Raw genomic sequence first — 57,270 nt, 5'->3', positions numbered from 1 at the left:
ACCTGACCGTCTTCGAATGGGTCACGGACCGCCTGGGCGCCCAGGGTACGGTCTGCGGCGGCGGCCGCTACGACGGTCTGATCGAGCTGATGGGCGGCAAGCCGGCCCCGGCCGTGGGCTTTGCCATCGGCATGGAGCGCCTGCTGGACCTGTGCTCGCAGGACGGCGAGCAGCAGGCCGCGCCCGAGTGCCAGGTCTATATGGTGCACCAGGGCGAGGCGGCCCAGCGCAAGGCGGCCCTGCTGGCCGAGTCGCTGCGCGACGCCGGCCTGGACGTCATCGTGCACGCCGGTTCGTCCGGCTTCAAGTCGCAGTTCAAGCGCGCGGACGCCAGCGGCGCCCAGGTCGCGGTCATTCTGGGCGAGGAAGAGCTCCAGAAAGGGCAGGCCAGCGTGAAGTGGCTGCGCGCCCAGGACAACGCCGAGCAGCAGCAGTCCGTGGATTTCACTGAACTCGCCAACGTTTTGTCAGCAAGGATTTGAGCATGGCCTACGATCTCGAAGAACAGGAAAAACTGGATGCCATGCGGGCATGGTGGGACCGCTGGGGCACGCTGTGCATCGTGGCGGCCTTCGTGCTGGTCGCGGCCGTCGCCGGCTGGCGCGGCTGGCAGTGGTACCAGGGTCACCAGGCCGGCCAGGCCATGGGCTACTTCGAAGCGCTCGAGAGCGCCGCGGCCCAGCAGGGCGAAGAGTCCGACGCCCGCATCAAGGCGGCCAGCGGCACCTTGCGCACCGACTTCGCCAAGTCGGCCTATACCTCCCGCGGCGTGCTGGTCGCGGCCCAGGCCCTGCAGCAGCGCGGCGACCTGGAGGGCGCGCGTGAACAGCTCGAATGGCTGGTGAAGGCCGATCACGACAAGCCCATGACCCCGCTGGCGCGCCTGCGTCTGGCCGGCGTACTGCTGGAGCAGAAAAAATATGACGAAGCCCTGGCCCAGCTGGACAATCCGCCGGCCAGCTTCGCCGGCCTGTTCGCCGACCGCAAGGGCGACATCCTGGCCGCACAGGGCCAGAACGAGCAGGCCCGCCAGGCCTGGACCCAGGCCGTGGAACTGCTCAAGAACGATCCCATCTCGCAGGTCGTGCAGATCAAGCTCGACGCACTGGCAGGAGCCTAAACGATGTCCGTCCAATCTCTTCGCAACCCCAAGCAATCCGCCTCGCGCGCGTTTCGCGTCCTGCGCCTGAGCGCGCTGGCGCTGGGCCTGGCGGCCGTGGCCGGCTGCTCCATGTTCTCCAGCACGGACCCGCGCTTCGAGCCGGCCCCCCTGACCGAATACGCGCCCGGCATTTCGGCCTCCATCGCCTGGAGCACCTCCATCGGCAGCGGCGCGGATTCCGGCTTCGCGCCCCAGGTCGTGGGTTCGGACGTCTACGCGGCGACCGTCTCCGGCCAGGTCAGCAAGGTGGACCTGGACAGCGGCCGCGTCATGTGGACGGCCAATGCCGGCAAGAAGCTCACGGCAGGCGCGGGCTCGGACGGCAATGTCACGGCCGTGGCTTCGGTCGACGGCAATGTGATCGCTTTTGACGACACCGGCAAGGAACTGTGGCGCAGCCGCTCGAGCAGTGCCGTCAACGTGCCGCCCGCGGTGGGCGCCGGCGTGGTGGTGGTGCGCACCAGCGACTACCGCCTGCAGGCCTTCGACGCCAGCACCGGCGATGTCCGCTGGAGCATCCAGCGTCCGGGCCCCGCGCTGTCGCTCAAGACCAGCATGCAGATGCGCATCCTCGACGGCCTGCTGCTGGCCGGCATGCCCAATGGCCGCCTGATGGCCGTCAACGCGGCCAACGGCGCGCTGGTCTGGGAAGGCAGCATCTCGGTGTCGCGCGGCGCCACCGACCTGGAGCGCATCAACGACGTGGTTGGCGCGCCGCAGGTCGTGGATCCGCTGCTGTGCGGCGCCACCTATCAGGGCCGCGTGGCCTGCTTTGACGTCTCCCAGGGCGGCCGCTTGGTCTGGGACCGTGATTTCTCCGCCGGCACGGGCGTGGCCTCGGACAATCACATGATTTATGCGGCCAATGGCCGCGACAAGCTGGAAGCCTTCGCGCTGGCGGACGGTCAGACGATCTGGACGCAGGACGCCCTGCGCAACCGGGGCCTGGCGCCGCTGGCCGTGGTGCCCCAGGCGCTGGCCGCCGGTGACCGCGAAGGCTATGTGCATTTCCTGTCCCGTGTGGACGGCACCCTGCTTGGACGCGTCAGTGTCGGCGGCGGCGCCATCGTCTCGCCCCTGGTGGGCACGACGCGCGGCGTGCTCGTCCAGACTGGCAACGGTAATCTGGTTTTGGTTGGTATCAATTGAAAAGCGTTTCCTTTAAACCCGTCGTCGCCCTGGTCGGCCGGGCCAATGTGGGCAAGTCCACCCTGTTCAACCGCCTGACCCGTTCGCGGGCGGCGCTGGTGGCCAACTTTCCCGGCCTGACCCGCGACCGCCACTACGGCGAAGGCCGGGTCGGCAGCCGTCCCTACATCGTCGTGGATACCGGCGGCTTCGAGCCCGTGGCCAAGACGGGCATGCTGCTGGAGATGGCGCGCCAGACCCAGCAGGCCATCGCCGAGGCGGACGTGGTCGTGTTCCTGGTCGATGCCCGCGAAGGCCTCAACGCCCTGGACCTGGAGATCGCGCAGCTGCTGCGCAAGCTGGGCCAGAAGGTGCTGCTGGCGGTCAACAAGGCCGAAGGCATGCGCCACGGCGCCGGCGGAGTCGAGTTCCATGAACTGGGACTGGGCGAACCCTATCTGATCTCCGCTTCCCATGGCGACGGCGTCGAGGAGCTGATCAACCTGGCGCTGGAGAAGGTGCCCGCGCCGCCGTCCGAGGACGAGCAGGACGAGGGCGAGTTCCAGCACCGGATCAAGCTGGCCATCGTGGGCCGCCCGAACGTGGGCAAGTCCACGCTCATCAACACCCTGATGGGCGAAGAGCGGGTCATCGCCTTCGACCAGCCGGGCACCACCCGCGACGCCATCGAGATCGAATTCGAGCGCAACGGCGTGCAGTACACCCTGATCGACACCGCAGGCCTGCGCAAGCGCGGCAAGGTGTTCGAGGCGGTGGAAAAGTTTTCCGTCATCAAGACGCTGCAGGCCATCGAGGCCTGCAACGTGGTGCTGCTCATGATCGATGCGCATACCGAGATCTCCGACCAGGACGCCAGCATCGCCGGCTTCGTGGTCGAGACGGGCAGGGCCCTGGTGGTGGGCATCAACAAGTGGGACGGCCTGGACGAATATCAGCGCGAATGGATCAAGCGTGAATTCGACCGCAAGCTGCGTTTCCTGAACTTCGCCAAGATGCACACGCTGTCGGCCTTGAAAGGGCAGGGCATCAATCCCTTGCTCAAGTCGGTCAACGCCGCGCATGCCGCCGCCTTCGCCAAGCTGTCCACGCCCAAGCTCACTCGCGTGCTGCAGGAAGCAGTGGAACAACAACAGCCGCCGCGCAAAGGCATCTTCCGGCCCAAGATGCGGTATGCTCACCAAGGCGGCATGAATCCTCCCATCGTGGTCATCCACGGCAACGCCCTGGACGCCATTTCGGACTCCTATCGCCGCTATCTGGAAACGCGCTTTCGCGAGGCCTTCAACCTGGAGGGCACGCCCCTGCGCATCGAATTCAAGTCGTCTAAAAACCCTTACCTGAAGGAAGCGTGATGAGCCGTTTGTGGAGCGACCATGTAGCAGAGCTGTCGCCATATGTTCCGGGAGAACAAGCCAAGCTGGACAAGCTCTTGAAACTGAACACAAACGAACATCCTTTCGGTCCTTCGCCGCGTGTGCTGGAGGCCATCCGCCAGGCGGCCACGGACGATCTGCGCCTCTATCCTTCCTACAGCGCCCAGGAGCTGCGCGAGGCCGTCGCCCAGGTGCACGGCGTGCAGCCGGCCAACGTATTCCTTGGCAACGGTTCGGACGAGGTGCTGGCCCATGTGTTCAGCGCCCTGTTCATGCGCGGCGTGCGGCCGGTGCTGTTGCCCGACGTCACCTACAGCTTCTACACCACCTACTGTTCCTACTTCGGCGTGCCCGCCGACGTGGTTCCGCTGCGCGAGGACTTCACGCTGGACGTGCAGGACTACGTGCGCGAACGCACGCTGAAGCCGGCCGGCATCATCTTCGCCAATCCCAACGCGCCCACCGGCATTGCGCTGGGCCTGGACAAGGTCGAGGCCATCCTGGCGGCGAACCCCGACACGGCGGTCGTGGTGGACGAGGCCTATGTGGACTTCGGCGGCGAATCGGCCGTCGGGCTGCTGGCGCGCTACGACAACCTGGTCGTGATCCAGACCATGTCCAAGTCGCGCGCCCTGGCGGGGCTGCGCGTGGGCTATGCGCTGGCCAGCGCCGACGTGATCCAGGCCCTGGAGCGGGTCAAGGACAGTTTCAACTCCTATCCGCTGGACACGCTGGCCCAGGCCGGCGCGCTGGCCTCGCTGCGCGACCCCGATTATTTCCGGCGTCAGTGCCAGGCCGTGATCGACGCGCGCGAGCAGTTGCGCGGCGAACTGGAGCAGATGGGCTTTCAGGTGCTGCCGTCCAAGACCAATTTCCTGATGGCCACTCATCCGGCCCATCCGGCATCCGGCATACAGCAAGCCTTGCGCGAACAGGGCATACTGGTGCGGCATTTCCGCCAGCCGCGCATCGATCAGTATCTGCGCATCACGGTGGGATCGCCCGAGCAGTGCGCCCGGCTTTGCGCAAGTTTGCGTCAAATCCTGGAGCAGGGCGTAAAATAATCATCCACCACATCAAAATGTCCAGCAGGGCAGGTGCGGATTCAGGGAAAACCCGGTAAAGTATCAGCATCCGCTTCCACTCTGGAATAACAACATAACTGGAGCCTCACCAATGAGCAACAAAGGGCAAATACTACAAGACCCGTTTCTGAACGCGCTGCGCAAGGAGCATATCCCCGTCTCGATTTACCTGGTCAATGGCATCAAGCTGCAGGGCCAGATCGAATCCTTCGACCAGTATGTGGTGCTGCTTCGCAATACGGTCACCCAAATGGTGTACAAGCACGCGATCTCCACCGTCGTTCCCGCTCGTCCCGTCACCCTGGCTGCGGATGATCAGGCTGAATAAATCCGTCCCTCATCCTTCGCACCCTGAATTACCCGTCTTGCGGCCTCCGCAGACGGGTCTTTCTTTCTGGAGCGTCCCATGAAAGCCCTTGTCATCAGCGTCGACATGGGGGAGCTGGACTTCCAGGCGCATTCCGAAGAATTCGTCATGCTGGCCGAAGGCGCCGGCGCCGATATCGTCGAGATGCTGATCGTGCGCCGCGCCCGGCCCGATCCCGCCTATTTCATCGGCACCGGCAAACTGGACGAGGCCGTGGCCCTGGCCAAGGCGGCCGGCGCCCAGGTCATCCTCTTCGACCAGGCCCTCACCCCCGCCCAGCAGCGCAACCTGGAGCGCAAGTTCGAACTGCGCGTCGTGGATCGCGTCGCCCTCATCCTGGACATCTTCGCCTTGCGCGCGCAAAGCCATGAAGGCAAGCTGCAGGTCGAGCTGGCCCAGCTGCAGCATCTGTCCTCGCGCCTGACGCGCATGTGGACCCACCTGGAGCGTCAGCGCGGCGGCATAGGTATGCGCGGCCCCGGCGAATCCCAGCTCGAGATGGACCGCCGCATGATCGGCGCCAAGGTGCGCACCCTGCGCGAACGCCTGGCCAGGGTCCAGCGGCAACGCGGCACGCAGCGGCGCGCCCGCTCGCGCGGCGATACGCTGTCGGTCTCGCTGGTGGGCTATACCAACGCCGGCAAGTCCACGCTATTCAACGCCCTGACCCGCGCCCAGGCCTATGCGGCCGACCAGCTGTTCGCCACGCTGGACACCACGACCCGGCGCGTCTGGATCGAAGGGGCGGGGCAGGTGGTCATTTCCGACACCGTCGGCTTCATACGCGACCTGCCGCCCACCCTGATCGCGGCCTTCCGCGCCACGCTGGAGGAAACCGTGCACGCCGACCTGCTGCTGCATGTCGTGGATGCGGCCAGTCCGCAGCGCGACGAGCAGATAGCCGAAGTGCACAAGGTGCTGGAGGACATCGGCGCGCATGAAATCCCGCGCATCCTGGTCTACAACAAAATCGACCAGGCGGGCTACGAGCCGCGGGTGGAGCGGGATGAACATGGTACTATTGCCCGAGTCTTTGTTAGCGCTCTCGAGCGCATCGGATTGGATGGATTGCGTACGGCAATCGTCGAATCAGGTCACTTCGCGGAAAACAATGCGTCTGAACAATAAAATATTCAATCTCAATGATCCCGGTTGGGGGCGAGACAACGGCAAGAATGGTTCCGAGCCGCCTCGCCGCCCCGAGAAACAAGATGGCCCGCCTGATCTCGACGAGGTATGGCGCGATTTCAACAACCGCCTGGGTTCCATGTTCGGACGCAAGGGACGCCGCTCCCCTCCGGGCGGCATGCCGCCCGGCGCCGGCGGCCCTTCCATGCCCAAGGGCTCGCCCAAGCTGCTGGTCATCGGCGGCGTGGTGGTCGTGGGCCTGTGGCTGGCCAGCGGCTTCACCATCGTCCAGGAAGGGCAGGTGGCCGTGGTCACGCGTTTCGGCGAATACATCAAGACGCTGAACCCCGGCCTGCAATGGCGCTGGCCCAATCCCATCGAAGATCACCAGACCGTCAACATCTCCCAGTTGCGCACGTTCGAAGTCGGCTATCGCGGCAACGCCCGCAACAAGGTGCTGCCTGAATCGCTCATGCTGACCACGGACGAGAACATCGTGGACATGCAGTACGTGGTTCAGTACCGCCTGCTGCCCAACGGCGCGCCGGACTACCTGTTCAACACCAACAATCCCGACGAGGCCGTGCGCCAGGCCGCCGAGACCGCCATGCGCGAGATCGTGGGCAAGCAGCCCATGGATTCGGTGCTGTATTCGGGCCGTACGCAGATCGCCGCCGATGTGCAGCAACTGGCCCAGTCCATCCTGGACCGTTATCGCACCGGCATCCAGATCAGCACGGTGGCCATCCAGAACGTGCAGCCTCCCGAGCAGGTGCAGGCCGCCTTCGACGACGCCGTCAAGGCCGGCCAGGACCGCGAGCGCCAGATCAACGAAGGCCAGGCCTACGCCAACAAGGTCCTGCCCGAGGCGGCCGGCCAGGTTGCCCGCATGCTGCAGGAATCCGAGGGCTACAAGGCCCGCGTCGTGGGCGATGCCAAGGGCGACACCGCGCGCTTTGCCAGCGTGGAAGCGGAATACGTGAAGGCGCCCGGCGTCACGCGCGACCGTCTGTACCTGTCCACGGTCCAGGAAATCCTGGAGCGCACCAGCAAGGTGCTGGTCGACACCCGCAGCGACAACAACATGATCTACCTGCCTTTGGACAAGATCGTGCGTCAGGTGGGCAGCCAGCCCGGCGTGGAGCCTTCCACTCCGGCCGCGGCGGCCGCGGCCTCCCAGAGCCAGCCCAGCCGTCCGGCTCCGGCGGCGCCGCCCAAGGCGCCGGCGGTCAGCAATCCGGCCGGCATGGACACTTCGCTGGGTTCGCTGGTCAGCCCCTATTCCCCATACGCACGCTAGGAGAGCATGATGCAACGTTTATTTCCTGCTCTGGTGGCCCTGGCGGTGATCATCGGTCTGCTGCTGTCGTCCGTGTTCATCGTGCGTGAGCGCGATGCGGCGCTGGTCTTCGCCCTGGGCGAAGTGCGCGGCACCATCACCAGCCCCGGCCTCTATTTCAAATTGCCCCCGCCGTTCGAGAACGTGGTCTTCCTGGACAAGCGCCTGCAGACCATCGAGACCAAGGATCCGGAACGCATCCAGACCGCGGAGAAGAAGAACCTGCTGATCGACTCCTATGTCAAATGGCGCATTTCCGACCCGCGCCAGTTCTACGTGACCTTCGGCGCCAGCGACCGCGGCGCGGTCGAGCGTCTGCAGGCCCAGATCCGCGACGCCTTGAACGCCTCGGTCAACGTGCGCACCGTCAAGGAAGTGGTTTCCACGCAACGCGACGCCATCATGCGCGAAGTGCTGACGGCCGTGGAAGCCCGCGCCCGTCCGCTGGGCGTGGAAGTGGTGGACGTGCGCCTGCGCCGCATCGACTTCGCGCCGGAGATTTCCGAATCCGTGTACCGGCGCATGGAAGCCGAGCGCACTCAGGAAGCCAACCGCCTGCGCGCCACCGGCGCGGCCGAAAGCGAACGCATCCGCGCCGAGGCCGAGCGCCAGCGCGAGGAACTGCTGGCCGACGCCTATGCCCAGGCCCAGACGATCCGCGGCGAGGGTGACGGACAAGCCGCTTCCATCTACGCCCAGGCCTACGGCAAGAACCCCGAGTTCTACCGCTTCTACCGCAGCCTCGAGGCCTATCGCGGCGCCTTCGGCAAACAGAGCGACACGCTGGTCATCAGCCCCGATTCGGACTTCTTCAATTACTGGAGCAAGCCGAACGAGCCGGCCCCGGCGGGACGCTGATCCGCGCCAGGAACCTTCAGGGCCGCCGGGTGTTCCCCCGGCGGCCCTGATCGTTTATACTACCGTGTAAGTTACTAACACCACTTCGCAGGCGACTTGGGCGGCTTACAAGCCCCAAGTCGCTTTTTGTTTGGCTGGAACTTTCGTCTATCAAGTAGTCCGAGGCATTCGTATGTCCAATTGGTTGTTGCCAGAGAGCCTGGCCGATATCCTGCCTGCCGAGGCGCGCCGCATCGAAGAGCTGCGCCGCAATCTGCTGGACTTGTATCGCACCTACGGTTTCGAGCTGGTCGCCCCTCCGCTGGTGGAATACCTGGAGTCCCTGCAGGCCGTGTCCGGCACGGACCTGAACCTGCGCACCAGCAAGGTCGTGGACCAGATTTCGGGCCGCACCATGGGTGTGCGCGCCGACATGACCCCGCAGGTGGCGCGCATCGACGCCCACCTGCTCAATCGTGAGGGCGTCACGCGCCTGTGCTATTGCGGTTCGGTGCTGCATGCCCGCCCGGCCGGCCTGCTGTCCGACCGCGAGCTGCTGCAGATCGGCGCCGAGATCTTCGGCCATGCCGGCGTGGAATCCGACCTGGAAGTGATTCAACTGGCGCTGGCCAGCGTGGGCCGGGCAGGGGTGCACCATCCCCGCCTGGACCTGAACTATCCCGGCCTGGGGCGCTTCCTGATCGAACGCGACCCCGTGCTCAAGCCGCGCGCCGCGGAAGTCTGCGATCTGCTCAATGCCAAGGACGTTTCGGGCATCCATGCCCTGGGCCGCGAGTCGGGCTGCCTGCCCGAGAGCACGCGCTACCTGCTGGCCCTGACCTCGCTGTACGGCGGCGCCGACGTGCTGGAGCGTGCCCGCGGCCTGCTGCCGGACGCGCCCGAGGTGCGCGAGGCGCTGGGCAGCCTGCGCACCCTGATCGACGCCTTGCCCGGCCACGAGATCACCGTGGACCTGGCGGATATCGGCAGCGGCTACGGCTATCATTCCGGCCTGGTGTTCTCGGTCTATGCGGAAGGCTGGCACGACGCGCTGGTGCGCGGCGGCCGCTTCGACGGCATCGGCCGGCTGTATGGGCGGGCGCGTCCCGCCACCGGTTTCAGTCTGGACTTGCGCAAGCTGTCCGCCGGCCTGCCGCCGGCGCAGGCCGCGCGCGCCGTCCGGGCGCCATGGGGTAATCAGCCCGACCTGATTGAGGCGCTCAAGCGCTTGCGCCAGAGCGGCGAAATCGTCATCCAGATGTTGCCCGGTCAGGAGCCCAGCCTGGATGAATTCGTGATCGACCGCGAGCTCGTCTTGCTGGACGGTCAATGGCAGCTTAGGGCGCTGTAAGCCGGGCGGCTTGCTGCGCAGGTGATTGTTCTCGGTCCGGCACGGTGCCGGCCTCCTTTAATTCTGATACTAGACATGAGCAAAAACATTGTGGTGATCGGCACCCAGTGGGGTGACGAAGGCAAAGGCAAGATCGTCGACTGGCTGGCCGAATCCGCGCACGGCGTGGTCCGCTTCCAGGGCGGCCACAACGCCGGCCATACGCTGTGGATCAACGGCAAGAAAACCATTCTGCGCCTGATTCCCTCGGGCATCATGCACGCGCACGTCACCTGCTACATCGGCAATGGCGTGGTGCTCTCGCCCGAAGCCCTGCTGACCGAGATCGGCGAACTGGAAGCGGCCGGCCTGGATGTGCGCTCGCGCCTGCAGATCTCCCCCGCCTGCCCGCTGATCCTGCCCTACCACATCGCCGTGGACCAGGCCCGCGAAAAGCGCAAGGGCGACGGCAAGATCGGCACCACGGGCCGCGGCATCGGCCCGGCCTACGAGGACAAGGTGGCGCGCCGCGCGCTGCGCGTGCAGGACCTTTACGACCCGGCCATCTTCGACGAAAAACTGGCCGAAGTCCTGGACTACCACAACTTCGTGCTGACCCAGTACCTGGGCGCCGAACCCGTCTCCGCCCAGCAGGTGCGCGATCTGGCCATGGCGCATGCCGAGCAGCTCGCTCCCATGGTGGCGGACGTCTCCAACAATCTGTACCTGGCCAAGAAGGCCGGCCAGAAATTGCTGTTCGAAGGCGCGCAGGGCGCGCTGCTGGACATCGACCACGGCACCTACCCCTTCGTCACCAGCAGCAACTGCCTGTCGGGCGCGGCGTCCGCCGGCGCAGGCGTGGGGCCGCAGGAGCTGAGCTACGTGCTGGGCATCGCCAAGTCCTACACCACGCGCGTGGGCTCGGGCCCGTTCCCGACCGAACTGCTGGACGACACCGGCATGCGCCTGGCCACCGTCGGCAAGGAATTCGGGTCGGTCACGGGCCGTCCCCGCCGCTGCGGCTGGTTCGACGGCGCGGCCATGAAGCGCTCGGTCATGATCAACGGCATTTCCGGCCTGTGCATCACCAAGCTGGACGTGCTGGACGGCGTGGAACAGATCAAGATAGGCGTGGGCTACCGCTACAAGGGCGAGTTTCTGGACGTGCTGCCCTACGGTGCGCATGCCGTGGCCGAAGCCGAACCCGTCCTGGAGGAGATGCCCGGCTGGACCGAGTCCACCGTGGGCGTGACCGACTACGACAAGCTGCCCATCAATGCGCGCCGCTACCTGGAGCGCATCGCCGAGATCTGCGACGTGCCGATCGACATGGTCTCCACCGGCCCTGATCGCAATGAGACCATCGTGCTGCGCGATCCGTTCACCAAATAAGCGCATTCTCGCGGTATAATGCCTTGCACCGTTGTACGGTGCGTACAAAGCGGCCCTTGGGCCGCTTTGTCGTTCTGGACGCTGCGCGGCCTGCCCAGACTCTCCTTGCAGGTGTTAGACGCGCAGCCATTGCATCTATACCTGGAATACATATGAGTCTGCCCCCAAATACCGATACTGATGAGTGGGTTTCCTGGGACCAGTACAATCGCCTGATCGAGCGACTGGCCCTGAGCATTCACGAGTCCGGCTGGAAATTCGACAAAATCGTCTGCCTGGCTCGGGGCGGGATGCGAGTGGGGGATGTCATATCGCGCATTTACGACGTGCCCCTGGGCATTCTGGCCACCAGCAGCTATCGCGAGGCGGCCGGCACGCAGCAGGGCGATCTGGACATCGCGCAGTACATCACCATCACGCGCGGCACGCTGGACGGCAATGTCCTGCTGGTCGACGACATGGTCGATACGGGCAAGACCTTCATGCGCGTGCGTGATCACCTGCGCTCGCAATTTCCCGCCATCACCGAACTGAAAACGGCGGTTTTGTGGTGGAAAGGCCACGCCCAGGTGGAGCCGGACTACTATGTGGCCAAATTGCCGACAAATCCCTGGATTCACCAGCCCTTTGAGGACTACGATAGCATTCGTCCCCATCAACTCGAGGCCTGGATCCGCAAGGGTATCAGCCAGGCCTGAGTCCACGACCACACGTCCTTGCGCAAACCTCGCCGTATCCGGCCGGGGCGGCGCAGGGGCCAGATTGATGTGGCGCTGCAAGCGCCCCTGCATCGTGGCGAAGGACTCCGGCCAAAGGCCCGGGTCCTTCAATCCAGACATCCGGTGGATAGCCCAATGACACGTTGCTTGGCCGTGGCCGGCAATCGTGCTATGATTTTGGGCTATCTGTTTACGCTAACCCTTTAATTTACAAGGCTAGGGATTACATGCCTATTGTTCGCCTGAAAGAAAACGAGCCTTTCGAGGTTGCCCTGCGTCGCTTTAAGCGCACGATCGAAAAAACCGGTCTGCTGACCGAACTGCGTTCGCGTGAATTCTACGAAAAACCAACGGCCGAGCGTAAGCGCAAGCACGCTGCCGCCGTGAAGCGTCACTACAAACGCATCCGTAGCCAGCAGCTGCCTCCACGCTTGTATTGATCCCTGAATCTTTTGTTCAGGAACTGCTCGCCCGTGTCGATGTCGTCGATGTCGTCGGGCGATATGTGCAGTTGCGCAAAGGCGGGGCCAACTTGCTTGGCCTATGCCCTTTTCACAACGAGAAATCTCCCTCCTTCACGGTCAGTCCCACCAAGCAGTTCTATCATTGCTTCGGTTGCGGAGCCCATGGGTCAGCCATATCGTTCCTGATGGAGCATACGGGGGCCTCGTTCCCCGAGGCAGTGCGCAGCCTGGCCGCCACTGTCGGCATGACCGTACCCGAAGCGCAGCGCTCCCCGCGCCAGCGCGCCGCCGACGCCCGCCGCAAGGACGAGCTGACGCGCCAGCATCATATCCTCGAAGCCGCCCAGGCGCATTACCTGCGCCAGCTCAAGCAATCGCCCATCGCCATCGACTACCTCAAGCGCCGAGGCCTGGACGGAGAGACCGCAGCGCGTTTCGGGCTGGGCTGGACGGGGACGGAGCGCCGGGGTCTGGCCGCGGTCTTTCCGCAATACGAAGACAATCAGCTGGTCGAGTCCGGCCTGGTGATCGAGTCCGAGGACGGACGGCGCTATGACCGCTTCCGTTCACGGATCATGTTTCCGATCCGCAACGCCAAGGGCAACATCATCGGCTTTGGCGGCCGCCTGATCGAAAAAGGCGAACCCAAATACCTGAATTCGCCGGAAACCACGCTGTTCTCCAAGGGCCACGAACTCTACGGCCTATGGGAAGGGCGCCAGGGCATACGCAAGGAAGGCTTTGTCCTGATCGTGGAAGGCTATATGGACGTGGTGGCGCTGTCCCAGCACGGACTGCACAACGCGGTGGCCACGCTGGGCACGGCCACGACCGAGCACCACATCACCAAGCTGATGCGCGCCAGCGACCGGCTGGTGTTCTGCTTCGACGGCGATGCGGCCGGTCGCAAGGCCGCGTGGCGCGCGCTCAACACCTGCCTGCCGCTGGTGCGCGACGACGTCTCCATCCGCTTCATGTTCCTGCCGGACAAGCATGATCCGGATTCCTACGTGCGCGAGCACGGCGCGCAGGCCTTTCGCGACCAGGCCCAGGAGGCCTATGCCTTGTCGCGTTTCTTCCTGGATGAACTGGCCTCGCGCCATCGCATGGACGAGGCCGAAGGGCGCGCCGCCTGCGTGCACGAGGCCCTGCCCATGCTGCTGGAGCTGGCCGACAGCACGCTCAAGGTCCAGATCCAGCACGAATTCGCCCGCATGGTGCTGCTGACTCCCGACGAGCTGGCGCAGCGGCTCAGCACGGTGGAGCCGCCGCGCCGGCCGGCGGCGGACAGGCCGCCGGCGCAGGACGGCCTGGTGGCCCGCCCGCCGGTGGCCTCCGAGCCCCCGTCGGCGCAGGCGGGGCCGGCGCCGTTCGACGACGGTTTCGAAGGCTTCGATGCCTCCTTCGCGGACAGCATGCCCATGGAGCACTGGCAGGAGCCGCAGGGCTGGCAGGAAGCGCCGGCGCAGCCGCGCGAGCGCGGCGCCTGGCGCGGCGATCGCAAGGGCAAGTCGCGCCAGGGCGCGGCGCCCGTCATGGGCAGCCGGGCCGTCACGCCCATGGCCAAGCGCCTGCTGCGCCTGTTGATCGCCCATCCGGCGCTGGTGGGCAGCCTGGGGGACCAGCAGCTTGAAATCCTTGCCCAGAGTCCCCATCTGCGTCTTGTACAGGAGTTGATCGCCCTGACCAACATCAGCGCCGCGCGGCACGCCGGCGCCTTGCTGGAGGCGGTGGATCCGGATTCGGACCTGGCCCCTGTGCTGCAGTCCCTGGCCACGGAACTGCTGGGCGAGGACGAATTGCCCGACCCGCAGGGGGAGTGGCGCGACGCCTTGCATCGGATCGAGCTGGATGCGATCAAGGCCGAGCAGTCTTCCCTGGTGGAAACGGGCCTGCGCGAGCCCGAGCAACGTCAGCGTTATCAAGAGTTGACACGCCGCATTGCTTTGTTGAATGCTGCTTATACTCGGCAAGTGAAGTAAAATATTAGGTTTATGTGTTGTGTTTGCATCCGGCCAGGATTTCGTGTCCTGGCGCGCGGGCAAATGCGGCGGGCAGCGGGTTGCGAACCACATCATGCCTTGAGCCGATGAGCCAGGGATTAAATCACGCAGGGTTCGCTTGCGCGGCACGCCCAGGAGCCGGGCGGATGGGGGCGCACGCATCATCAGGTTCTGGCCTGTACGACTCGGTGGCTACATATTGGTACCACAGGGGTAATTGGCGTCTATGGAAGAAATTATGACTCAAACGACTGGTAAAACCTCGGCGACGGTCTCTCGGTCTGGCAAGAAAACCCTGGCCGCGACGGCAAAATCAGGGTCCTCGAGCTCGGTAGACCTCGATGATTTCCTCGAGGATGGGGAACCAGGTGCAGCGCCTGCCAGGAAGGCGGCCAAGAAGGCCGCCGCCAAGAAAACCGTAGCCAAGAAAGCCGCCGCCAAGAAGACGGCGGCCAAGGCCGCCGGCGGCGGCCGTCGCGGGCGTCCCGCCAAGAACGCCAACAACGACGGCATCGATTTCGTCGACGACGACGACATGGGCGACGAAGAGATCATCCCCGAACTCAAGCCGGCGGCCAAGCGCGGCGCCAAGCGCGCCAAGGCCGAAAAAGACGTGTTCGGCGTGCGTGGCCAGCTGAGTCCCGAAGAGCAGGAAGCCCGCCGCAACCGCCTCAAGGCCCTGATCAAGCTGGGCAAGGACCGCGGCTACCTGACCTACGGCGAGATCAACGACCATCTGCCCGACGACCTGGTGGACGTCGAGGCCATCGACGGCATCATCGGCACGTTCAGCGACATGGGCATCTCGGTCTACGACCAGGCGCCCGACGCCGACACCCTGCTCATGAGCGACAACGCGCCCATGGCCTCCAGCGACGACGACGTCGAGGACGAGGCCGAGGCCGCGCTGACCACCGTGGATTCGGATTTCGGCCGCACCACCGACCCCGTGCGCATGTACATGCGTGAAATGGGCTCGGTCGAGCTGCTGACCCGCGAAGGCGAGATCGAGATCGCCAAGCGCATCGAGGACGGCCTCAAGCACATGGTCATGGCGATCGCCGCATGCCCGACGACGGTCAACGAGATCCTGACCTACGTGCAGCGCGTGCGCGAAGGCGTGATCCAGATCGACGAGGTCGTGGACGGACTGGTGGACGACGAGGGCGAAGAGTACGCGGGCTCGGGCGTGTCCGCCGAGGACGAGGACGAAGGTCCGGCCGGCGGCATGAGCAGCAAGCAGATCGAATACCTGCGCAACAAGTCGCTCAAGAAGTTCGACATCATCGGCGAATGGTTCGACAAGATGCGCGTCGCCTTCGAGACCGAAGGCTACAAGAGCCCCGGCTACGTGCAGGCCCAGGAAACCATCCTGAACGAATTCATGGGCATCCGCTTCACCGCCAAGATGGTGGAGAAGCTGGCCGACACCATGCGCGAGCAGGTGGCGGTGGTGCGCCAGCACGAGCGCGAGATCCTGAACATCTGTGTGGAACGCGCCGACATGCCGCGCGCCCACTTCATCAAGGCCTTCCCCGGCAACGAGACCAACCTGAACTGGGTGGTGGACGAGGTCAATGCAGGCCATCCCTACAGCGCCATCCTGGAGCGCCACATCCCCGCGATCCAGGAGATCCAGCAGAAGCTGATCGACCTGCAGACCAGCGTGGTGCTGCCTCTGAAGGACCTGAAGGAAGTCAACAAGCGCATGACCACCGGCGAGGCCAAGGCCCGCAAGGCCAAGCGCGAAATGACCGAGGCCAACCTGCGTCTGGTGATCTCCATCGCCAAGAAGTACACGAACCGCGGCCTGCAGTTCCTGGACCTGATCCAGGAAGGCAACATCGGCCTGATGAAGGCCGTGGACAAGTTCGAGTACCGTCGCGGCTACAAGTTCTCGACCTACGCCACCTGGTGGATCCGCCAGGCCATCACGCGCTCCATCGCGGACCAGGCCCGCACGATCCGCATCCCGGTGCACATGATCGAGACCATCAACAAGATGAATCGGATCAACCGCCAGATCCTGCAGGAAACCGGCGTCGAGCCCGATCCCGCCACCCTGGCCCTGAAGATGGACATGCCCGAGGACAAGGTTCGCAAGATCCTGAAGATCGCCAAGGAGCCCATCTCCATGGAAACGCCGATCGGAGACGACGATGATTCCCACCTGGGCGATTTCATCGAGGACAACAACACGGTGTCGCCCTCGGACTCGGCCCTGCATGGCTCCATGCGTGAAGTGGTGAAGGATGTGCTGGATTCCCTGACGCCTCGCGAAGCCAAGGTGCTGCGCATGCGTTTCGGCATCGAGATGAGCACGGACCAGACCCTGGAGGAAGTGGGCAAGCAGTTTGACGTCACGCGCGAGCGTATCCGTCAGATAGAAGCCAAGGCCCTGCGCAAGCTGCGTCATCCCAGCCGCGCGGACAAGCTCAAGAGCTTCCTGGAAAGCCAGTAATCCGATTGCTGGCCCAGCCCTGAAAACCCGGCCCTGGCGGCCGGGTTTTTTCATGGCCGCCCGCAGGAGGCGGGTGCCGACAAGGCGGACATGGCGGGCCCTTCAACAAGGGCGTTGCATGGATTTCACGTTCCGCATGGTATGTTGCAAGGCATTTTTCGACGCCCGGGCGCGCCTGCGCGAGCAGGTGAAAGTCCCGGGGAGCGGTCATGAACACATTACGAAAAATTCACTGGCTGGGAGCCGGACGCCATGCTACAACGGGCGCATCTTCCGCCGGGACCTGCCGCTGCTCTGGTTCACCCAGCCAGGGGCCGGCCGGTCGCTTTTCGCATTTCAGACATGAAGCCATCCATTTCCGAACATCAGGAGCCGAGGACATGATCGCGACCAGCTCCGTCACGCATCGCATCCAGTGGGCCATGAGCCTGTCCCTGATGGTCATGGTGCTGGTATTGGGAGCCGGTTCCTATCTGGCTTTCGGCTACCTGAAGGATAACGTGCTGGGCGAGCAGCTCGAGGACGTGGCCGAGCAGGTGGGCTCCATGAATCCCACACGCAGCGGAGCGCTGGCGCTGGACCAGCCGCACACGCACCTGGCTTGGTTCATGGCCGGTTCGCAAGCGGAGCAGGCAGGCGTGCCATCCGAATTCGCCGGCTTGCCGGCGGGTGACCACGAGGCGAGCTGGCGCCAGCAGCAATGGCGGGTGCGCGTGACGGACCGCTCCGACGGACGCGTGATCATGGCTGTCAATTCCGAATCCTTCCGTCAGCGCCAGACCGAGTTCGGCCTGTTGATCCTGGCCTGCATGACGTTCTGTCTGTTGATGGCGTGGGTGACCGCCGGGCATCTGGCCGCGCTGGCTTCCGGGCCCATCATCCGACTGGTGCAGATGCTGAGCCAGCGCAGCGGCGGGCAGCACCAGTATCAGGTGGCCAACGACAATGAAATGGGACGCCTGCTCAGCGCCTTCAATGTGATGCAAAGCCGCCTGGAAGAAGAGCTCTACGAAGAGCGGGAAATGGCCCTGAACCTGGGGCACGAGCTGAATACGGCGCTGTGCGCCATCCGCAGCGAAGCGGAGATGCTGCTGCTCACCGGGCAGGAGGGCGGCCAGGCCCGTCTGGAAAACATCATCCGCCAGGCCGACATCGCCGCCGCGGGCTTGCAGAGCGCACAGAACCTGGCTTCGATCGGCAGCTCCCACAAACAGTGGTGCTGGCTGGCGCGTTACGTGGACGATGCCTGGCATTCCCTGTCGGCCCGGGCGGACAAGGGCCTGCCGCATTTCCGCAACGAGGTGCCTGAGCAGATGCAGCTCGGCCTGGATCCGTCGGCCCTGCTGGTGGTGATGCGCAATCTCCTGCAGAATGCGGTCGATCACGCCCAGGCGACGGAGGTGACGGTCAGCTCGCCCGGGCCCGGCACGCTGCTGTTCCGGGACAATGGCCAGGGCATCCCCGCAGAGCGGCTCGAGCGCCTGTTCGAGCGCCATTATCACCAGGGCGGCCGGTCTTCTCCGCAGACCGGCCGGCGCGGCCTGGGGCTGGATATCGTGCGCCAGATCTGCCTCTACCATGGCTGGACCCTGCAGGTGCAGTCCGATACCCAGGGAGCGCAGCGCGGCACCCGCTTCTACCTCGCACTGGACTGAATCGCGGTCCGGGAAATCATTTGACGCGATTTTTACGCTGTCGCCGCTACAGTGCCCCTGTCTGCGACGAGTCAGTTCCGGTTCGCCGCCGATGTCGGCCAGAAAACATCTTGTCCGACGCTTCTTCCTGATACACCCTAATGCCTTGCTCTGTCCGTATGTCGTGATCCGGCCGGTTTTCAATTTGGCTCGGCGGGCCCAGGCTCATGGTTGGGTGCCCATTTTGTTGCGTCTGTCTTGCCGAGGCTTTCGGCGACCAGTCCGAACGGCCGCACCACAACCCTTGCGGAACATTTTTTGTCATGCGTGTACTCATAGTTGAAAACGATACGACCATTGCCGAGAACCTTTACACTTACCTGGAGCTGAAGGGCTTTGTGGTGGATGCCGCTTACGACGGCAACGGGGCGCTCGGCCTGCTGCAGGAGCTGGACTTCGACGCCATGGTGCTGGACCTGGGACTGCCGGGGCTGGACGGCTTCGGCGTGCTGCAGGCCTTGCGCAAGTCCGGCAGGGCGCCCATCCCCATCCTGGTACTGACCGCGCGCAGCCAGCTGGAAAGCAAACTGACCGCGTTCGACCTGGGCGCGGACGATTATCTGGTCAAACCCTTTGCCCTGGCGGAAGTGGAAGCGCGCCTGCGAGCCTTGCTGCGGCGCGGCCCGTCTCAGGTCCAGCATGGCTCCTTGCGCTGGGGCGTGCTGGAATACAATCTGGACACGGCGCTGGTGAGCGTGGCCGGGCAGGACCTGCACCTGAGCTTCAAGACCCGCCAGGTCCTGGAGGCACTGCTGCGCGAACCGGGCGCCATCGTCACGCGGCGCGCGCTGGAAAAGACGCTCTGGCCGGAGGGCGCGCCGTCTCCCGAAGCCCTGCGCAGCCAGATCCATCTGTTGCGCCGCGCCTTGACCGAGGCCGGGGCCGGCAATATCGAAACGCTTCCCGGCCTGGGCTGGCGGCTGGAAAAGGAAGACGAGGATGTTCAGGGGGCTGAGAAGGCCTAGATTCATGAGCACGCTGACGCAGCGGGTGTCCTGGGCGCTGACGCTGATCGCGGCAGCGCTGGTCCTCGTCGTGGGCGGCCTGGCCTACGCCGCCTTCGCCCGCATGGAAGACGAGATGGTCAACGCCATGCTGATGTCCTATGCGCGCAATCCAGCCTTGCTGCCCGATAGCGCGTATGATCGCAGCGAGGCGCTGGGTTCCGAGCTGGACAGCTACTGGTTCGCGCAGGGGCAGCCGCTGTCCGGCTTGCCGGCCTTTGCACAGGCCGTTCAGCCCGGCCTGCACGAGTTTGAAAAAGGCGAGGACACCTGGCATGTGCTGCGCCAGGACAGCGCCCAGGGCCGCCTGTACCTGGTGTACCGGGCAACCCCGCACGAGCGGCGCGTCCGGCAGTTCGGCCTGACTCTGGCGCTGATCGGCGCGATGGCCATCTTGCTGGTATTTCTTTTTTCGCGTCGGGTGGCGCGCCGGGCCGTGGCGCCCATGCAGATTCTGTCGCGGCATCTGGAAAACTGGGCGCCGGGCCGCTCCGGCCTGCCTGAACGCCAGGACGATGAGGCGGGGCGCCTGATACGGGCCTTCAACCGCATGCAGGAGCAGGTCGAGGAACTGCTGACCCACGAACGCGAATTTGCGGCCAATCTGGGCCATGAGCTGCGCACCGGCCTGGCGGCCATCCGCAGCGATTGCGAACTGTTGCTGTTGCAATTGCCCGAAGGGCCCGCCCAGCAGCGCCTGCAGCGCATGATGGTCCAGGCCGATGCGGTCTGTGCCAGCCTGGACGCGGCCGAGAACCTGGCCTATACGGCGGCGCGGCATTTGCGCGAGATCCAGGTGAGCGAGCTGGCCGAACAGACCTGGCAGGCGGTGGCCTTGCTGGATGCGGGCAGCGAACAGGTCCGCTGGAGCAATCGCATTCCCGATACCGTGCGTCGGCAGGATGACGCCTACGCCTTGTCCATGCTCCTGCGCATCCTGATGCGCAACGCCGTCGATCACGCCGCGCCGTGCGAATTATGGGTCGCCTGGAAGGAGCCTGCGGTGCTGGAAGTGGGGGATGACGGTCCGGGCATCGCCGTCCAGGATCAGGCGCTGATCTTCGAGCGGCACTTCAGCCGCGGCCGGCAATTGCCCCATGGTTCGCGTGAACAGGGACACAGGGGAATAGGCCTGGCTCTTGCGCGCCAGCTGGCGCTGGCGCAGGGCTGGAGCCTGACGGTGCAGCCCGGCCCGCGGGGCGCGGGCTGCGTATTCAGGCTGGATCTGGATCCCGCCTAGGCGTCGCGCTGGTGCACCCGGCGGCCGGCGCTGTAGGTGGCGCTGATGCAGCGGTCGTCGCCCAGCATGGCCAGGACGAACAATTGCTCCTCCAGGGAGTCCAGCAGGGAGCTGCGGCGCGCGATCAGCGGCGTGCACTGAGGATCGAGCACGATGAAATCCGCTTCCGCGCCGGGCGCCAGGGTGCCGATCTGTCCTTGCATGTCCAGGGCGCGCGCGGTGCCTTCGGTAGCCAGGTAGAACATGGCGGCCGCCGTCAGGTGCCAGCCGCCCAGACGGGCGACCTTGTGGGCTTCATTCATGGTGCGCAGCATCGAGAAAGAGGTGCCGCCGCCCACGTCGGTAGCCAGCGTGTGCAGCACGCCGCTCTGGCGCATGGCCACGAAATCGAATACCCCGCTGGACAGGAACAGGTTGGACGTGGGGCAGTGGGCCGCCACGCTGCCGGTCTCGTGCAGGCGGGCGCGGTCCTGCTCATCCAGCCAGATGCTGTGGCCGTACACGGCGCGCGGGCGCAGCAGGCCGAAGCTGTCGTACACATCCAGGTAGCTGCGGCTCTTGGGGAAGAGCTCGCTGACCCATTTTACTTCGTCCTTGTTTTCCGCCACGTGCGTCTGCATGAAGACGTCCGGGTAGGCGCGCGCCAGCTCGCCGCAGGCGGCCAGCTGTTCGGGCGTGGAGGTGGGGGCGAAGCGCGGCGTCAGCGCGTACATCTGGCGGCCTTTGCCATGCCAGCGGCGGAGCAGGTCTTCGGATTCGCGCGCGCCTGATTCGGCCGTGTCCCGCAGGTATTCGGGGCAATTGCGATCCATCATGACCTTGCCGGCGATCATGCGCAGGTTGCGGCGGTGGCTTTCTTCGAAAAAGGCATCCACGGATTCGGGGTGGACGCTGCCGTAGACCAGGGCGGTGGTGGTGCCGTTGCGCAGCAGCTCGTCCAGGAATACGCCGGCCACTTCATCGGCGTGGCTCTTGTCTTCAAAGCGCCTTTCGGTGGGGAAGGTGTAGTTCTCCAGCCAGGGCAGCAGGCCGGGCGAGGGCGAAGCAATCATGTCGGTCTGCGGGAAATGCAGGTGCGTGTCGATCAGGCCGGGCATGATCAGCTTGCCGCGCAGATCGACCAGGCGCACGTCGGCGGGCAGCGAGTCCGCCAAGCGGGCGTAGTCGCCGCAAGCCTCGATCCGCCCCTGGGCATTGACCAGCAGCAGGCCGTCGCTGTAGTAGCGCATGGCCTCGGAGGGATCCTCCAGGCAGGCGGGATCGGCCACAAAGTACAGCAGTTGCGCGCGGTAGGCACAGGCGGTCGTATCGTGGTTCGTCATTTTTATCCTCGAGAGCAGAATAAGGGGGATCAGCGGCTCAGCTGGCCCAGGCGATAGGCATAGCCCAGCAGTTCGGCGGCGACCGCCACGGCGATCACGGAGGGAGCCTTGCCGGTGATGTCGGGCACGCCGATGGGGCAGACCAGTTCCTGCACGCGGGCGCTGGGCAGGCCGCGCTGTTGCAGGCGCCGCTCGAACTGGCGGCGCTTGGTCATGGAGCCGATCAGGCCCACGTAGGCGGTATCCAGGCGGCGCAGGATCTTCTGGCACAGCTCCAGGTCCAGCGCGTGGCTGTGCGTCATCACCAGGAAGTAGCTGTCGGGCGGCGCCTGTTCGATCAGGGCGTCCGGGATGTCCGTGGCCTCGATGCTGACATTGTCCGGCACGCTGGCCGGGAAGGCGTCTTCGCGCTCATCGATCCAGAGCACGCGGCAGGGCAGGGTGCCCAGTATCTGAACCAGGGCTTCGCCCACGTGCCCGGCGCCAAACAGCAGGATGGTCATGGGTGCGGGAGGCAGGTCTTCCTGCCACAGCCCCTGGTCGTCCTGGCGCTCGAGCCGCGAGCCGGCGCAGGAGTCCGGACGGACCTGCACGCGCCGTTGTCCGGCAGGCAGCAGATGCGACAGGCGGCTGGCAGGCTGGCCCGCACGCAAGGCCGCGTCCAGCGCTTCGATCCAGTCCAGGTCGGCCGGTTCCAGAATTTCGTGCAGCAGCGTGACCACGCCGCCGCAGCATTGACCCAGGCTAGGGCCCAGCGGCAGGCGGCTCAGGAACCAGGCTGGCGCGTCGTCCTGGGCCAGCAAGGCCCGGGCCTGTTCGCCGGCCACCCATTCCAGGTGGCCGCCGCCTATGGTCAGCCATTGTCCATCCTGGCTGAACAGCATGGCGGTGCCCGCCGTGCGCGGCGTGGAGCCCTTGGCCTCGGCCACCGAGCACAGCACCAGCCGTTCGCCGGCCCGCAAGCGGGCCAGCGCGACAGAGGGCCAGTTCGTCATTGCGCGCGACGCAATCCAGTGACCGCCCGCAGGATGGCCTCGGGCGTGGCCGGCGCGTTCAGTTCCGGTTCGCGGCGATAGTCGGCCACGCTGGCCACGGCGTCGCGGATGGCGTTGAACACGCTGAAGGGCAGCAGCAGGGGCGGCTCGCCCACCGCCTTGGAGCGGTGGATGGAGTCCATGGCGTTGCGGTTCTGGAACAACTGCACGCGGAAGTCCGTAGGACAGTCGCTGATGGCCGGGATCTTGTAGGTGGACGGCGCATGCGTGGTCAGCTTGCCCTGGGCGTTCCAGACCAGTTCTTCACTGGTCAGCCAGCCCATGCCCTGGATGAAGGCGCCTTCGACCTGGCCGATGTCCAGGGCCGGATTGATGGACTGGCCCACGTCGTGCAGCACGTCGGCGCGCAGCAGGCGGGATTCGCCCGTCAGCGTGTCGATGATGACTTCGGCCACGGCCGCACCGTAGGAGAAGTAGTAGAAGGGATGGCCCTTCATGCGCTTGGAGTCCCAGTGCAGTCCGGGCGTGGCGTAGAAGCCGTCCGACCAGAGCTGGACGCGCGCCTGATAGGCTTTCTCGACCAGTTCGAAGAAGGGCAGGGTCTGTCCGGCCACCTGCACCAGGCCGTTCGCCAGGCGAACCTGGTCCTGATCCACGCCGAAGGCCTGGGCGGCCACGTCCACCAGGCGCCGGCGGATCTGGGCCGCGGCGTCCTGGGCCGCCTTGCCGTTCAGGTCGGTGCCGGTGGAGGCGGCCGTGGCCGAGGTGTTGGCCACCTTGCTCGTGTCGGTGGCGGTGACGCGCACCTGGTCCAGGTTCAGTCCCAGTTCATGCGCCACGACCTGGGCCACCTTGGTATTCAAGCCCTGGCCCATTTCGGTGCCGCCGTGGTTGACCAGCACCGTGCCGTCCCGGTAGACGTGCACCAGCGCGCCGGCCTGGTTGAAGGCGGGGACGTTGAAGGAGATGCCGAACTTGACGGGCGTGAGGGCCAGGCCCTTCTTCAGCACGGGGCTGGCGGCATTGAAGGCCTGCACCTGACGGCGGCGTTCGCGGTAGTCGCTGCTGGCCTCCAGCTCGGCCACCAGTTCATGGATCACGTTGTCTTCGACGACCTGATCGTAGGGAGTGACGTTGCGCTCGTTCTTGCCGTAGAAGTTCAGCCGGCGCACGTCCAGCGGATCCTTGCCCAGACGGCGTGCGATGGCGTCCAGGGCGACTTCCATCATCAGCGCGCCCTGCGGGCCGCCGAAGCCGCGAAAGGCCGTGTTGGACTGGGTGTTGGTGCGGCCGCACAGGGCACTCATCTCCACGTCCGACAGATAGTAGGCGTTGTCGAAGTGGCAGATGGCGCGCGTGGCCACCGGGCCGGACAGGTCGGCCGAGAAGCCGGCATTGGCGGTCATGTCCAGGCGTGCGCCCAGCAGGCGGCCCTCGTCGTCGTAGCCGATGTCGTATTCGTAGTAGAAGCCGTGGCGCTTGCCGGTGATCATGAAGTCGTCGTCGCGGTCCAGGCGCAGCTTGACCGGACGCTGCAGGCGCACCGCACAGATGCTGGACAGGCAGGCGTACAGGGCCGACTGGGATTCCTTGCCGCCGAAGCCTCCGCCCATGCGCCGGCATTCCACCTGGACCTTGTGCGCGCCCACGCCCAGCGCATGGGCGATGAGCTGCTGCATCTCGGAGGGGTGCTGGGTGGAGCACCAGACGTGCACGGCGCCGTACTCTTTGGGCACGGCATAGGAGATCTGGCCTTCCAGGTAGAACTGTTCCTGACCGTTGCACTGGAATGTGCCCTTGAGGCGGTGGGGCGCGGATTGCAGCGCGCGCTCGGCATCGCCCTGGCTCAGGTGCATGGGCGGCAGCACGCCGGCTTGCGCCTGCTTGGCCTGCTGGGGCGTCAGGATGGCGGGCAGTTCCTCATACTCCACCTGGCCCAGGCGCGCGGCGCGGCGCGCCTGGTCGTGCGAGGCGGCGACCACGGCATAGATGGGCTGGCCCACGTAGTGCACCACGCCGTCGGCCAGAATGGGGTCGTCGTGGATGATGGGGCCGCAATTGTTCTCGGCCGGGATGTCCGCCACGGTCAGCACGGCGATGACGCCCGGCGCCTGGCGCACGGCGTCCAGGTTCACGTTCAGCAGTCGCGCATGGGCTTTCTGGGACAGGCCCAGGGCCACGTGCACGGTGCCCTGCAGCTCAGGGATGTCGTCCGTATAGGTGGCTGCACCGGTCACGTGCAGGTCGGCCGACTCGTGCAGGAAAGACACGCCCACGCGCTCGGGGGTGCTGCTGTTCATCAGTTCGCTGGATTCGATTTTCATGGTTGTGCCTCCAGGCTGGCCTGCGCCCGGGTGAAGACATTCAGTTGCGCCGCGCTCAGAGCGTTTTCGGGACGGGTTTCCAGGAAGAAGCGGTACAGCAGGTTGGCGGCGGCCTGGCTGCGGTACTCGCTGCTGGCGCGCATGTCGCTCAGCGGCTGGTAATCCTGTTCCAGGGCCTGCATGGCGGCCTGTACCCGGGCTTCGTCCCAGTCCTGGCCCTGCAGCGCCTGTTCGGCCAGGGCGGCCCGCTTGGGCGTGGCGGCCATGCCGCCGAAGGCGATGCGCGCACTGCGCACGCGACCGCCGTCCAGCTCGATGGCGAAGGCGGCGCAGACGGCGGAGATGTCCTGGTCAAAGCGCTTGGACAGCTTGTAGGTGCGGAACTGCCAGCCGGACTTGTCGCGCGGCACCAGCAGGCCCTGCACGAATTCGCCCGGTTCCATGGCGGTCTTCTGGTAGGCCAGATACAGATCTTCCAGCGGCAGCATGCGCACCCGCTCGCCCTTGCGCAGCACCACGCGGGCGCGCAGCGCGATCAGGGCGGGCATGGAGTCGCCGATGGGCGATCCGTTGGCCACGTTGCCGCCCAGGGTGCCCGCATTGCGGATGGGGAAGGAGGCAAAGCGCTGGCGCAGCTCGGTCAGTTCGGGATGGTCCTTGACCAGGGCGTCGAAGGCGTCGTTCAGCAGCACGCCGGCGCCGATGTAAAGGTCATTGTCGGCGGTGGGCGCCAGTTCGCGCAGCTCGGCCACGCGTCCGATGTAGATCAGGTGGGGCAGGTCGCGGAACTGCTTGGTGACCCACAGGCCTATGTCGGTGCTGCCGGCCAGGATGCGCGCTTCGGGGTATTGCTCGCGCAGCCGCGCAAGTTCATCCAGGGTGCGCGGCGCATGGAAGGTCTGGCCCTGATACTGGTAGGCCAGCATGCCGTCGGACTGGATGGCCTGCAGCTGCTTCTCCACGGCGGCGCGGTCGAATTGCGCGGCCGGGTAGCGGTGCATGGCCTGGGCGGCGTCGATGATGGGGCGGTAGCCGGTGCAGCGGCACAGATTGCCCGAGAGCACGTCGTCGATCTGTTCGCGCGAGGGCGGGGGGGCGTCATGCGGGTGCGACAGGTACAGGCCCCACAGGGACATGATGAAGCCGGGCGTGCAAAAGCCGCACTGGGCCCCGTGCAGGTCCACCATGGCCTGTTGCACCGGATGCAGGCTGCCGTCGTCCTGGCGCAGGTCTTCCACGGTGTACAGCACCTTGCCGTCCAGGGTGGGCAGCAACTGGATACAGGCGTTCACGGCGCGCAGTTGCAGGCGGCCGTCGCCGCCCAGTTCGCCGACCATGACCGTGCAGGCGCCGCAGTCGCCTTCAGCGCATCCTTCCTTGGTGCCGGTGCAGTGCAGGTCCTCGCGTATATACTGTAAAACGGTTCGCGTCGCGGGGGCCTGGGTCACTTCCTGCACCTGACCGCGATAAATAAAACGAATGGGTCTTGTCTCCATGGTCTCACTCGGCTGGTTTCTTACCTGCCCAAGATAGCATTAGCCCTGGGCTCGGACATTCGCTTGGGATGATGTTCACTATTTTTGCCCATGCCTGTCCAGTCGCATCTACCATGACGGCGGAGGACACTACATACGCCATGCCAAAACTACGAGAACAATTGGATCTTCATCTACTCAAGGTCTTGCAGTCGCTGCTCAAGGAACACAGCGTTTCGCGCACCGCCATCCGCCTGGGCATGTCCCAGCCGGCCGTGAGCAACGCCTTGCGGCGGCTGCGGGAAATCACGGGCGACGCCATACTGCTGCGCGGCAAGAAAGGCATGGTGCCCACCGAGCGCGGCCAGGAACTGCTGCGCAACGCCACCGAGGCCCTGCAGGCCATCGAGCGCATCTCCACCGCCGCCGAGCCGCATGACCCGGCGCTGTCCACGCGCGTGTTCAATCTGGGGGCGCCGGACTACCTGGACGGCTCCTTCATTCCCGACATCGCCGAGCGCGTGCGCCGCCAGGCGCCGCAGGCCCGGCTGGTGGTGCACCCCATCAGCCCGGACCTGGACTACGTGCAGGCCCTGGAGGAAGGAGAACTGGACGTGGTCATCGGCAACTGGCTGGAGCCGCCCGAGAAGCTGCATCTGGCGCGCCTGTTCGACGACGAAGTGGTGTGCATGCTCGGTCGCCAGCATCCGCTGGCCCAGCGCGGGCTTTCCCTGCAGCACTACCTGGAGATGCCCCACCTGGCGCCGTCCGTGCACGTGTCCGAGAAGCAGGGGTTCATCGACGGCTGCCTGGCCGAGCAGGGCATCAGCCGCGTGGTGCAGATGGTGGTACCGTACTTCGGCCTGGTGCCGGGCATACTGTGCCGCACCGACATGGTTTTCACCACCAACCGGCAATTCGCGGAGTATTATGCGCGTCTGCTGCCCATCGCCGTGCTGCCCTGTCCGGTGAGCTTCCCGGCCATGCGTTTCTACCAGCTCTGGCATCCGCGCACGCATCATGCCGCCGAACTGCTCTGGTTCCGGCGCTGCATCGCGGAGGCCGCCAATCGGCTGGGCGGGACATTGATTCCGAACGGCGCGGGAGAGCTGACGAAATGAAACACTACATCGATCTGAATTGCGACATGGGCGAGAGCTTCGGCGCCTGGACCATGGGGCATGACCCGGACGTCATGCCCTGGGTGTCGTCCGTGAACATCGCCTGCGGCTTTCATGCCGGCGATCCGGCCACCATGCGTCGCACCGTGGCGCTGGCGCTGGAGCACGGCGTGCGCGTGGGCGCCCACCCGGGCTTGCCCGACTTGGCCGGCTTCGGCCGCCGGGTCATGGCCGTGACGCCGCAGGATGCCTACGACCTGGTCGTGGTGCAGGTGGGGGCGCTGGCCGCCGTGGCGCGTTCGCAGGGCGGCTCCCTGCATCATGTAAAGGCGCACGGCGCCCTGTACAACATGGCGGCGCGCGATCCCGCCCTGGCGCAGGCGGTCGCCCGCGCCGTGGCGGACGTGGACCCCGGCCTGGTGCTCTATGCGCTGGCCGGCAGCGTGCAGGTGCAGGCGGGCCTGGACGCCGGCCTGGCCGTGGCTCAGGAAGTGTTCGCCGACCGCAGCTACCAGCCCGACGGCAGCCTCACGCCGCGCCAGCAGCCGGGCGCCATGATCACCGATGCGGAGCAGTCCGTGCGGCAGGTGCTGCAGATGGTGGAACAGGGCCAGGTCACCTGCCTGTCGGGCGAGCTCGTCGAGCTCAAGGCCGATACCCTGTGCCTGCATGGCGACCAGCCGGATGCGGCCGATTTTGCGCGCCGCCTGCATGCCGCCTTCCAGGAGCGCGGCATAGGCGTGCAGGCGGTCTGATCAGTCCTTGTGTTCGGGCAGGTTCTTGCGCGCGGTGTCGGTGCTGGCCAGTTCCTCCAGCTCTTTTTCGGTCATGCTGTCGTACATCTCGCGGGCGGCGCCCTTCAGGCTGGATGGGCTGGTCTCGCCGCGCTTGGCCGCCAAGGCTGCGCCGGCGGCCTTCTGCTGGGCTTGGGATTGGGCGGGCATGAGCGTCCTCCTTGTCGAACAGTTCAGGCAGTGTGGACAGCATGCCAAGAAGCGCCGCGCCGCGGGCAAGCAATTGTGAGCGTTGTTTGCCGTGTTTGGCCCTGTTCGCGCAGGGCCGGGATCAGGCCGGCTTGCGTTTTTGAATCAAGTAGATGGCCATGCCGAACACCAGGCCCCAGAAGGCGCTGCCTATGTTCAGCAGGCTCATGCCCGAGGCCGTCGTCAGGAAAGTGACCAGGGCGGCATCGCGCGTATCAGGCGCTTCCAGCGCCATATGGATGCTGTTGCCTATGGTGCCCAGCAGCGCCAGGCCGGCGATGGCCGCGATCAGTTCTGTCGGAAAGGCGGCGAACAGGCTGACCACCGTGGCCCCGAAGATTCCCCCCGCAAAATAGAAGAGCCCGGCCCAGACGCTGGCCCGGTAGCGCTGGCGCGGATCGGGGTCCACCTCGGGGGTCATGCACAGGGCCGCGCTGATGGCCGCCAGATTGTAGGCGTAGCCGCCGAAGGGCCCCAGGATCAGGCCCATGATGCCGGTCCAGCTGATGACGGTGGAGTTGGGCGCGTCATAGTTGTGCGCCTTGAGCACGGCCACGCCGGGCACGTTCTGCGAGCTCATGGTGACGATGAAGAAGGGGATGCCCACGCCCAGCAGCGCGGTCCAGGAGAATTCGGGCCAGGTGAACACGGGCGTGGCCGGCGTCCAGCTCAGCACCTCCACCTTCAGCAGCCCTTGCAGGGCGGCGATCAGCACCCCGCACAGCAGAGCCAGGGGAACCGCATAGCGGGCGAACCACTGGCGCGCCAACAGGAACACGGCGAACATGGCGATGCACATCAGCCATTGGGTCTGCATGGCGCCGAACAGGTCCAGGCCGAAGCGCAGCAGGATGCCGCCCAGCATGGCGCCCGCTATGCTGCGCGGCATGTACTGCATCAGTTTCTGGAAACTGCCGGTCAGGCCGCACAGCGTGGTCAGCAGCGAGGAGAACAGGAATATGCCGATGGCCTGCGACATGGGCAGGCCGACCAGCCCGGTGGCCAGCAGGGCGGCGCCGGGCGTGGACCAGGCCGTCAGGATGGGGATCTTGTAGCGCAGCGACAGGCCGCAGGACAGAAAGCCCAGGCCTATGCCGATGGCCCACATCCAGGAGCCCAGCTCCTCGGTGCTGGCGCCGGCGGCCTGGGCGGCCTGGAACACGATGGCGGCCGAGCTGGTGTAGCCGACCAGCACGGCGATCAGGCCGGCGGACATGTGGGAGATCTGGAACCAGCTCAGCAGGCGGTGCAGGGGGGGCAGGCTGGAGGAGGGGGTGGAGGACATGGAGGCGTGGATCTCAATGGTGGGTGTGCTGGCGCGACTGCGTCTGGTTCAGATACCGGCTGGGGGTGTCGCCGAGAATGGACTTGAATACGGTGATGAAGGCGCTGGTGGATTCGTAGCCCAGCTCCTGCGCCGTGCTCTTGACCGGCATGCCCGACGTCAGCTTCTGCAGCGCCAGCATCATCATCAGCTGGTGGCGCCAGCGCCCGAACGTCATTCCCGTGTGTTTTAGCATATGTCGCGCCAGGGTGCGCTCGCTCATGGCCACGCGGCTGGCCCATTGCGCCATGCTGACGCGCTCGCCCGGCGCGCGCAGGATGTGGCGCGCGATGTCCTGCAGGGTGCGGTCCTCGGGCAGCGGCACATGCAGCTGACGGGTCGGCATCTCGCTCAGGATCTCCAGCAGGACCTGGACCAGGCGATGCGTGGCGCTGTCGGGGCCGTATTCGCGCGGCCGCTCGCTCAGGTGCATGATCATCTCGCGCAGCATGGGGCTGATCTCCAGCGTGCAGCAATGGTCCGGCAGCCTGCCGGCTCCGGGCTCGATGAACAGGAAGTGGATCAGGGCGTTGGCCGCCGCATGGTTGCAGTGCCGTATGCCGCCCGGCACCCAGACGGCGCAGCCCGGCGGCACCATCCAGTAGCCTTCGTCGGCCTGGAAGGTGACGGCGCCGTGCTGGGTCATGATGAGCTGGCCCTTGCGGTGCACGTGCAGCGGCACTTCCTTGGGGCAGCCGCCGATGGCCACCTTGACGCTGAATGCGGGGCAGGCGTAGGAATCGGGATCAAAGCTCATGCGATTGTCTGTTTTGAGATATGAATTGTCATGATATCGTGATTACGTCGTACGCAAAACAAGATAGAGTGTAGGCTCTCAAAAAAACTTCCGCTGTATTTCATGTCCCGCTTTGCTTTTCCCTTTCCGTCCCGTCCCATGCTGGTATTGCTCGGCGTCCTGCTGATCGCCGCCAACCTGCGCGCCCCGGTGACCGGGATCGCCCCCTTGCTGGAGCTTATCCAGAGCGACCTGGCGCTGTCCTCCACGGCGGCCGGGCTGCTGACGGCCATGCCGCTGTTCATCTTCGCCGTGGTCTCGCTGCTGGCCGCCTCGCTGGCGCGCGCGCTGGGCCTGTTCCGCTCCCTGTTCCTGGCCGCCGCCCTGATCCTGGCCGGGGTGGCGATCCGGGTGCTGGGCGGGACCATCGCGCTGTTCATGGGCATGGCTCTGCTGGCCGTGGGCATCGCCATCGCCAACGTGCTGCTGCCGTCCCTGGTCAAGCAGCAGTTTCCGCAGCGCATCGCTTTCGTCACCTCGCTGTACGTGCTGGTGATGGGGGTGGTCGCCGCCTTCAATTCCGCCGTGGCCGTGCCTCTGGCCGATCTGGCCGGGCAGAGCTGGCGCTGGTCCTCCTCGGCCATCGGCCTGGTCGCCTTGGCCAGCGTGCTGGTCTGGTTCACCCAGCTGGGAGCGGATCGCAGCGCCGGCCAGGCCGCCGGGGCCGCCGGCAAGGCCGCAGCCTCGGTATGGTGCCTGCCGCTTGCCTGGTACATCACCTTGTACATGGGCCTGAACTCCGTGGCGTATTACATGATTGCCACCTGGCTGCCCGCCATGCTGGTGAGCCATGGGTTCGATGCGGATCGCGCCGGCCAGATCCACGGGCTGATGCAGTTGTGCTCGGCGGTGCCCGGCCTGGTGCTGCTGCCCTTGCTGAACCGCCTGAAGGACCAGCGGCCCGTGGCATTTGCGGGCGCGGCCCTGCAGACGCTGACCATGGTGGGATTCTTGATCCTGCCGTCCTGGTCCCTGCTGTGGTCGCTGCTGTTCGGCTTTGGCAGCGGCAGCGTCTTCATCGTGGCGCTGTCGCTGATCGGCCTGCGTTCCACCTCAACCTCCCAGGCGGCCTCGCTGTCGGGCATGGCGCAGTGCGTGGGCTACCTGCTGGCGGCCTGCGGGCCGCCGGCCATAGGCGGGCTGCACGATCTGTTCGGCAATTGGGGCTGGGCGCTGGGATTGTGCCTGCTCGTGACGCTGGGCATGGTGTGCGCCGGCGTGCTGGCCGCGCGGCCGGCGCCGGTCCAGAAAAAGAGCGTCTGATTTCCCGTCTTCGCGCCAGCCTCGCCGCTCACGACCAGCGCAAGCAAGGCAGAGGCGATGCGGCGCTGCGGACGCCCCCGCATTGTCGACAGAAGCCCCGGCCGACAGGCCGGAGTGCTTCACGACGTGACTGACGTTCGGGTGGGATGCCAGGCGGCTCAGGCCCTCAGGATTGCGGGCGCTGGCGCAGCGAGACGGCATGGATGCCCAGGCCGCCCAGGGCCAGCAGGGCGCCCACCCAGGCTGTGGAGGTCCAGCCCAGGCCGGCCGAAACGGCCAGGCCTCCCAGCCAGGCGCCCAGCGCATTGGCCAGGTTGAAGGCGGAGTGATTCAAGGCGGCCGCCAGGGTCTGCGCGTCGCCGGCCACGTCCATCAGGCGGATCTGCAGCGCCGGGCCCAGGGCCACCAGGGTGCCGATCAGCAGGATGTTGAGCGGGCCCAGAATGGGGCTGTGCGCGGTCAACATGAAGAGCAGCAGCACCGCGGCGGCCCAGATCAGCACCAGGCGGATGCTGCGGTCCAGGTGGCGGTCCGCATAGCGCGCACCCAGCAGATTGCCCAGCACCATGCCGGTTCCGAACAGGGCAAGCACGACGGGGATGGCGTGGATGGACAGGCCGGCCAGTTCCATCAGCGTGGGTTTGACATAGCTGAACACCGAGAACATGCCCCCAAAGCCTATGGCGCCTATGCCCAGAGTCAGCCAGACCTGCTTGCGCTTGAGCGCATTCAGTTCGCGCAAGGGGCTGGCCAGCTTGTTGGCCGGCATGAATGGCACGAAACGCAGAATCAGCGCCATGGTCAGCAGCGCAATGACGCTGACGAAGACGAAGGCGGCCTGCCAGCCCAGCCACTGCCCCAGGCTGGTGGCCAGCGGCACGCCCGCCAGGGTGGCCACGGTCAGGCCCAGCATGACGTAGGCCACCGCCTGGGCGCGCTTGTGGGCGGGCACCAGGCTGGCGGCCACCAGGGCGGCCACGCCGAAGTAGGTGCCATGGGGAAAGCCGGCCAGAAAGCGCGATACCAGCACGCTGTAATACGCAGGCGCCACGGCTGTGTACAGATTGCCGGCGGCGTAGGCTCCCATCAGGGCGATGAGCAGCCTGCGCCAGGGCCAGCGCGCGCCCAGCACCGCCAGCACAGGCGCGCCGATGACCACGCCCAGCGCATAGGCGCTGATCAGGTGGCCGGCGGTGGGAATGTCTATGCCCAGGTCCTGCGCCACATCGGGCAGCAGCCCCATGATGACGAATTCGCCCGTGCCGATGGAAAAGCCGCCCACTGCCAGAGCCAGGACGGCCAGGAACACGTGACGACGGGACAGCCGGGCGGAACCGGCGGGAGAGGGGGCGTGGGACATGATGAGAAATGCAGGAGGGCGCGCCGCTTGCGCTCGCAGGCGCGCGCTTCAGAGATAAAAACGCTATTGTCGCGCAGACCTCCCCCGCCTCTCAAGGGAAAACCCTAGGTTTTTGAAGGTTGTTATTTTCAAATATGAATATTATTTGTCCGTTTCGGTTTTGAAACCCTCGAGCAATACCACGATTTTGCGGCTTCTGCCATATCGGTTTCTGTAATCAACTTATGTGGACAATTTTTTTTCGTTTTCTATAGAATGGCGGTGTTGGGTATATATTTGTATCCGAACATTTTCCTGTGGTAGCTTTCCCCTGATTTCCTTTAAAGAAATCGGGGGTTTTTTTATTTTTGTATTATAGATGTCAATTATCAGCGAATTGACAATAACATGATCATGTACCGGCCCCGCGGAACCGGGGCGTATACTGCGCAGGGACGCCGGGGGCGATCCGTGCATTCCTACAAGGCGTGATCCATGTTGCAGGACCCATATTTCTACCTGGCCGGCATTCCGGCCGTCTTGTTGCTGGGCATTTCCAAGGGCGGCTTCGGCGGCGGGCTGGGCGGCTTCAGCCTGCCTTTGCTGCTGTTGGTGCTGCCGCCGGTCCAGGCGGCCGCCGTGATGCTGCCTTTGTTGTGCCTGGCCGATTTCACGGGCCTGAAGGCATATTTCGGCAAATGGGACTGGGCCAATCTGCGCATCGTCCTGCCTGGCGCGCTGCTTGGCACGGCGCTGGGCTGGTGGGCCTTCGACGTTTTCAAGCCGGCGCATATCCTCTTGCTGATCGGATTGATTTCCGCATCCTACGCCGTGCTGAACATAGGCCGCTCCGCCGACGCAACCAGGCGCAGGACCGGCGTCAGCCGTTTGCGTGGATGGTTCTGGTCCGGGCTTTCCGGTTTCACCAGTTTTGTTTCCCATGCAGGCGGCCCGCCCCTGCAGATTTACCTTTTGCCGCAGCGTCTGGACAAAGAAGTTTATATCGCCACCACCAATATCTTTTTTCTGCTGCTCAATTTGATAAAGCTGCCCCCGTATTACTGGCTGGGCCAGTTCAGCGCGGACAATCTCTGGCTTTGCCTGGTGCTGGCGCCCTGGGTGCCGCTGGGCGTGTACCTGGGGGTGTACTTGCAGCGCCGCGTGGACGCCAATACTTTTTATGGGCTGCTGCAGGGCTTCTTGCTGTTGACCGGCCTGTGGCTGATCTACAAGGGGCTGCAGGGATAGGCGGGACGGCGCTAGAATGGTCCTCGCGGCAGAACACAGGAGAGCACCATGAAAGTTGCATTGGGCCAGTTGGCCGTATCCAAGGATGTCCAGGAAAACCTGGCCAGTTGCCTGGGCCTGATCGAGCAGGCCACGCGTGCCGGCGCCCATCTGCTGGTGCTGCCCGAAGGCGTGCTGGCTCGCAACGTGGCCGACCCCGAACTGGTGCTCAAGGCCGCCCAGCCCCTGGACGGCGACTTCGTCACGCGCCTGAGCGCGGCCACCCGCGATACGGATCTGACCGTCGTGTTCTGCATCCATACCCCGGCCGCCGAAGGCAAGGTCTGGAATACCCTGGTCGTGCTGCGCGATGGCCAGGTGCTGGCCCATTATCACAAGCTGCACCTGTACGACGCATTTTCCGTCAAGGAGTCCACCTATGTGCAGCCCGGCGAGGACATTCCGGCCCTGATCGAGGTTGCCGGCCTGAAAGTGGGCCTGATGACCTGCTACGACCTGCGTTTTCCGGAACTGGCCCGGCGCTTGAGCGTCGACGGCGCCCAGGTGCTGGTCGCACCCTCGGCATGGCTCAAGGGCCCCTTGAAGGAACATCACTGGCGCGTGCTGACCACGGCGCGCGCCCTGGAGAACACCGCCTACATGGTGGCGGTCGGCGAATGCGGCGAACGCAATATAGGCCAGAGCCTGGTCGTGGATCCGCTGGGCGTGATCGTGGCGCAGGCGGCCGAGGCGCCTGCGCTTTTGCTGGTGGAGCTGGATCGCGAACGGCTGGCCTATGCGCGGCGCATCCTGCCGGTGCTGGACAACCGGCGCTTCGCCTCGCCGCAGCTGGCCTAATTCAGGCGGCGCGCCGGAACGTCAGGTTGACGCGGAACTCGCCCCAGTCCGGATGGGGCGGTCCCGCCAGCCGGCGCACGCCGTGGTATTTCATCCTGTCCGGCCCCCACCAGATCAGCACATCGCCGTGGCGCAGCCGTATCGTGCGCACCGGGTCCGCGCGCCGCAGGCCGCCCCACAGGAACAGGGCCTCCCGGCCCAGCGACACCGACACGATGGGCTGGGTCAGGTCCCGTTCGTTGCGGTCCTGGTGCAGCGACATGCGGGCCTGGGCGTCGTAGCGATTCATCAGGCAGGTGTCTGGCTGGAAGTCCGCCAGCGCGGCGTGAGCGCAGGCTTCGCGCACCAGTTCTTGGAACAGCTCGGGCATGGGCGGCCAGGCTTGCCCGGTCAGGGGGTCGAGCGCCGTGTAGCGGTAGCCGCGATCGTCCGTTATCCAGCCCAGGCGGCCACAACTGGTCTGGGCGGCGGACATGAGCTGGCCGGAAGGCACCCGCATGTGCCGCCATGGCGACAGGGCGGTCAGCGCCTCGATTTCCTGGCGCAGCGCCCGCCCGCGCGCGGCCGCCATGCCGGGCAGGGCGATCAGGCCGGCATCCAGGCGCAAAGGCGGCTCCGGCAGGGATTCGAAGAGCGACAAGCTGGACATGGGTGATGGGAGAAACCGGGAGGATGACGGTATAGTAAACGGGATTGCCTTCATGTTCCGGTTATGTTCAAGGAGAGACGCCCATGGTGGAACTCGTCATCAATCAGCGACAGCACAGCATCGGCGCTTTCGAGGTAGGGCGCGTGCTGCCTTTTCGCCAGCGCCGCATGGTGGGCCCCTTCATTTTCTTCGACCGCATGGGACCGCAGGAACTGGCCGGGCCCATCGGGCGCGAGGCCGACGTGCGCCCGCATCCTCATATCGGCCTGTCCACCGTGACCTACCTGTTCGAAGGCACCATCACCCACAGGGACAGTCTGGGGGTGGAGCAGGACATCACGCCCGGCGCCCTGAACTGGATGACGGCCGGCTCAGGCATCAGCCATTCGGAGCGTTTTGACCAGATGCGCCAGCAGGGCGGACGCATGGACGGCATCCAGGCCTGGGTGGCGCTGCCGGAAGACAAGGAGGAACAGGAACCGGACTTCGTCCATTATTCGGCCCAGCAACTGCCCTTGATCAGCGAAACGGGGCTGCAAGGGCGGTTGATCGCCGGCGCGGCCCTGGGGCTGACCAGTCCCGTGCATGTGGATTCGCCTCTGTTCTATATCGAGCTGCGCGCCCGGGCCGGGCAATCCGTGCCCCTGCCCGGCGGCCACGAGGAGCGCGCCATCTATATCTGCGGCGGCGGCCTGGAGGTGGCCGGCCAGCGCTACGAGGCCGGCCAGATGGTGGTGTTCGCCAAGGGCGATGCGCCGCGCATCCTGGCCTTCCAGGACAGTCACCTGATGCTGTTGGGCGGCGAGCCCCTGGGGCCGCGTCACATCTGGTGGAACTTCGTATCTTCGCACAAGGAGCGCATCGAACAGGCCAAGGACGACTGGCAGAACGGCCGCATCATGCTGCCGCCGCTGGATAACCAGGACTTCATCCCCTTGCCGGAGTATTGAACGCGGACGCTGCCGATACGCCATCCGGCGCCATAAAAAAAGGCCCTGGATCAATGCCAGGGCCGGGAAAGGCTTGCACGTCAGGACTGGTGGATTTGCCTGTGTCTGCAAGTAGCGGCAGAACGGTTTTTTAATGTGACGGCAAGCCAGGCGGAGCGGCAGGGCCGCTCACGCTCTATAAGGAGGCGATTGTACGTAGAGATGGCGCCCCGCCGGGCCAAGACCTGTCTTCGAGCAGGGCTATTGGGGCGCACGACGGTTCAGCCCGGCGCCCGCCGCGTGCCGCCTTTGCAGCCCATCAGTCGCGGGCCGGTATGTTCAGCCCGCGCTGAACGGCGGGGCGCTGCACGAAGGCCTGCAGGACCCTGGCCACATTGTCGAATTGCTCGAATTGCACCAGTTCCCTGGCTTCGTAGAAGCCGATCAGGTTGCGCACCCAGGGGAACAGGACGATGTCGACAATGGAATAGTCCCGGCCCATCATCCACTCCTTGCCCTGCAGGTGCCGGTCCATGACGCCCAGCAGGCGGCGGGACTCGGCCACATAGCGGTCGCGCGGCCGCTTGTCTTCATAGTCCTTGCCGGCGAACTTATGGAAAAAGCCCAACTGACCGAACATGGGGCCGACTCCGCCCATCTGGAACATCAGCCATTGCAAGGCCTCGTAGCGCAGGGCCGGATCTTCGGGCATCAATTGGCCCGTCTTGTCGGCCAGGTAGACCAGGATGGCGCCTGACTCGAACAGCGCCAAGGGTCGCCCGCCCGGCCCGTCCGGGTCCAGGATGGCGGGGATCTTGTTGTTCGCGCTCAGCGAAATGAATTCAGGGCTCAATTGGTCGTTGCGCTCGAAGCTGACCAGGTGCGGTTCGTAGGGCAGGCCCGTTTCTTCCAGCATGATGGACACCTTGACGCCATTGGGCGTGGGCAGGGAGTACAGCTGCAGGCGCTCGGGATGCCGGGCGGGCCACTTGCGGGTGATGGGGAACGAGGACAGGTCTGTAGTCATGGTTTTCTTGCCGATGGCGTGAATGAGACCTGCCTATAGTAGCAAGCCTTGCTCATTGCGGTGCGGGCGCGGGACGCTGCGGGAAGGCGGACCGGCCGAACTGGCTGCCCATGCGGTTGCCCAGCGTGGCCGGGGTGGGCATGCCCAGCGAGTTGGGCGCCTGCAACACCTGCTGTTCGGACCGGGGCAGGGCGGGAGGGCGCTTGGCCCCTTCGGGCGACAGGCGCTGCTGCAAGCACTCGTACGAGGGCGTGCGCTGGCCGTTGACCTCCACTTCCACACAGCTCTCCGGGCCGCGGACCGGCTCCGGGGCTTGCGCCCAGGCGCTTGCGCCGATCAGGAGCAGGCATGGCCCCGGGCTGCGCAGCAGCATGTTCATAACACCAGTTCTCATTGGTTCATACCTTGAAAAAGACCGCCGACAAAATGTTCGGGAACTTAATTAACAGAACTGAAAAATTAATCCAATAGGATGCTGGATTGTTTCCAGGCGGAATTTTCGCTTATTCATTCTGTTTTGTTGGTCTGTTCTTACTTTAATTTTCTTTTATTTCAGGAATCTGACGGCTTGCTTTTGCGGCAAACCTTGCCGTGTGAATAGCGAGGTTTGCGCAAAGACTGGACCAACGCGGCTCTGGAAGCGCTTTCGTATCGGGGCGAAGAAGTTGCGGCCGAAAGGCCGGGGTGCTTTACCTGTACCTTGTCGAAGACCGGCTTTGCTTCGTCCCGCCCGGGCAGGACGAAGGCTTTTACATCATTGGGCTTTGTCATGAATAAAAAATTGAAACGGGTGTCCATGCAGGAGCTGGACACCCGCCTGTCGAAGATCGTCGATGAGGCCCGGGACCATCCCGTGGCGGTCACGCGCTACAACACTCCCTGGGTGTGGATCGTGTCGCACAACGTCTGGGTGGACATTGAAAAACTCAAGAGCGTGGTGCCGGAGGGCCATCCCCTGGCAGAGGTGCGCCGCCTGACCGATGCGGACATCCAGGCCAGCGCGCCATTGCTGGGCGATACAGCCGGCTCGTACGACACCTACATGCCCGCGCCGGCCATATTCCGCTGCTTGATGCTGCAAGTGCTGTTCTCGCTGGGTTCGGCCGACCGGGTCTATGACGAACTGCGCTTCAACCTGTTGTACCGCTGGTTCATCGGCATAGAGACTTTCCGCGAGCCGCTCGATAGCCGCGAACAGTTGCGTGAGCGCCTGGCCGCCATGCGGGGCCGGTCCTCGGCCCTGGACCTGCTGGGCCGTTGCCTGGAGGCCGTGCGTCAGTCCGCCCATGCGCGGGAGTTTCAGATCGACGAGCAGGCCCTGCTCGAGTGGCAGCGCCAGTTCCCCAATCCCTAAATGAATTTTTAAGCTAAGGAATTATAAAAATAAAGCAAAAATAATTCTCGATTAAAAAAAGCTCCCGAGCTTTTTTAATAAGGTGGAAGCATTGTCTTATTAACATTTCTTTTTGTTTGGGCTGGAAACGAGATATTCCCGAAAATCGGGTCCGGCGCCGATATCGATATTCCCTTACCGAGTCTCATCCATGCAGCCTTTCAGCCGTATCAAACAGGATTCCCGCCATCCCGGCCAGGGCCGGCGTCCGCGGGCCAGGGCCCGCCTGGCGGCTGGCGCCCTGGCCCTGGCCGCCGTTCCCTGTGCGGTCCTCGTCCAGGCCGCCCAGACCGTCACCATCAATGAATACATCGTGCGCGGCAATACCGTGCTCGAAGCCCGCGACATCGAGACGGCGGTCTATCCCTTCCTGGGAGAAGGGCGCAGCCTGGCCGATATCGAGCAGGCCCGGGACGCCTTGCAGCAGGCCTACCAGCAGGCCGGCTACCAGTCGGTGTACGTGGACCTGCCCGAGCAGCAGGTGGAGGGCGGCGTCGTGATCCTGCAGGTGTCCGAGACCAAGGTGGGGCGCGTGCGCGTGGTGGGCGCCGAACACTATTCACCGCTGGCCATCCGCGACGCGGTGCCGGCGCTGCAGGAAGGGCAGGTGCCCGATTTCGACAAGGCCCAGGCGCAGCTCGCGCAGCTCAACCGGGGCGGTTCCCGCCAGGTCATGCCGCTGGTGCGCGAAGGCCGGCTGCCCGGCACCCTGGACGTGGATCTGAAGGTCGAGGACAAGAGTCCCTGGTCGGGTTCGCTGTCGTTCAACAACGACTACAGCGCCGACACGACCAAGACGCGCGCGGTGGCCACGCTCTCCCACGACAACCTGTGGCAGAAGGGCCATAGCGCTTCGCTGACCTGGTTCACGGCGCCCGAGCGGCGCGGCGACGCCAGCGTGTGGTCCGCATCCTACGGCATGCCCTTGTCGCGCAACTGGGACCTGAACCTGTCGGGCTACAAGTCCGACAGCGACATCGCCACGGTGGGCGGCACCAATGTGCTGGGCAAAGGCCATTCCTTCGGCCTGCGCCTGAGCTACTCGCCCGACTACCAGGCGCCTTGGTACCACAGTTTTTCCATGGGTCTGGATTACAAGCGTTTCAGCGAATCGATCCGCTTCGGGGGCGACAAGGACGACGTGCCCATCACCTACGTGCCCCTGTCCCTGGGCTACAGCGGCTACCGCTACACCGAGCAGTCCCAGAGCATGGTGGCCCTGGACCTGGTGGCCAGTCCGCGCAGCTTCATGGGCATAGGCAGCAACGACGACGAATTCGACTACAAGCGCTACCGCGCCAATCCCAGCTTCGCCTTGCTCAAGCTCAACGCTTCCCACACCCAGGGCCGCGACTGGCAGCTGCACGGCCGCGTAGCCGGACAGATCGCCACCGGCCCGCTGATTTCCAACGAGCAGTTCTCGGCCGGCGGCAGCGGCACGGTGCGCGGCTATCTGGCCGCCGAGCGTTCCGGCGACGACGGCTATATGGGCAGCGCCGAGCTGCGCACGCCCTCCCTGAACCGCTGGCTCGGCCCGCGCGTGAATGAATGGCGCTTCTATGCCTTCGCGGACGCCGCCCGCATCCGCCTGCAGGACCCGCTGCCCGAGCAGGAAGCGCATTTCACCCTGGCCAGCGTGGGCCTGGGCAGCCGCATTCAGGTGATGGACTGGCTGTCGGCCAGCGTGGATTGGGCCTACCCGCTGCGGGACGGCGCCAATACCCGCAAACATGAACCCCGCTGGCATTTCAACGTGCGCGCCAGCTTCTAACCCTCTTCTTTCTGTATCCGGAGCATACGAATCATGCAACGCTACATCATGTTCCTGCTGGTGTTCATCGCCAGCTTTCTGCCGGCGGCCGCGCAGGCCTGGTGGCAACCCGACTGGACGTACCGCAAGCCCATTTCCATAGACGCGTCCGTCGAAGGCGCCAAGCTGCAGGAAGGCCTGGGCCGCACGCCCGTGCTGGTGCGCCTGCATACCGGCAACTTCACCTTCGACGGCGTGAACGACAACGGGTCGGACCTGCGCTTCGTGCTGGACGATGACAAGACCGTGCTCAGCCACCAGATCGAGACCTTCGATCCGCTGCTGGGCATCGCCCTGATCTGGGTGGACCTGCCTGAAATCCAGGCCGGCCAGAAACGCGACATCTGGATGTACTACGGCAATGCCGCCGCTCCCCAGGCATCCAACGGCCAGACCACCTTCGATCCCAACTACACCCTTATCTACCATTTCAACGGCGCGGCCGATGCGCCGCCGCGCGATACCACCGCGTATGGCAACCACGCCCAGACCAATGTGGCCGGCGGCTACATCGACGGCGTGGTGGGCCGCAGCGCCCAGTTCAACGGCGCCGCCCCCCTGATGCTGCCCGCCAGTCCTTCGCTGGCCGTGCCGGCCGGCTCGCCGTTCAGCTTCAGCGCCTGGGTGCGCCCCGACCAGATCGTGGGCGAGCAGGCCGTCTACGCCCGCCGCGACGGCGGCAACGCCGTCCTGCTGGGCTTGAGCCAGGGCGTGCCTTTTGTCGAGATCAACGGCCAGCGCGCCCAAGCCGGCCAGGCCCTGGCAGCCGGCAGCTGGCAGCACCTGGCCATCAGCAGCGACGGCAGCCAGGTCCAGCTGCTGGTGCAAGGCCAGCCGGTCGCCTCGCTGGCCGCCGCCATGCCTGCGCTCAATTCGGCGACGGCCCTGGGCGGGGACCTGCCGGCCGCTCCCGCCGCTGCCGACGAAGGCGCGGAAGGCTCCGAAGCCGTCGCGCCCGCCGCCCGCTACGCCGCTTTCGTCGGCGCCATGGACGAGATCCGCCTGTCCAGGGTGGCGCGTCCCGCCGGCCTCTTGTATGTGGACGCCTTGTCGCAGGGATCCGAGTCGCGCCTGATCGCCTATGGCGTGGATGAGCAGCAGTCGGGCTTCGGCTTCGGCGCCCTGGGCTACCTGCTGGCGGCCGTGCCGCTGGACGCCTGGATCGTGCTGGCCGTGCTGGCCGTCATGCTGGTGCATTCCTGGATCATCATGATTTCCAAGAGCCGCCGCGCCGCCGCCCTGGAGCACGGCAACAAGGTGTTCCGCGAGCGCTTCGCCCAGCTGGGCACGCAGCTGGAGGCCCTGGCCGACGCCAAGCCCGAGGCCGCCGTGCAGCAGCGCCTGGACGAATCCCCCTTGTGGAAGCTGTATGTGACCGCCGTGCGCGAAGTGCGCAAGCGCCGCACCGAAACCGGCTCCAGCCATCTGTCGCCCGCCGCCATCGAGTCGATCCGCGCCGCCATGGACTCCGTCCGGACCTACGAAAGCCAGGCCCTGGCGGCGCGCATGGGCGCGCTGTCCAACGCCATCGCCGGCGGACCCTATATAGGCCTGCTGGGCACGGTGCTGGGGATCATGGTGGTGTTCCTGGGCACGGCCATGGCCGGCGACGTGAACATCAACGCGATCGCCCCCGGCATGGCCGCGGCTTTGCTGGCCACGGCCGCCGGCCTGTTCGTCGCGATTCCCGCCCTGTTCGGCTACAACCGCATCCTGGGCCGCAACAAGGCCATCAACGCCGAGATGCGCGTGTTCACGGAAGAGTTCGCCACCCGCCTGGCCGAGAGCTATGGCGGCCACGAAGGCGGCGAGCGCAAGAAGGGCAGCAAGGACCGCGCGGCGCAAACCGCCGACGGCGTGCTGGCCTCCCTGTCCACCGACGCCAGCACGGCGCAATAAGCCAGGAGTCCCATCATGTCCCGAAGCATGGTTGACGAAGACGAGGACGGCGCCGTGGACGGCATCAACATCACGCCGCTGGTCGATGTCCTGATGGTGGTGCTGGTCATGTTCATCCTGACGGCCACGGCGCAAGTGGCCGGCATCCAGGTGAACCTGCCCAAGGCCAGCTCCACGGTCTCGCTGTCCGTGTCCCAGACCAAGGCCATTTCCGTGAACGAGGCCGGCCAGGTATTCCTGGACGCCTATCCCGTCACGCTGCCGGAGCTGGAAGAGCGCCTGCGCACGGAAAAGGCCCTGAATCCGGATTTCCCCGTCATCGTGCGGGGCGACGCCGACGTCCAGTATCACCGCGTGGTCGAGGTCCTGGACCTGTTGCGGCGCCTTGAGCTGTCCCAGGTGGGACTGGTCACGGGCAAGCCCAGCTGATTTTCGTGAAGCGCTGCAATCATGACGTCAAACACACCTGACCCATTCAAGAGCTCGCCGCCGCCGGCGCCGCGCCGGAACGCCGCCCGCTACATGAAGGGCGGGGCGCTGGTGGTCGTGGCGGCCGTGCTGGGCTACTTCGTGTGGAAGTGGGCCAATGACATGGCGGGGATCAAGCGCGAGCCGCCGCAGGTCAACGCCATCATCCCTCTGCCGCCGCCCCCTCCGCCGCCGCCCGAGCCCGAGAAGCCGCCCGAGCCCGAGGAACCCAAGGAAGAGGAGGTCGTGGAGCCCGAGCCCGAACCCGAACCCACGCCGCTGGAAGAGCCCAAGCCGGCCGACGAGACTCCGCCCACCCCGGTGGACAGCACGACCGAAGCCATGCAGATGGATTCGGACGGCCAGGCTGGTTCGGACGCTTTCAATATCGCCGCCGGTTCCGGAAAAGGCATGGGCGGCTCGGGAAGCGGTCGCGCCGGCAACGCCACCTACAGCCAGTACCTGGGCTACGCGCTGCAGAAGATCCTGCGCGATGACGAGCGCACCCGCATGCTCAGCTACCGCGTGCGCGTCAACCTCTGGATGACGGACATGGGCGAGATCACCCGCGTGGAGCTGGTCGGCTCCAGCGGGGACGCCGAGGTCGACCAGGCCGTGCTGTCCGCCCTGCGCGCCGTGCCGCGCCTGGAGGAACGTCCGCCGCCATCCCTGCCCATGCCCGTGCGGGCGGCCCTGAACAGTCGCCGGCCATCCTGATGTGCCACTGCCAAATGTTTAAACGGAGTCCTGAATAATGAAACCTCAACCACATCGTCTGAGCAAGGCATTGGCCGTTGCTTTGATGTGTTCCTCGGCCGCAGTGGCAGCCCAGCCCGCCGCCGACAACGCCACGGCCAACCTGATCCGCCTGCTGGTCGAGCAGGGCGTGCTCCAGCCCGAACAGGCGGCCGCGCTGCTCAAGCAGGCACAGTCCGAGGCGGCCGCCGCGGCGGTGCGCGCCAGCGGCGCCCAGCCCGGCGACGTGCGGGTGCCGTATATTCCGCAGACCGTGCGCGACCAGATCCGCGAAGAGGTCAAGCAGGAAGTCATGGCCACGGCCAAGAGTGAAAACTGGGCCGCGCCCAATACCTTCCCCGACTGGGTTTCGCGCATCACCGTGGACGGCGATGTGCGCGTGCGCTTCGAGAACCGCGGTTTTTCCAGCGGCAACAGCCCGGAAATCACGGATCTCGCTCGTTTCAACGAGCGTGGTCCATACGAAGTCGCCAGTATCAACAGCGTCGGCTCGCCATTGCTCGCTTCGCCGCCTTTGCTCAATACTCGCCAGAATCGCAACAACCAGCTGCGTTTCCGCGCCCGCCTGGGCGTGAAAGCGCAACTGAGCGGCCAATGGAGCGCCGGCGTGCGCCTGGCCAGCGGCAGCAGCAAGAGTCCGGTGTCCACCACCGACAATTTCGGCGGCGGCTTCAGCAAGAAGGATTTCTGGCTGGACCAGGCCTGGCTGAACTACAAGCCCGCCAGCTGGGCCAGCCTGACGGCCGGCCGGGCCTCCAATCCCTTCGTGTCCACCGACATTCTGTATTCCAGCGACCTGAACTTCGACGGCGTGTCCGCCGCGTTCAGCAAGCCGCTGCCCGACTCCCCCTTTGCCCTGCGTGGCGCCCTGGGCGCATTCCTGATCGAAAACACGCATAACCCCGGAGAACCGGGGGTCAGAGACATACATGGCGGTTCCGAAGGTGAGTCCAAGACCAAGTGGCTGCTGGGCGCCCAGATCGGCGGCGACTGGAAGATCAGTGCCGAGCAGCAGCTGGGCGCGCACGTGGCCTACTACACTTTCCGGAACATCGAGGGTCAGCTCTCCGAGCCCTGCTACTGGTACCAGAGCGTGTGCAGCACCGACTGGTCGCGGCCCGCTTTCATGCAGAAAGGCAACACTCTGTTCTACCTGCGCGACCTGATTCCGCCCGCGCCCGGCGAAGCGGGCTCGCTCCACCAGTATGTGGGCCTGGCCTCCAAGTTCAATCTGCTCGACCTGAACCTGAACTGGAAGGGCCGTGTCGGCAATGGTCTGGGCCTGATGGTGTCGGGTAACTATATCCGCAATCTGGCTTACAGCACGTCGCGCATGGAAGACCGCATTGGTCATAGTGTCGTCGTCAACAACGTAGACGAGGACGACTACCTGCGCTCCGGCGGCAATGCCTGGATGATCCATGCCGCGCTGGGCAAGAATTACAGCGTGGTCGACCGCGGCGACTGGCAGGTGTTCGCCGGCTACAAGTACATCCAGCCCGATGCCGTGCCCGACGCCTACAACGACTCCACTTTCCATCTGGGCGGCACCAATGCCAAGGGCTACTACCTGGGCGCGGCCTACGCCGTCGAGAAGAACGTGGTGGGCCAGCTGCGCTGGACCAGTTCGCGCGAGATCTACGGCAGCCCGCTGTCGATCAACGTGATGCAACTTGAACTCAATGCACGGTTCTGACATGAAACAGCCAACAGTACCTCATGCCAAGGCCCTGGCGGCCTTGCTGCTGGGCCTGGGCGCGGGCCTGGTCCAGCCGGCCGGGGCGCAGACCATGGAAGAGCGGCTGCGGGCCGAATTGCGCTCCACCAGCCAGCAACTGCAGCGCCTGCAAAGCGAGCAGGCCCAGGTGAACGCCGCCAAGGCGGCGGCCGAGGCGCAGCGCGACGCGGCCCAGGCCGAAGCGGCGCAACTGCGCAAGGCGCTGGACAAGGCGCAGGCGCAGGCCGACGCCTACGGCAAGGCGCACGAATCGCTGCGCGTACAGGCTTCCAGCCAGATCAGCGCGGTCCAGTCGCAACTGGCGCAGGCGCGCGGCGCGCATGAGCAGCTCAGCGCCCAGGCGCGCCAGTCCGAGGCCCAGCGCCAGGCCCTGGGCAAGCAGCTGGCGGCGCGCGATCACGAGCTGCAGGTCTGCATGCTCAAGAACGATCAGCTCTACAGCGCCGGCAAGGAAATCCTCAGCGCTTACGAGTCATTCTCCACGGGCGACCTGCTGGCCCTGCGCCAGCCGTTCTCCGCGGGAACGCGGGTGGCTTTTGACATGAAGGCGCAAGAACTGGGCGATAAGCTGTACGAGCACAAGTTTGACCGTCAGGCGGTGGACGCGCCGGCCGTCGCTCCATGACCGCTCGCCTTTGCGCAAAGCCCAGCCGTTCGCGGCGAGGTCAGGCAAGGCGAGTTCGATATGGCGCGGTAAGCGCCCTCGAATCATGGCGAAGAACTCAGGCCGAACAGCCGGAGCTCTTCACGGCGGCGACGCGGCGGGCAGGCGGGCGGGTTTACCGTCCGGCATGGCTGCGCCGCGGATGGAAGGAATCGGGCCGCCACATCGGCGGCTTTCATAAGGACGGCGCTGTCCAGGCCGTTTTATTTATCCTGGGATAGACAAGGAATGGAAAACAAGACCCTCATCGAAACCGTCACGACCGACGCGCTGACCGTCCTGCTGCAGGACATGGGATATCGCGTCACCGAGGCTCAGCAGGGTGACATCGTGCATTTGCTCAGCGCCGCGCAGGGCATAGGCTTTACCGTGCGGCCCGGCAATTCGGGCGCCGGGCAGCTCAGCTACCTGGACTACACCTTTTCCTGCGTGATCCGCGTGGAAGGCACGCTGGCCGCCAGCCTGATCAATCGCTGGAACGTGGAAAAGCGTTTTGCCCGCATGGCCCTGCAAGGCGAGTTCCTGACGCTGGAGATGGACGTGGTGGTGGCCGGCGGCGTCAGTCATGCCTATCTGCAGGCCCAGACCGAGCTGTGGGACCGGCTGCTGCAGGAGATGATCCTGTTCCTGCGCGGCAATCCCGAGACGCCGTCCGCACCCGAGACCGCCTCGCAACCGGTCGATGCCGCACTGGCCGAACAGGCCCAAGCCCCGGGCCAAGCCGCCTGAGCCTTTCGTGTACTGAACGCCCGCCGGCGGGCGTTCAGCGTTTCCCGCTTCTTTACTTCATGACTGGACTGCCTATTATGCAGAAACTGTCCCGGACTTCTCTAGCGCTGCGCCTGGCCATGGGCGCTTCCCTGGCTTTGCTGAGCGCCTGCAAGGATTCCAATGGCGAACCCAGCGCCCAGCCGGCCCAAGTCGAGCAAACCGCTCCGGCCCAGCCGGCCGCCGCCGCCGCGCCGCCCGCCGCCGGCAGCGAGATCGCCGTAGCCCGCCTGGGACAGGTGCAGGTCGGCGCCGAGGAGCTGGCCTTGCAACTGCAAGGCATCTCCCGCGCTCAGTATCAATTGCTGCAGCAGAACCGCGCCAGCCTGGAGCAATGGCTGCGTCAGCGGCTGGCGGAAAAGGCCTTGTACGAGCAGGCCCTGAATCAGGGCTGGCAAGACAAGCCCGAGGTGCGCCGGAGCCTGGAGCAGGCGCGCCGCCAACTGATCGTGCAGAGCTACCTGCATTCGGTCAGCCAGCCCCCGGATGCCTTTCCGTCCGAGGACGAGCTGACCCAGACCTATGAGCGCAACAAGGCGGCCCTGCAAGTGCCGGCCCGCTATCGGGTGGAGCAGCTTTTCCTGCCCTTCACCGGCCAGACCGACAGCGACGGCAAGCTCAAGGCCCAGGCAGATGAACTCGTGCAGAAGATGCGCAAGTCAGGCAATTTCAGCGCGGTGGTCCAGGAGCTGGAAAAGCAGTCGCCCGGCCTGGCAAGCCGCTCGGAAACCCCCTTGCTGCCCCTGGAGCAGCTCCTGCCTGAAACCCGCGCCGCGATCGCCCAGTTGAAGACGGGGCAGGTCAGCGACCCGGTGCGCTCGTCCAGCGGCTGGCACGTGCTGCATCTGCTGCAGAGCGAACCCTCCCGGGCGGCGACGCTTGACGAAGTGCGCGCGCAATTGACCCGCTTGATGCGCGAGCAGCGCCAGCAGGATATCGCCTTCTCCTACCTGAACGGCCTGCTGGATACGGGCACGGTCACCATCGACGGCGGCGAGCTGACCAAGGTGCTGGAGCGCAGCGCACCTGTGGTTCAGGCCGACCCGGCCGCCGCGCCCTGACCCGGAGCGGCGCGACCATGAGCGGTTTTTCCTGGAACGAGGCGTTTCATTCCTTGGGGCAACAATTGCGCGCCATGCGGCGACGGTCCAGCCAGGTTGGAGCAGCTGCCTGGCTGGGCCTGCTCGCCGCCCATGCGGCGGCGCAGACGCCTCTTCACTGGCAGAACTATGCCAGCCAGGCCAGCCAGACGGTGCATGCCCACATCCAGCAGATGGACCTGCCCGGCGCCGAGCCATTGCGCGCCTGGGCGCAGAGCCGGCCTGACCATGCTGTCGGGCCGCTGCGGGCGTCGTTCTGGATTGACGGCAAGGGGCGGGTGTCCCGCCTGGAGCTGGACGGCGTGGGCGATCCCGATATGGACCGTCAACTGCAGGTGCTGTTGGGACAACTGGTGTTTGCGCACGCGCCGCCGCTGGACATGCCGCAGCCCTTGCGGCTGCAACTGTATTGGCAATATCCCGAGGCGCCGCAATGAGGCGCCCGCCATGATTTTTTTGTGGCAGTCCCTTTTCAGGCCGCCTTCGGGCGGCCTCTTTTTAGATGACACTTCGCTTCAAGGGCAGTGCATCGACGTCATCAAAGCATCAAGAGCAACGCTCAAAGACCACGATGCGACGAGATTTATTGGTAAAACGTCTTTGTTGACGGGTCGATAAGGTGGCCATTGTGAGCCGTTCAAGAAGTGGGCGGGCCCGTCAGGGCGGGTCAGACAGCTTGCCGCAGGCGGGGAAGCACGCAGGGATGCAAGCACCTTGCTGTCTGAGTCCGGTGCTTGTGGTTCGCCTGGGGGGCGAACCACCCGGACGAGAGTTCAAGGTGCGCCCGGAGTGATCTCCCGACAAGGGCACCGGTGCGCAGCACCGGCAAGCCGTCAGCCCAGACGGGTCCGCTCACTTTTTGAACGGCGTCTTCACAAAGACCAACTCTGCTATCGATCTTTCGACCCCTGCCTCGTCAACTGGCAAAGGACTTTTTTATCCGGAGCTCAGGATCGTTTGCCGCGCAGCGGAGTCAGCAGATCGCGCAGGCCGTTGTGATCCAGTTCGTGAGCCAGGGCCAGCAATTGCCCAAGCCGGCCCGAGGGAAATCCCTCGCGGGCGAACCAGTTGAGGTAGTGGCCGGGCAGGTCGGCCAGGAGCCGGCCCTTGTACTTGCCGTAGGGCATGGAAGTGCTCAGCAGGGCTTGCAGGTCATCACTGGAATCGGACATGGTCTGGGGACGGACGCAACAAAGATCCGGATTATGCCATGGGCCCTGCATCCGCTTATCCAACAGCATTCTCAAGTGGTTTCAAATAAGACTTTAAAAACACAAAAAAGAAATAAAACGCAATAAAGTAAAATCGTCTATAAATTATTGAAATAAAAGTGAATTTGTTGATTCGTCCGCCGCATTTTCCGCCAAGGGCGGCAGGGCTGGGAACAGGGGGATTTTCCCTGCCCAATTTGCCGGAATAAGGCCGCGGCGGCTTGGCTAGAGTCCATTTACGTTTTTTGACATTTGGACATGGTCATGCGTATTTTCAAACGCTCCTCTCTTTGCGTCGCCGTCCTGTCGGCCCTGTTAACGCTTTCCGCCTGTGGCGGCGGAGGAGGAGGGGGCGGGGGAGGCGGCAGCCACGACACCTGGCAGCCGCCGTTGATTCCACCCGTCGACCAGGAACCCTCGGAAGGCATCCAGGGGCAGCAGCCTCCCGAAAAGCCCAATCCGGAAACGCCTGCGCCGGACAAGACCGCAGGCAGCCGCAGCTTCGAGCCGGGCTGGAGCCAGGGGCATGAAGGCCGGGGCGTGCGCGTGGGCCTGGTGGACGCCGGCATCAACCCCGATCACGCCGCCTTGTCGGACCGCATCGACAGCTACGTCGTGTTCAACAACAGCGGTCCGGTGGCGGGATCTTCAGGCCAGCGGGACTCGGCGCAGCACGGCGCGCGCGTGGGTCAGGTCATTGCGGGCAATGGGTACGCAGGCAGCCAGGCGGGTTATGCGCCCGCGGCCAGGCTGGAGGCGCGCCAGATCGGTCAGCTCGAGACCGTGTCGGTGACGGCGGGCGTCCTGGCCATGCGGGATCTGCAGGCCAAAGGGGTGCAGATCGTCAACAACAGCTGGAACGTGGCACCGATTGCCGACCCGACTCCGGAGCTGGTGCGCAGCCGCCAGGCGTTCAACCTGAAGGCCTATGCGGATCTGGTGGACGGCGGCATGTTGATCGTGCAGGCCGTGGGCAACCATTCGCAATCCCAGCCCGGCGCCTTGACCTTGCTGCCCCTGGCCGAGGCCAGCCTGCAACAAGGCTTGATTGCGGTGACCGGCGTACAGGAGGAGGCGGACGGGCGGCGCAGCCTGCCTTCCATGGCCAATGCCTGCGGCGCGGCCAGCCAATGGTGCCTGGCTGCTCCGTCTGTGTTCCGGGTGGCGATCGCCGACGGTGAGGATTATTCCCTGCTGAACGACCGCGGCACCTCTTTTGCCGCCCCGGCCGTGACGGCCGTGGCCGCGGCGCTCAAGCAAAAGTATCCATGGATGAGCAATGACAATCTGCGCACGACCTTGCTGACCACTGCCATGGACATTGGCGAGCCGGGGGTGGATGAGATTTTCGGCTGGGGCCAGCTGGATGCGGCCAAGGCCATGAACGGGCCGGCGCAGCTGGCTTTCGGCGATATGCGGGCGGACGTCACGCCCGGCCACTATGTCTTTGGCAACGCCATTTCGGGGCAAGGCGGCTTGATCAAGCAGGGGCCCGGTGTGCTGGAATTGTCGGCGGACAACAGCTATTCGGGCGGCACGCGGGTGGAGCAGGGCGAGCTGCGAGTGAGCGGCGCGCTGCGTTCCGCCGTGCAGGTAGAGGCCGCCGGGCTCCTGAGCGGCGAAGGCCGGGTGGGCGCTGTGCGCAACGAGGGGACGGTGCTCAGCCACGGCGCGGGGCTTACCGTGCAGGGCGATTACCGGCAGGGCGCCGAGGCGGTGCTGGATGCGCAGTGGGGCAGCGTGCTGCGGGTTCAGGGTCAGGCCGAGCTGGATGGCGTCCTGCGCCTGTCGGGCACGCGGACCGGCTTCGTCGGGCAGGCGGGGCAATGGGTGACCGTGCTGAGGGCGGAACAGTCGAAGGGGGAGTTCAGCCAGGTCCAGGACCACGGTTCGGTCCTGCTGTCCAAGGACGTCGTCTACCGCGCGGACGGCGTGGATCTGCATTATCAGCCGCGCCAGGCCAGCAGCCTGGTGGCGGCGCGATCTGGCAGTCCGGCGGCGGACATCGTGCTGCGCAGCGCCCGGACGCTGGACGCCGCCGTGGCCGGCTTGAGCGCGGCGCAGGATGAGCAGGGCGACACAGCGGCCCTGAAGGCGGCTCGCGAAGCCACTGGGCGCATCCAGCAGATGGCGAACTCCGATCAGGCGCTGGACGATGTGCTGTATTCGCTCAGCGGCGCCACCTATGCCAATGCCCTGGGAGTGGCAGCGCGCCAGTTCCGCGCCGAAGGCGGCTTGTTCATGGAGCAGCTGAGTGCGGCGGCAAGTGCGGCCGCAGGCGCGGGCGCAGGGGCGCCTTCCACGCGCGCCTGGGTGTCCCAGTCCCGTCATGACACGCGCTGGCGTCCTGAAGAACTGGATGGCCGGCTCAGGGCCGATGCCTCGCTGATGGGCCTGACCCGCAGCCTGGGTCAGGGCTGGAGCCTGGGCGGGGCGGTCGGCCGGCAATCCCTGCGCTGGACGGAAGCCCTGACGGAGCAGTCGCAAGGGCAATCCAGCAGGATTCGCAGCCAGTCGGCCATGCTTGGCCTGGCTTGGCAGGACGAGGCTGGCTGGCGCCTCCAGGGCGCCGTGGCCTATCAGCACTTCCGCCAGCAGGCTCAGCGCTGGCTGGGCTCGACTCAGGATGGCGAGGCGGTGCGCGGCGACAGCCGCGGGCGGGCCTGGTCGCTGACGGCTTCGGCGGCGCGGACCTGGCCCCTGGGGGCGCAATGGAGCGTCACGCCTTCGCTCGGCCTGGCGTGGCAGCACCTGCGCCAGAACGCCGTGCAGGAGCAAGGCGGGGCTTACAGCCTGGCCCTGGATGCCGTGTCGCGATCCCTGTGGACGGCGCAGGCCGGCGTGCGTGCCGCTTATGACAGCCAGTGGGCCGGCCGGCCCCTGCGGCTGTCGGCCGCGGTGGGCTACGAGCGCGACCTGGGCGGCAACGCCTTTGCCTACCAGGCCGCCTATCAGGGCGTGCCGGGCAGCCGCTTCGACCAGCAGGGCGTGGCCCTGGGCCGTGATCGCCTGAGCGCCCAGTTGCGCGTGGACTGGCAGATCGGCGCGCGTACCGACCTGGGCCTGGGCGTGCAGACCCGCCATGGCAAGGATTGGAACAGCGTGGATGTGGGGCTGCAGTTGGGCGTGCGCTTCTAGCCGATGGGGAAACCCGAGGTGAGCAAATCATCCCTTTGCTACTGCATGGCTGAGTAAAGGCCAGCTATGTTGACGGTGGTGACTTGCCAAGTTGAAGCAGGGCAGCGGCGATCTGGCCAAGCCTATGTGGAGCATTGCTGTGCCCGCACACGGCACGATTGATGCGAGCCAGCAGCACTGTACCCAGGCAGGTCATGGCGGTGGTCAAGTATCGTCGCAGGCGTGGCTTTTAAGCGTTTGCGTCAGAGTGTGCGCATGAGGAAAACGACCGCACCAGTTCCATGAAATGCCGCGCCAGCAGGGACGGGGCGCTGCGTGAGGGACTGGACATGCGCACCGACGTGTCCAGGCCCGGCAGCAGGGGCCTGACCGCCAGTTGCTGGCGAAAGGTGCTGGCCACGTAGGGATTGACGATGCCCACGCCCGTGCCGGCGGACACCAGCGCGCAGATGGTGACCGAGGATGTGGTCTCGATGGTCACGCCCTGGTTCAGTGCGTTCTCGCGCATCAGGGCGGCGATGCGCATGGCCAGTTCGTCATTGTCCGACAGGGACAGGATGCGGCTTTGACCCAGGTCGCGCAGGTGGATGCTGTCCTTGTGCGCCAGGGGATGATCCAGCGGCAGCACGCACACCGCTTCGGAGCGGTCCACGATCAGCGGCTCGATCTCGTCGTCGTCGAAGTCGCTGGTCGTGAAGGCCAGGTCGATCAGATCCTGGTGCAGATAGTCCAGCAATTGGCGCGATGTCGTGGTCTGGATGTCGATGTGCACGTCCGGATAGCGTTCCAGAAAGGGTTTCACGATGCGCGGCAGCAGGCCCACGCCCAAGGTGGGCGTGCTGCCCAGGCGCAGCACGCCCGTGCCCGAGCGGCGCATGATGGCGATGACGCTCTCGATGCTTTCCAGCCCCTGGAAGTGCTTCTGTATGGTCCTGTAGAGCAGCTTGGCCTCGTCGCTGGGCCGCAGCCGGCCGCGATGCAGTTCGAACAAGGCCAGTCCGGTGGCCGACTGGATCTCGGCGATGCGCCGGCTGACCGAGGGCTGGGTGGTGTTCAGGAACTGGGCGGCGCGCGTGGTCGTGCCGAGCTCCATGACGGCCTTGAAGGCCTGGATCTGCTGGAAATTCAAGGGACGGGACACGCTGGCTCCTGGCGCAAAGGGTTAACCCGAAGTATATCAATTCTGAATTGTTCTTCTATCAAAAAGAATTTGTTGGCATAAGTGGCGGGTGATAACTTTTGTTCCGGGCGAGGGCCGATCCGGTATCGGGACGGCTCCGACATTCGTAGCAAAGGCATACCCAGAAAGGGAATTTCCGTCCTCATGTCAGACAAGATCATTAGCAAGACCAGTCCTATCCGCCGTCTGGGCTCGGGAAGCAAACATCATTTCTTTGGTTACTACAACAAGTCCACCTGGGACCGCAGCGACCGCTACCTGCTGGCCAACCAGGTGCCCATGATGGACGCCGACGTGAAGGCGGACATGGAGGCGGAAGTGGGATTCTTCGATCTTCAGGACGGGGACGCTTTCCATGTGATCGACAGCACCCGCAGCTGGAACTGGCAGATGGGCTGCCAGCTGCAGTGGCTGGACGGCCGCCCCGGCCGCCAGGTGATCTACAACGTGCGCAACGAGCGCGTGGATACGCCATACCCCGGCCTGGGCTCGCGCATCGCCAATGTGGATACGGGCGAGAAGACCGATCTGCCCCTGCCGGTCTACGTGGCCGCGCCCAACAGCCGCTTTGCCATCAGCGTGAACTATCGCCGCTTGTGGATCACGCATGAAACCATAGGCTATCCCGACCTGGAGCCGCAGCCCGAGTTGCCGCTGGCTCCCGAGGACGACGGCCTGTGGAGCATGGACCTGGACAGCGGCGCCTACCGCCTGCTGGTCAGCTATGCGGACCTGAAGCGCTTCCATCATCGCGACTCCATGGACAAGGCCATTCATTGGGTCAGCCACATCGAGATCAATCCGGATTCCAGCCGCGTGCTGTTCCTGCATCGCTGGACCGAGCGCGTCAAGGACGAGACCTGCTTCCTGCACCGTTTGATCACCATGAATCCCGATGGTTCCGATCTGCGCCTGCTGGAGTGCTCGGACCATCCGCTGCCCCAGTTGGCCGAGGACTTCGATCCCGACGCCGTGGGCACTTTCGACTACGAGAAGTCCGAATACCAGATATCCCATCCGCTGTGGTGCGACAAGGAGCGCATCATCGTGTGGGGGCCGCACGCCGGCCAGATCCATTACCACCTGTATGAAGACCGCGACGGCGGCGATGTGCAGGTTGTGGGCGCCCATGTGCTGACAGAAAATGGCCACATGACTTTCTCGCCTGTGAACAAGCGCTGGCTGCTGAGCGACACCTATCCCGATTCGCAGACCAACCAGCGCATCCTGTTCCTGTACGACATGCAGGAGCAATGCCGCTACGACCTGGGCAGCTTCTACACCAGCCCGGACCTGCGCAAGGAAAACCGCTGCGATCTGCATCCACGCTGGAGTCGCGACGGCCGTTCGGTCTGCATCGACTCCGTGCACGAGCACGAGCGCCAGATGTACGTCATCGACGTGAGCGGACTGGTAGGGTGATGGGTAAGGAAAGAAGCCTGGCCGGCCGGCCAGGCTCAATAAACATATTGGAGAGAGAGCAATGAAAGCAGACAAGACCTTGCTGACGGGCGCCGTTCTTGCCGCCCTGGTCCTGCCCCTGGCCGGCCAGGCCCAGGAGGCGGCGACCGATACCTTGCAGAAGATCAAGAATGAGAACGTGCTGGTGGTGGGTTACCGCGAGGCGTCCATTCCATTTTCCTACTACGACGAGCAGCAGCACCCCATCGGCTATTCGATGGACTACGCCAATCTGATCATCGAACGCATCAAGCAGGAGCTGAATCTTCCCGACCTGAAAGTGCGCCTGCTGCCCATCACCTCGCAGAACCGCATCTCCCTGCTGCAGAACGGCACCTTCGATTTCGAATGCACCACGACCACCCACAACGAGTCGCGCGCCAGGCAGGTGGACTTCACCAACAGCATCTTCAAGGTGGGCACCCGGCTGCTGGCCAAGGTCGACGGCGGCATCAAGGATTTCGCCGACCTGAAGGGGCAGAGCATCGTGGTGGGGGCGGGCACCACGTCCGAGCCCATCATCCGCAACATGAACATCGAGAAGGACATGGGCATGCGCATCATCAGCGCCAAGGATCACAGCGAATCCTTCCTGATGCTGTCCACGGGCCGGGTCAAGGCCATGATGATGGACGACGCCCTGCTGGCGGGCGAGCGCGCCAAGGTGCGCAAGCCCCAGGACTACGTCATCACCGGCACGCCGCAGTCCTTCGAGGTGTACGGCTGCATGGTGCGCAAGGGCGACGACAAGCTGCGCGCGCTGATGAACGAGGTGATCGCCCGGGCGCAGACCTCGGGCAAGGCCGCGGAAATCTACAACAAGTGGTTCATGCAGCCCATTCCGCCCAAGCAGCTGAACCTGGATTTCCCCATGTCGGACGAGATGAAGGCGCTCTTCGCCCATCCCAACGACGAAATCTGACGCATAGGCACGGCCCGTCCCTGCGGACGGGCGCCGGCCTGCCCAGGGGAGAACGGGCCGGCCTGACTCTTTATCGGTGAACGGATGGATTATCAATGGAATTGGGGGATGCTGCTGGAGCCCGTGGCCACGGGCGAGCCATCGACCTATCTGGGCTGGATCATTTCCGGCTTCATCAATACGGTCCTGCTGACCGTCTGCGCCTGGCTGCTGGCCCTGGCGCTGGGAATCGCATTCGGCGTGATGCGCACGCTGCCCGGGCGCCTGCCGCGGGCGCTGGGCACGGCCTACGTGTCGGTATTTCGCAATATCCCGCTGATCGTGCAGTTCTTCATCTGGTTCTACGTGGCGCCGGAAATGCTGCCGGTCGGCGCCGGCGACTG

Annotated in this window: 51 protein-coding genes (2 of these 51 cut by a window edge); 38 read left to right on the top strand and 13 right to left on the bottom strand. The window is 65.2% G+C overall.

The window, feature by feature from the left end; all coding sequences use genetic code 11:
- The 18 genes from hisS to ACF3ND_RS10930 all read left to right on the top strand — a co-directional run.
- Positions 1-482, top strand: partial view of a histidine--tRNA ligase gene (hisS, locus tag ACF3ND_RS11015; RefSeq protein WP_394060367.1) — the 3' end only. The gene continues 802 nt to the left of window position 1, outside the view; the window shows 482 of its 1,284 coding nt (coding positions 803-1,284); the start codon falls outside the window, past its left edge; the stop codon is at positions 480-482.
- 2 nt (positions 483-484) lie between these two features.
- Entirely contained in the window at positions 485-1,120 is a 636-nt protein-coding gene (locus ACF3ND_RS11010) for a YfgM family protein (RefSeq protein WP_394060365.1), read from the top strand.
- A 3-nt stretch (positions 1,121-1,123) separates the two neighbouring features.
- Entirely contained in the window at positions 1,124-2,311 is a 1,188-nt protein-coding gene (gene bamB, locus ACF3ND_RS11005; protein ID WP_394060363.1) for an outer membrane protein assembly factor BamB, read from the top strand.
- Positions 2,308-3,663, top strand: coding sequence for a ribosome biogenesis GTPase Der (gene der, locus ACF3ND_RS11000; RefSeq protein ID WP_394060361.1), 1,356 nt, complete (start codon positions 2,308-2,310; stop codon positions 3,661-3,663). The genes bamB and der overlap by 4 nt, the downstream gene beginning before the upstream one ends.
- Positions 3,663-4,748 (top strand): histidinol-phosphate transaminase, encoded by a 1,086-nt coding sequence (gene hisC, locus ACF3ND_RS10995; protein WP_394060359.1) that lies wholly within the window; start codon positions 3,663-3,665, stop codon positions 4,746-4,748. The genes der and hisC overlap by 1 nt, the downstream gene beginning before the upstream one ends.
- Positions 4,749-4,860: 112 nt before the next feature.
- Entirely contained in the window at positions 4,861-5,097 is a 237-nt protein-coding gene (gene hfq, locus ACF3ND_RS10990) for an RNA chaperone Hfq (RefSeq protein ID WP_341669401.1), read from the top strand.
- A 78-nt stretch (positions 5,098-5,175) separates the two neighbouring features.
- Entirely contained in the window at positions 5,176-6,264 is a 1,089-nt protein-coding gene (gene hflX / locus ACF3ND_RS10985) for a GTPase HflX (RefSeq protein ID WP_394060356.1), read from the top strand.
- Positions 6,248-7,564 carry an FtsH protease activity modulator HflK gene (hflK, locus tag ACF3ND_RS10980; RefSeq protein ID WP_394060354.1) on the top strand — a complete coding sequence of 439 codons (1,317 nt, stop codon included), beginning with the start codon at positions 6,248-6,250 and terminating at the stop codon, positions 7,562-7,564. The genes hflX and hflK overlap by 17 nt, the downstream gene beginning before the upstream one ends.
- A gap of 9 nt (positions 7,565-7,573) precedes the next feature.
- On the top strand, positions 7,574-8,461 hold the full coding sequence (gene hflC / locus ACF3ND_RS10975) for a protease modulator HflC (protein ID WP_394065824.1): 888 nt from the start codon (positions 7,574-7,576) through the stop codon (positions 8,459-8,461).
- Positions 8,462-8,633: 172 nt separating this feature from the next.
- Positions 8,634-9,791, top strand: a complete 1,158-nt coding sequence (locus ACF3ND_RS10970) for an ATP phosphoribosyltransferase regulatory subunit (RefSeq protein WP_394060352.1) — start codon at positions 8,634-8,636, stop codon at positions 9,789-9,791.
- Between the two features lie 75 nt (positions 9,792-9,866).
- The gene (locus ACF3ND_RS10965) at positions 9,867-11,162 is read left to right on the top strand and encodes an adenylosuccinate synthase (protein WP_394060350.1); all 1,296 of its coding nucleotides are present in this window, start codon (positions 9,867-9,869) and stop codon (positions 11,160-11,162) included.
- Between the two features lie 152 nt (positions 11,163-11,314).
- Complete coding sequence (locus tag ACF3ND_RS10960) at positions 11,315-11,860, top strand: phosphoribosyltransferase (protein WP_394060348.1); 546 nt, start codon at positions 11,315-11,317, stop codon at positions 11,858-11,860.
- Positions 11,861-12,108: 248 nt separating this feature from the next.
- Positions 12,109-12,321 (top strand): 30S ribosomal protein S21, encoded by a 213-nt coding sequence (gene rpsU, locus ACF3ND_RS10955; protein WP_266124966.1) that lies wholly within the window; start codon positions 12,109-12,111, stop codon positions 12,319-12,321.
- Positions 12,318-14,327 carry a DNA primase gene (gene dnaG / locus ACF3ND_RS10950; RefSeq protein WP_394060345.1) on the top strand — a complete coding sequence of 670 codons (2,010 nt, stop codon included), beginning with the start codon at positions 12,318-12,320 and terminating at the stop codon, positions 14,325-14,327. Before rpsU ends, dnaG begins: the two co-directional genes overlap by 4 nt.
- 259 nt (positions 14,328-14,586) lie before the next feature.
- Entirely contained in the window at positions 14,587-16,809 is a 2,223-nt protein-coding gene (rpoD, locus tag ACF3ND_RS10945; protein WP_394060343.1) for an RNA polymerase sigma factor RpoD, read from the top strand.
- Positions 16,810-17,189: 380 nt separating this feature from the next.
- The gene (locus ACF3ND_RS10940; RefSeq protein ID WP_394060341.1) at positions 17,190-18,464 is read left to right on the top strand and encodes a sensor histidine kinase; all 1,275 of its coding nucleotides are present in this window, start codon (positions 17,190-17,192) and stop codon (positions 18,462-18,464) included.
- Positions 18,465-18,766: 302 nt separating this feature from the next.
- Positions 18,767-19,468, top strand: a complete 702-nt coding sequence (locus ACF3ND_RS10935; RefSeq protein WP_394060339.1) for a response regulator transcription factor — start codon at positions 18,767-18,769, stop codon at positions 19,466-19,468.
- Positions 19,469-19,472: 4 nt separating this feature from the next.
- Positions 19,473-20,747 (top strand): sensor histidine kinase, encoded by a 1,275-nt coding sequence (locus ACF3ND_RS10930; protein ID WP_394060337.1) that lies wholly within the window; start codon positions 19,473-19,475, stop codon positions 20,745-20,747.
- Here ACF3ND_RS10930 and guaD read toward each other — a convergent pair.
- The 4 genes from guaD to xdhA are packed head-to-tail and all read right to left on the bottom strand — an operon-like array spanning position 20,744 to position 26,884.
- Positions 20,744-22,069: a guanine deaminase gene (guaD, locus tag ACF3ND_RS10925; protein ID WP_394060335.1), complete on the bottom strand. Its 1,326-nt coding sequence runs from the start codon at positions 22,067-22,069 to the stop codon at positions 20,744-20,746. The genes ACF3ND_RS10930 and guaD overlap by 4 nt on opposite strands.
- A gap of 29 nt (positions 22,070-22,098) precedes the next feature.
- Positions 22,099-23,064 carry a xanthine dehydrogenase accessory protein XdhC gene (xdhC, locus tag ACF3ND_RS10920; protein ID WP_394060333.1) on the bottom strand — a complete coding sequence of 322 codons (966 nt, stop codon included), beginning with the start codon at positions 23,062-23,064 and terminating at the stop codon, positions 22,099-22,101.
- Positions 23,061-25,388 (bottom strand): xanthine dehydrogenase molybdopterin binding subunit, encoded by a 2,328-nt coding sequence (xdhB, locus tag ACF3ND_RS10915; RefSeq protein ID WP_394060331.1) that lies wholly within the window; start codon positions 25,386-25,388, stop codon positions 23,061-23,063. Before xdhB ends, xdhC begins: the two co-directional genes overlap by 4 nt.
- Entirely contained in the window at positions 25,385-26,884 is a 1,500-nt protein-coding gene (gene xdhA, locus ACF3ND_RS10910) for a xanthine dehydrogenase small subunit (RefSeq protein ID WP_394060329.1), read from the bottom strand. Before xdhA ends, xdhB begins: the two co-directional genes overlap by 4 nt.
- A 140-nt stretch (positions 26,885-27,024) precedes the next feature.
- Between xdhA and ACF3ND_RS10905 the strand changes: the two genes are divergently transcribed.
- Positions 27,025-27,984 (top strand): LysR family transcriptional regulator, encoded by a 960-nt coding sequence (locus ACF3ND_RS10905; RefSeq protein ID WP_394060327.1) that lies wholly within the window; start codon positions 27,025-27,027, stop codon positions 27,982-27,984.
- Positions 27,981-28,739: a LamB/YcsF family protein gene (locus ACF3ND_RS10900; protein ID WP_394060325.1), complete on the top strand. Its 759-nt coding sequence runs from the start codon at positions 27,981-27,983 to the stop codon at positions 28,737-28,739. Before ACF3ND_RS10905 ends, ACF3ND_RS10900 begins: the two co-directional genes overlap by 4 nt.
- Here the strand turns inward: ACF3ND_RS10900 and ACF3ND_RS10895 are convergent, their stop codons facing one another.
- From ACF3ND_RS10895 to ACF3ND_RS10885, 3 genes are all read right to left on the bottom strand, one after another.
- Positions 28,740-28,928, bottom strand: a complete 189-nt coding sequence (locus tag ACF3ND_RS10895) for a DUF3008 family protein (protein WP_394060323.1) — start codon at positions 28,926-28,928, stop codon at positions 28,740-28,742.
- A 121-nt stretch (positions 28,929-29,049) separates the two neighbouring features.
- The gene (locus ACF3ND_RS10890; protein ID WP_394060322.1) at positions 29,050-30,252 is read right to left on the bottom strand and encodes a benzoate/H(+) symporter BenE family transporter; all 1,203 of its coding nucleotides are present in this window, start codon (positions 30,250-30,252) and stop codon (positions 29,050-29,052) included.
- Positions 30,253-30,265: 13 nt separating this feature from the next.
- Positions 30,266-31,048 carry an AraC family transcriptional regulator gene (locus ACF3ND_RS10885; RefSeq protein ID WP_394060320.1) on the bottom strand — a complete coding sequence of 261 codons (783 nt, stop codon included), beginning with the start codon at positions 31,046-31,048 and terminating at the stop codon, positions 30,266-30,268.
- A 102-nt stretch (positions 31,049-31,150) separates the two neighbouring features.
- On the opposite strand from ACF3ND_RS10885, the gene ACF3ND_RS10880 reads away from it, so the two are divergent.
- Positions 31,151-32,350, top strand: a complete 1,200-nt coding sequence (locus tag ACF3ND_RS10880; RefSeq protein WP_394060318.1) for an MFS transporter — start codon at positions 31,151-31,153, stop codon at positions 32,348-32,350.
- Positions 32,351-32,516: 166 nt separating this feature from the next.
- Here the strand turns inward: ACF3ND_RS10880 and ACF3ND_RS10875 are convergent, their stop codons facing one another.
- Positions 32,517-33,710 (bottom strand): MFS transporter, encoded by a 1,194-nt coding sequence (locus ACF3ND_RS10875; RefSeq protein WP_394060316.1) that lies wholly within the window; start codon positions 33,708-33,710, stop codon positions 32,517-32,519.
- A gap of 474 nt (positions 33,711-34,184) precedes the next feature.
- On the opposite strand from ACF3ND_RS10875, the gene ACF3ND_RS10870 reads away from it, so the two are divergent.
- Both ACF3ND_RS10870 and ACF3ND_RS10865 read left to right on the top strand, forming a co-directional pair.
- Positions 34,185-34,937: a sulfite exporter TauE/SafE family protein gene (locus ACF3ND_RS10870; protein WP_394060314.1), complete on the top strand. Its 753-nt coding sequence runs from the start codon at positions 34,185-34,187 to the stop codon at positions 34,935-34,937.
- 48 nt (positions 34,938-34,985) lie between these two features.
- Complete coding sequence (locus ACF3ND_RS10865) at positions 34,986-35,774, top strand: deaminated glutathione amidase (RefSeq protein WP_394060312.1); 789 nt, start codon at positions 34,986-34,988, stop codon at positions 35,772-35,774.
- A 1-nt stretch (position 35,775) separates the two neighbouring features.
- Here the strand turns inward: ACF3ND_RS10865 and alkB are convergent, their stop codons facing one another.
- Entirely contained in the window at positions 35,776-36,423 is a 648-nt protein-coding gene (alkB, locus tag ACF3ND_RS10860; RefSeq protein WP_394060310.1) for a DNA oxidative demethylase AlkB, read from the bottom strand.
- An 83-nt stretch (positions 36,424-36,506) separates the two neighbouring features.
- On the opposite strand from alkB, the gene ACF3ND_RS10855 reads away from it, so the two are divergent.
- A complete protein-coding gene (locus ACF3ND_RS10855; RefSeq protein ID WP_394060308.1) occupies positions 36,507-37,373 on the top strand; it encodes a pirin family protein in 867 nt (288 codons plus the stop codon).
- Between the two features lie 298 nt (positions 37,374-37,671).
- Here ACF3ND_RS10855 and ACF3ND_RS10850 read toward each other — a convergent pair whose 3' ends face one another.
- Entirely contained in the window at positions 37,672-38,379 is a 708-nt protein-coding gene (locus ACF3ND_RS10850; RefSeq protein ID WP_394060306.1) for a glutathione S-transferase N-terminal domain-containing protein, read from the bottom strand.
- Between the two features lie 52 nt (positions 38,380-38,431).
- Positions 38,432-38,773 carry a hypothetical protein gene (locus ACF3ND_RS10845; RefSeq protein ID WP_394060304.1) on the bottom strand — a complete coding sequence of 114 codons (342 nt, stop codon included), beginning with the start codon at positions 38,771-38,773 and terminating at the stop codon, positions 38,432-38,434.
- Between the two features lie 375 nt (positions 38,774-39,148).
- Here ACF3ND_RS10845 and ACF3ND_RS10840 point away from each other — a divergent pair, with 375 nt between their 5' ends.
- From ACF3ND_RS10840 to ACF3ND_RS10795, 10 genes are all read left to right on the top strand, one after another.
- Entirely contained in the window at positions 39,149-39,733 is a 585-nt protein-coding gene (locus ACF3ND_RS10840) for a transposase (RefSeq protein ID WP_394060302.1), read from the top strand.
- A gap of 190 nt (positions 39,734-39,923) precedes the next feature.
- Positions 39,924-41,543 carry a ShlB/FhaC/HecB family hemolysin secretion/activation protein gene (locus tag ACF3ND_RS10835; protein WP_394060301.1) on the top strand — a complete coding sequence of 540 codons (1,620 nt, stop codon included), beginning with the start codon at positions 39,924-39,926 and terminating at the stop codon, positions 41,541-41,543.
- Positions 41,544-41,576: 33 nt separating this feature from the next.
- Entirely contained in the window at positions 41,577-43,481 is a 1,905-nt protein-coding gene (locus ACF3ND_RS10830; RefSeq protein WP_394060299.1) for a DUF2341 domain-containing protein, read from the top strand.
- A 15-nt stretch (positions 43,482-43,496) separates the two neighbouring features.
- Complete coding sequence (locus ACF3ND_RS10825) at positions 43,497-43,910, top strand: ExbD/TolR family protein (RefSeq protein WP_394060297.1); 414 nt, start codon at positions 43,497-43,499, stop codon at positions 43,908-43,910.
- Positions 43,911-43,931: 21 nt separating this feature from the next.
- Positions 43,932-44,666 (top strand): energy transducer TonB, encoded by a 735-nt coding sequence (locus ACF3ND_RS10820; RefSeq protein ID WP_394060295.1) that lies wholly within the window; start codon positions 43,932-43,934, stop codon positions 44,664-44,666.
- Between the two features lie 37 nt (positions 44,667-44,703).
- Positions 44,704-46,401, top strand: coding sequence for a putative porin (locus ACF3ND_RS10815; protein ID WP_394060293.1), 1,698 nt, complete (start codon positions 44,704-44,706; stop codon positions 46,399-46,401).
- Position 46,402: 1 nt separating this feature from the next.
- Positions 46,403-47,068 carry a DNA repair protein gene (locus tag ACF3ND_RS10810; RefSeq protein WP_394060291.1) on the top strand — a complete coding sequence of 222 codons (666 nt, stop codon included), beginning with the start codon at positions 46,403-46,405 and terminating at the stop codon, positions 47,066-47,068.
- Between the two features lie 267 nt (positions 47,069-47,335).
- The gene (locus ACF3ND_RS10805; protein ID WP_394060290.1) at positions 47,336-47,836 is read left to right on the top strand and encodes a YbjN domain-containing protein; all 501 of its coding nucleotides are present in this window, start codon (positions 47,336-47,338) and stop codon (positions 47,834-47,836) included.
- 77 nt (positions 47,837-47,913) lie between these two features.
- The gene (locus ACF3ND_RS10800) at positions 47,914-48,936 is read left to right on the top strand and encodes a peptidyl-prolyl cis-trans isomerase (RefSeq protein ID WP_394060288.1); all 1,023 of its coding nucleotides are present in this window, start codon (positions 47,914-47,916) and stop codon (positions 48,934-48,936) included.
- Between the two features lie 17 nt (positions 48,937-48,953).
- Positions 48,954-49,412 carry a hypothetical protein gene (locus ACF3ND_RS10795; RefSeq protein ID WP_394060286.1) on the top strand — a complete coding sequence of 153 codons (459 nt, stop codon included), beginning with the start codon at positions 48,954-48,956 and terminating at the stop codon, positions 49,410-49,412.
- Between the two features lie 510 nt (positions 49,413-49,922).
- Here the strand turns inward: ACF3ND_RS10795 and ACF3ND_RS10790 are convergent.
- Positions 49,923-50,147 (bottom strand): DUF3820 family protein, encoded by a 225-nt coding sequence (locus ACF3ND_RS10790; RefSeq protein WP_394060284.1) that lies wholly within the window; start codon positions 50,145-50,147, stop codon positions 49,923-49,925.
- Between the two features lie 303 nt (positions 50,148-50,450).
- Here ACF3ND_RS10790 and ACF3ND_RS10785 point away from each other — a divergent pair, with 303 nt between their 5' ends.
- Complete coding sequence (locus ACF3ND_RS10785) at positions 50,451-53,324, top strand: S8 family serine peptidase (RefSeq protein ID WP_394060282.1); 2,874 nt, start codon at positions 50,451-50,453, stop codon at positions 53,322-53,324.
- A gap of 229 nt (positions 53,325-53,553) precedes the next feature.
- Here the strand turns inward: ACF3ND_RS10785 and ACF3ND_RS10780 are convergent, their stop codons facing one another.
- A complete protein-coding gene (locus ACF3ND_RS10780) occupies positions 53,554-54,465 on the bottom strand; it encodes a LysR family transcriptional regulator (protein WP_394060280.1) in 912 nt (303 codons plus the stop codon).
- Positions 54,466-54,648: 183 nt separating this feature from the next.
- Between ACF3ND_RS10780 and ACF3ND_RS10775 the strand changes: the two genes are divergently transcribed.
- From ACF3ND_RS10775 to ACF3ND_RS10765, 3 genes are all read left to right on the top strand, one after another.
- On the top strand, positions 54,649-55,926 hold the full coding sequence (locus ACF3ND_RS10775) for a hypothetical protein (protein ID WP_394060278.1): 1,278 nt from the start codon (positions 54,649-54,651) through the stop codon (positions 55,924-55,926).
- A gap of 61 nt (positions 55,927-55,987) precedes the next feature.
- On the top strand, positions 55,988-56,887 hold the full coding sequence (locus ACF3ND_RS10770) for a glutamate/aspartate ABC transporter substrate-binding protein (RefSeq protein WP_394060276.1): 900 nt from the start codon (positions 55,988-55,990) through the stop codon (positions 56,885-56,887).
- A gap of 84 nt (positions 56,888-56,971) precedes the next feature.
- Positions 56,972-57,270: the start of an amino acid ABC transporter permease gene (locus ACF3ND_RS10765; RefSeq protein ID WP_394060275.1), read on the top strand. The gene runs 439 nt beyond the window's last position; the window shows 299 of its 738 coding nt (coding positions 1-299); its start codon is at positions 56,972-56,974; the stop codon falls past the right edge of the window.

The organism is Alcaligenes sp. WGS1538, from assembly GCF_043187505.1.
Lineage (GTDB): Bacteria > Pseudomonadota > Gammaproteobacteria > Burkholderiales > Burkholderiaceae_B > Alcaligenes.
This window is presented reverse-complemented; position numbering and strand designations above follow the sequence as displayed.

Coding starts and splice junctions, on each gene's coding strand:
- ACF3ND_RS10965 (WP_394060350.1), top strand. CDS start 9,867: ATGAGCAAAAACATTGTGGTGATCGGCACCCAGTGGGGTGACGAAGGC.
- ACF3ND_RS10855 (WP_394060308.1), top strand. CDS start 36,507: ATGGTGGAACTCGTCATCAATCAGCGACAGCACAGCATCGGCGCTTTC.
- xdhC (WP_394060333.1), bottom strand. CDS start 23,064: ATGACGAACTGGCCCTCTGTCGCGCTGGCCCGCTTGCGGGCCGGCGAA.
- hflC (WP_394065824.1), top strand. CDS start 7,574: ATGCAACGTTTATTTCCTGCTCTGGTGGCCCTGGCGGTGATCATCGGT.
- xdhB (WP_394060331.1), bottom strand. CDS start 25,388: ATGAAAATCGAATCCAGCGAACTGATGAACAGCAGCACCCCCGAGCGC.
- xdhA (WP_394060329.1), bottom strand. CDS start 26,884: ATGGAGACAAGACCCATTCGTTTTATTTATCGCGGTCAGGTGCAGGAA.
- ACF3ND_RS10895 (WP_394060323.1), bottom strand. CDS start 28,928: ATGCCCGCCCAATCCCAAGCCCAGCAGAAGGCCGCCGGCGCAGCCTTG.
- ACF3ND_RS10930 (WP_394060337.1), top strand. CDS start 19,473: ATGAGCACGCTGACGCAGCGGGTGTCCTGGGCGCTGACGCTGATCGCG.
- ACF3ND_RS10970 (WP_394060352.1), top strand. CDS start 8,634: ATGTCCAATTGGTTGTTGCCAGAGAGCCTGGCCGATATCCTGCCTGCC.
- hflK (WP_394060354.1), top strand. CDS start 6,248: ATGCGTCTGAACAATAAAATATTCAATCTCAATGATCCCGGTTGGGGG.
- alkB (WP_394060310.1), bottom strand. CDS start 36,423: ATGTCCAGCTTGTCGCTCTTCGAATCCCTGCCGGAGCCGCCTTTGCGC.
- ACF3ND_RS10775 (WP_394060278.1), top strand. CDS start 54,649: ATGTCAGACAAGATCATTAGCAAGACCAGTCCTATCCGCCGTCTGGGC.
- hisC (WP_394060359.1), top strand. CDS start 3,663: ATGAGCCGTTTGTGGAGCGACCATGTAGCAGAGCTGTCGCCATATGTT.
- ACF3ND_RS10835 (WP_394060301.1), top strand. CDS start 39,924: ATGCAGCCTTTCAGCCGTATCAAACAGGATTCCCGCCATCCCGGCCAG.
- ACF3ND_RS10850 (WP_394060306.1), bottom strand. CDS start 38,379: ATGACTACAGACCTGTCCTCGTTCCCCATCACCCGCAAGTGGCCCGCC.
- ACF3ND_RS10815 (WP_394060293.1), top strand. CDS start 44,704: ATGAAACCTCAACCACATCGTCTGAGCAAGGCATTGGCCGTTGCTTTG.
- ACF3ND_RS10885 (WP_394060320.1), bottom strand. CDS start 31,048: ATGAGCTTTGATCCCGATTCCTACGCCTGCCCCGCATTCAGCGTCAAG.
- ACF3ND_RS10805 (WP_394060290.1), top strand. CDS start 47,336: ATGGAAAACAAGACCCTCATCGAAACCGTCACGACCGACGCGCTGACC.
- ACF3ND_RS10875 (WP_394060316.1), bottom strand. CDS start 33,710: ATGTCCCACGCCCCCTCTCCCGCCGGTTCCGCCCGGCTGTCCCGTCGT.
- ACF3ND_RS10770 (WP_394060276.1), top strand. CDS start 55,988: ATGAAAGCAGACAAGACCTTGCTGACGGGCGCCGTTCTTGCCGCCCTG.
- ACF3ND_RS10870 (WP_394060314.1), top strand. CDS start 34,185: ATGTTGCAGGACCCATATTTCTACCTGGCCGGCATTCCGGCCGTCTTG.
- ACF3ND_RS10940 (WP_394060341.1), top strand. CDS start 17,190: ATGATCGCGACCAGCTCCGTCACGCATCGCATCCAGTGGGCCATGAGC.
- ACF3ND_RS10795 (WP_394060286.1), top strand. CDS start 48,954: ATGAGCGGTTTTTCCTGGAACGAGGCGTTTCATTCCTTGGGGCAACAA.
- ACF3ND_RS10825 (WP_394060297.1), top strand. CDS start 43,497: ATGTCCCGAAGCATGGTTGACGAAGACGAGGACGGCGCCGTGGACGGC.
- ACF3ND_RS10810 (WP_394060291.1), top strand. CDS start 46,403: ATGAAACAGCCAACAGTACCTCATGCCAAGGCCCTGGCGGCCTTGCTG.
- hfq (WP_341669401.1), top strand. CDS start 4,861: ATGAGCAACAAAGGGCAAATACTACAAGACCCGTTTCTGAACGCGCTG.
- ACF3ND_RS10830 (WP_394060299.1), top strand. CDS start 41,577: ATGCAACGCTACATCATGTTCCTGCTGGTGTTCATCGCCAGCTTTCTG.
- ACF3ND_RS10865 (WP_394060312.1), top strand. CDS start 34,986: ATGAAAGTTGCATTGGGCCAGTTGGCCGTATCCAAGGATGTCCAGGAA.
- guaD (WP_394060335.1), bottom strand. CDS start 22,069: ATGACGAACCACGATACGACCGCCTGTGCCTACCGCGCGCAACTGCTG.
- ACF3ND_RS10960 (WP_394060348.1), top strand. CDS start 11,315: ATGAGTCTGCCCCCAAATACCGATACTGATGAGTGGGTTTCCTGGGAC.
- ACF3ND_RS10785 (WP_394060282.1), top strand. CDS start 50,451: ATGCGTATTTTCAAACGCTCCTCTCTTTGCGTCGCCGTCCTGTCGGCC.
- ACF3ND_RS10800 (WP_394060288.1), top strand. CDS start 47,914: ATGCAGAAACTGTCCCGGACTTCTCTAGCGCTGCGCCTGGCCATGGGC.
- ACF3ND_RS10890 (WP_394060322.1), bottom strand. CDS start 30,252: ATGTCCTCCACCCCCTCCTCCAGCCTGCCCCCCCTGCACCGCCTGCTG.
- rpsU (WP_266124966.1), top strand. CDS start 12,109: ATGCCTATTGTTCGCCTGAAAGAAAACGAGCCTTTCGAGGTTGCCCTG.
- ACF3ND_RS10880 (WP_394060318.1), top strand. CDS start 31,151: ATGTCCCGCTTTGCTTTTCCCTTTCCGTCCCGTCCCATGCTGGTATTG.
- ACF3ND_RS10845 (WP_394060304.1), bottom strand. CDS start 38,773: ATGAGAACTGGTGTTATGAACATGCTGCTGCGCAGCCCGGGGCCATGC.
- ACF3ND_RS10840 (WP_394060302.1), top strand. CDS start 39,149: ATGAATAAAAAATTGAAACGGGTGTCCATGCAGGAGCTGGACACCCGC.
- ACF3ND_RS10935 (WP_394060339.1), top strand. CDS start 18,767: ATGCGTGTACTCATAGTTGAAAACGATACGACCATTGCCGAGAACCTT.
- ACF3ND_RS10820 (WP_394060295.1), top strand. CDS start 43,932: ATGACGTCAAACACACCTGACCCATTCAAGAGCTCGCCGCCGCCGGCG.
- hflX (WP_394060356.1), top strand. CDS start 5,176: ATGAAAGCCCTTGTCATCAGCGTCGACATGGGGGAGCTGGACTTCCAG.
- rpoD (WP_394060343.1), top strand. CDS start 14,587: ATGACTCAAACGACTGGTAAAACCTCGGCGACGGTCTCTCGGTCTGGC.
- bamB (WP_394060363.1), top strand. CDS start 1,124: ATGTCCGTCCAATCTCTTCGCAACCCCAAGCAATCCGCCTCGCGCGCG.
- ACF3ND_RS10790 (WP_394060284.1), bottom strand. CDS start 50,147: ATGTCCGATTCCAGTGATGACCTGCAAGCCCTGCTGAGCACTTCCATG.
- ACF3ND_RS10905 (WP_394060327.1), top strand. CDS start 27,025: ATGCCAAAACTACGAGAACAATTGGATCTTCATCTACTCAAGGTCTTG.
- ACF3ND_RS11010 (WP_394060365.1), top strand. CDS start 485: ATGGCCTACGATCTCGAAGAACAGGAAAAACTGGATGCCATGCGGGCA.
- ACF3ND_RS10900 (WP_394060325.1), top strand. CDS start 27,981: ATGAAACACTACATCGATCTGAATTGCGACATGGGCGAGAGCTTCGGC.